This is a genomic window from Paracoccus denitrificans (assembly GCF_900100045.1).
In the GTDB taxonomy this organism is placed as follows: Bacteria; Pseudomonadota; Alphaproteobacteria; order Rhodobacterales; family Rhodobacteraceae; genus Paracoccus; species Paracoccus denitrificans.
The window spans coordinates 1-55,430 of the sequence record NZ_FNEA01000005.1 but is presented as its reverse complement, the minus strand read 5'-3'; the positions used below and the strand labels follow the sequence as shown (position 1 = coordinate 55,430).

The window sequence follows — 55,430 nt, the reverse complement described above, 5'->3', positions numbered from 1 at the left end:
CGCCGATGTCGAGATGGAGAACCTGATCGGCGACGACGTGCTGCGCCTGCCGGAATTGCTGAAGCAGTCGCGCTGCCAGGTCCATCTTTACGGCAAGGGCGAGGCACGCCCCGGCCGCAAGATGGGCCATGTCAACCGGGTGCTGTAAAGGCGCCCGCCACGCGGTCGAACTCTTCGCGCGAGCCGGGGATGCCCAGGCGAATCCAGCGCGGATGCCAGGGAAAGATGCGGCTCCAGATGCCGGCGCGGGCCAGCAACTCATGCGCGGCCTGCGCGTCGGGCGTATCGTAGAGGCGGAACAGATGCGTGCCGCCGACCAGCGGCCAATGCAGGGTGACGATCTGGTCCAGATGCAGCGCCGCCTCGGAGAGCCAGACCACCGTGTCGTCGATCCATTGCGCGTCGGCCAGTGCCTGCGTGCCGATCTCCAGCGCCGGGCCGCCGACCGCCCAGGGGCCTGCGCGCTCGGCCAGCCGGGCCAGCAGCCCCGGGGCGGCGATGGCAAAGCCCAGCCGCAGCCCGGCCAGTCCCCAGAACTTGCCAAAGCTGCGCAGCACGGTGACGTTCTCTGGCCGCGTGCCGGCCATCGACAGGTCGGGACGCGGATCGGTAAAGCTTTCGTCCACGACGAGATGCCCCACCGTGGCGGCGAGGGCGGCGACCCGTGCGGGCGTGAACTCGCGCCCGTCCGGGTTGTTCGGGTTCACGATCACCGCCAGATCGGCGCCGGCCAGCGCGGTGGGATCGGCAGGCTCGGCCACCTCCCAGCCGGCAGCGCGCAGGCTGGCGGCATGTTCGTTATAGGTCGGCGACAGCACCGCCGCGCGCCGCCCCCCGATCACATGCGGCAGAAGCTGGATCGCCGCCGAGGCGCCCGCCAGCGGCAGGACCTGATCCTGCGGACAGCCGAATCGGGCTGCGGCAACGGCGCTGAGCCGGGCGGTGTCCGCGGCCGTCGGCAGCGCGGTCAGGGCATGGGCTGAAAGCGGCCCGGCCTGCCAGGGCCGGCGGTTGATTCCCGTGGACAGGTCGATCCAGTCCGCCCGCCCGAAGAGGCCGGCCGCCTTGTCGATGTCGCCGCCGTGGTCGCGCATGCCAAAGTCCTCCTTGCGCGTCCTTGAACCTGCACGGAAGCCGGCGGTCAAGCGGCGGAGGTTGGCTGTCGCGATCCGGTAACGGAATTTTCGCTTTACACCCTCGTGGAACCGGCACACGATATGTTGTAGGCACATCCCGGGGGCTACGCCGGGTGTAGTCTGGGCCACCAAGGGTTGGGGTTTTGACCTTGCCCCGCTCTCAGACAGGCAGGGGGACAGGATATGGCACAGCTGGACTTCATCCATAGCGATGACATCCATCCCATCGATATCGTGGAAACCGTCGCGACGCATCACGAATGGGATTTCGACCGACTGGCCGAGGACCAGATCGCGATGGCGGTCGAGGGCCAATGGCGCACCTATTCGATCACGCTGGCCTGGTCGCAGCGCGACGAGGTGCTGCGGCTGATCTGCACCTTCGACATGGACCCTCCGGCCGAGACGCTGCCGGCGCTCTACGAGGTCCTGAACCTTGCCAACGACCAGGTCTGGGACGGCGGCTTCACCTTCTGGGCGCCGCAGAAGCTGATGGTCTGGCGCTACGGCCTGGTGCTGTCGGGCGAAGCCATCGCCAGCCCGGAGCAGATCGACCAGATGATCGGCAATGCCATCCTGGCCTGCGAACGGTTCTATCCCTGTTTCCAACTGGCCTGCTGGGGCGATGCCACGCCCGAGGCGGCCATGGACATCGCCATGTCCGAGGCCTACGGTCGCGCCTGAATTCCCGCCTTCGCGCGGGCCAAGGCAGGGGGCAGGGCATGGATTTTTCGGTTCTGAATGCGCGCGGGCTGGTGCTGGTCGGTTGTGGGCGGATGGGCGGCGCGCTTCTGGACGGCTGGCTGAAGAACGGGCTGGCTGCGGGGGCGGTGCATGTGATCGACCCGCATCCCCGGGCGGAACTGTCGGATATGGGTATTTGGGTAAACGGAAAGCTGCCCGAGGATCCCGCCGTGCTGGTGATCGCCGTCAAGCCGCAGATGATGGCGGATGTGCTGCCCCGGCTTTCGGTCGGGGCGGGAACGCTGGTGGTCTCGGTCGCGGCGGGGGTGACGCTTGGCGCCTATGAGGCGGCCTTTCCGGCCGCGCCCATCGTGCGGGCCATGCCGAACACGCCGGCCGCCATCGGCCAGGGCATCACCGCCATCGTCGGCAATGCCAGGGCCGGCGATGCCGAGATGGCGCTGGCAGAGGCGCTGCTGTCCTCCGTCGGCCGCGTCGTGCGGCTGGAGGGCGAGGCGCAGATGGATGCGGTGACGGCGCTTTCCGGTTCGGGTCCGGCCTATGTCTTTCACATGATCGAGGCCATGGCGGCGGCGGGCGAGGCCGAGGGGCTGCCTGCGGCCTTGGCGCTGGAACTGGCGCGGGCGACCGTTGCCGGGGCGGGCGCGCTGGCCGTGCATGAAGACGAGGATCCCGCAAAGCTGCGCGAGGCCGTGACCTCGCCCGGCGGCACCACGGCTGCGGGCCTGAAGGAGCTGATGGACCCCGGGACCGGCCTGCCGTCCCTGATGCGCCGCACCATCGCGGCAGCCGCCGCGCGGGGACGGGAGTTGGGAAAATGAGCGATCCCATCGCCTGGGCGGATTTCGAGAAGGTCGAGATCCGCGTCGGCCGCATCACCCGTGCCGAGCCCTTTCCCGAGGCGCGGCGCCCGGCCTTCAAGCTGTGGCTGGATTTCGGGCCCGGGATCGGCGAGCGGAAAAGCTCGGCCCAGATCACCCGGCATTATGCGCCGGACGGGCTGGTCGGCCGGCAGGTGCTGGCGGTGGTGAACTTCCCGCCGCGCCAGATCGGCCCCTTCATGTCCGAGGTTCTGGTTCTGGGCCTGCCGGACGAAGATGGCGAGGTCGTGCTGATCGGCCCCGACCGCGAGGTGCCCGTCGGGGGGAGGATGTATTGATGAAGCTTCTGGTGACGCGCCGCATGACGCAGGCGGCGGAACATGCGCTGTCGGCCCGGTTCGAGACCGAGATCCTGGATCGCAAGGACGGGCTCGGCGTCGATGAGGCGGCGAAGGCGCTGGCCGATTACGACGCGATCATGCCGACGCTGGGCGACCGCTTTACCGCCGAGGCGTTCCAGGGCCAGCCGCGCTGCAGGCTGCTGGCCAATTTCGGCGCCGGCTACAACCACATCGACGTGGCCGCCGCCGCAGCGGCCGGCATCGCCGTGACCAATACGCCCGATGCCGTGACCGAGGCCACCGCCGACATCGCCCTGACCCTGATCCTGATGACCGCGCGCCGGGCGGGCGAGGGTGAGCGGCTGTTGCGCCGCGGCGAATGGACCGGCTGGGAGCCGACGCAACTGCTGGGCCGCCATGTCACCGGCTGCACGGTCGGCATCATCGGCATGGGCCGCATCGGCAAGGCCATTGCACGGCGCTGCCATTTCGGCTTCGGCATGGAGGTGCTGTTCCACAACCGCTCGGTGGTCTCGTCTCTGGACTTCCCGGCCCGGCAGGTGGCCGACCTGGACGAGTTGCTGGTTCAGTCGGATTTCGCCATCATCGCCGTTCCTGGCGGGGCCGAGACCCGGCACATGATCGGCGCGCATGAACTGGAGCGGCTGGGGCCGCGCTCCTACCTCATCAACATCGCCCGCGGTGACGTGGTCGAGGAGGCGGCGCTGGCCGAGGCGCTGGCCCAAGGCCGTATCGCCGGGGCGGGGCTGGATGTCTATGAGTTCGAGCCGAGGGTGTCGCCTGCGCTCTGCGCCATGGAGAACGTGACGCTGCTGCCGCATCTGGGCACTGCCGCCGAAGAGGTGCGCACCGCCATGGCGATGCGGGCGATGAACAATCTCGTCGCCTTTGCCGAGGGGCAGGCGCTGCCCGACCGGGTGAACTGATGGCGCCGCGCGACCGTGCGATGGCGTTGATCCGCGCCGGCATCGCTGCAGCCGATCCGGGGGCGGCGGTGGTGCGCGGCATGGGCGAAGTGCTGGCCGATCCGCCGGGGCCGGGCGGGCGCTGGCTGGTGATCGCGCTGGGCAAGGCCGCCCGGGCGATGGCCGGGGCGGCGCTGGAGGCGCTGCCGGGGGCCGAGGCACTGGTGGTGACCAATGCCGGCAACGACGCGGCGCTGGCGGGTGCGCGGGTCATGCGTGCCGGCCATCCGCAACCCGACGCGGATGGCGCGGCAGCCGCCGAGGCGGTGATCGCCATGCTCTCGGCCAGCGGGCCGCAGGACCGGGTGCTGGCGCTGATCTCGGGCGGCGGCTCGGCGATGCTGCCGGCGCCGGCCGAGGGCATGACGCTGGCCGACAAGCAGGCGGTGAACCGGCTGCTTCTGGCCTCGGGGGCGGATATTGCGCAGGTGAACCTGATCCGCCAGGGCCTGTCGCGGCTCAAGGGCGGCGGCTGGCTGCGGCTGTCGCGGGCGCCGCTGACGGCGTTGATCCTGTCGGACGTGCCGGGGGACGACCTGCGGGTCATCGCTTCGGGGCCGACGGTGGCGCCGGTCGGCACGCGCGCGCAGGCTGCCGATCTGGCGCAATCGCTGGGCATCTGGGAGCGGATGCCCGAGGCGGCGCGGGCAGCGCTGCTTCGCCCCGAGGATCGCCGCGCCTTGCCGCGGGCCAGGAACATCCTCGTCGGCTCGAACGCGCTTTCGGTCGCGGCCATGGTCGAGGCGGGGGCCGATCCCGCGCCGATCCCGCTTGAGGGCGACGTGCAGGATTGCGCGCGGGCGATCTGGGCGCTGGCGTCGGGGTTGCGGTCCGGCCAGGCGCTGGCCTTTGGCGGCGAGACGACGGTGAAGCTGGTCGGCGACGGCATGGGCGGGCGCAACCAGGAACTCGCCTTGCGCCTGGCGCTGCTGGCCGAGGCGCAGCCGGTGGATTTCGACTGGGCTTTTGCCTCGGTCGGCAGCGACGGGCGCGACGGCCCGGGCGAGGCGGCGGGCGGGCTGGTCGGTCCCGGCACGCCGGCGGCGATCCGGGCGGGCGGCATCGATCCCGCAGCGGCGCTGGCCAGGAACGATTCGACTCCGGCGCTGGCGGCCGGCGATGCGCTGGTGGTGACCGGCGCCACCGGCACCAATGTCGCCGACCTGGCGGTGCTGGTCCGCGCCTGAAGATCGGTAGCCATATCGCGGGCTGCGTGCAAGGCAGCCCTGCGCCCACCCGCCTTGCCCGCCCTCCGGGCAGCGCCTAAGACCGAAAGGCACGAGCCGCAGGAAGGGGAAGCCCATGAGATCCACCCTCAGCTACATGACCTGGCCCTTCATCGTCACCGGCGCGGGCCTGGCGCTCGCCGCGTTTCTGGGCTGGGAATATCACGGCACCGGCTCGGGGGCGCTGGCCTTCTTCCTGATCGCCGGCATCCTCGCGGTGCTGGAAATCTCGCTTTCCTTCGACAACGCCATCGTCAATGCCAACAAGCTCAAGCAGATGACCCCGAAATGGCAGCGCCGCTTCCTGACCTGGGGCATCCTGATCGCGGTCTTCGGCATGCGGGTGATCTTTCCGCTGCTGGTGGTGGTCATCGCCGCGCATCTGGCGCCATGGGAGGCCATTCGCCTGGCCGCCACCCAGCCGCAGGAATATTCCCGCATCATCCACGAGGCGCACCTGCCCATCGCGGCCTTCGGCGGCTCGTTCCTGATGCTGGTGGCGCTGAACTACTTCTTCGACGAGGCCAAGGACGTCGACTGGATCAAGGGCGTCGAGGCCGCGCTGCGCAAGCTGGGCGAGATTCGCGGCATGGAGGTCGGCTTCGTGCTGGTCTGCATGCTGGTGATCGTCGGCCAATTGCCGGCGGAAAAGGAGCATGCCTTCATCATCGCCGCGATCTGGGGGGTGATTACCTATCTGCTGGTGGACATGCTTGGCCATGTGCTCGACCGTTGGGGCGGCGCACCGCAGCCCGCCGACATGGCGCGCGGCGGCTTCGGCGCCTTCCTCTATCTCGAGGTGCTGGACGCGTCCTTCAGCTTCGACGGGGTGATCGGCGCCTTCGCGCTGACGCAGAACCTGTTCCTGATCGCCATCGGCCTGGGCATCGGCGCGATGTATGTGCGCTCGATGACGGTGATGCTGGTCGAGCGCGGCACGCTTGCCGCCTTCCGCTATCTGGAGCACGGCGCCTTCTGGTCGATCTTCGTGCTGTCGATCCTGATGTTCGTCCAGACCCTGCGGCCGATCCCCGAGGTGGTCACCGGCCTTCTGGGTGCCTGCTTCATCGGCATGGCCTTTCTCAGTTCGCTGGCCTGGCGTCGCCGCCACCCGCACGGCTGATCCAACCGCAGCCGGTCGGGCGCGGCGAGTCCTGTCTTCTCTGTTCCCCAAATACTCATGCAACCGCGCCTCCGGGCACGGCCGTATGAGTATTTGGGGAACAGAGAAGCCGGAGGGTGGCCCACCGGGCGAGGCCGTGCTGGCTGCATCGTCCGGTGAGTAATTTGGGAAACGGTGAAGGCGCCGGTCTTCAGGCGCTGCCGCCAAGCGGCCGCGTCGCGCGATGGAGCCAGTCGCGCACCTGGCCTTCGACCAGGGGCGAGATTTCCTCCCACACCCGCGCATGATAGGCGTCGAGCCATTCGACCTCGGCCGGTGCCAGCAGGCCCGGCTCGATCAGCCTGCGGTCGATCGGGGCCAGCGTCAGCGTGCCGAAGCCCAGCATCTCGCGCCCGTCCGGGCTGCCCTTTTCCTCGACCACGATCAGGTTCTCGATGCGGATGCCGAATGCGCCCTCGCGGTAATAGCCCGGCTCGTTCGACAGGATCATCCCGGGCTGCAAGGGAATGTCCGAAATGCGCGAGATCCTGACCGGCCCCTCGTGCACCGACAGCCCGGCGCCGACGCCGTGCCCGGTGCCGTGGTCGTAATCCATGCCCTCGGACCACAGCGGTGCCCGCGCCAATGCGTCGATATGGCAGCCGGCGACGCCTTTTGGGAACTGCACCTGCGAGATGGCGATCATGCCCTGAAGCACACGCGTATAGGGCCGGCGCACGGCCGGATCGACCGGGCCCATCGGCAGGGTGCGGGTGATGTCGGTGGTGCCGTTGGCGTATTGCCCGCCGGAATCGACCAGCAGGACATGGCCGGGCAGGATGCGCAGGTCGCTCGCCCGGTCGACATGGTAATGCGGGATCGCGGCATGCGGGCCGGTGGCCGAAATGGTGTCGAAGCTGATGTCGAGGATGCCGCGCGCCACGCGCAACGCCTCCAGCTTTTGCGCCACGTCGATCTCGGTCAGCGGCTCGGCGTCGAGATGCGGCGCACGGGCGTCCAGCCAGCACAGCAGTTCCGTCACCGCGGCGCCGTCTTGCAGATGGGCGGCGCGCATGCCGGCGATCTCGGCGGCGTTCTTGCATGCCTTGGGCAGAATCACCGGGTCCGGCGCCTCGGCGATGGGGGTCTTCATGCTTTCGATTAGCGAAAACACCCGGTCCGGCGCGCTGGCAGGGTCGACCCGGACCGGGCCGGCGAGATTGGTCAGCGCCGGGGTCAGCGCATCCAGCGGCAGCACCGAGACCTCGTTGCCAAGCGCGGCCCGGACCTCGGGGCCGAACTTGGCAGGGTTGGTGAAGACGGCGACATGGCCGTTTTCCTCGATGACGGCAAAGCTTTGCACCACCGGGTTCTTCGGCACGTCGGCGCCGCGGATGTTCAGAAGCCACGAGACCGAATCGGGCAGGGTCAGCACCGCCGCCTGCTGCCCGGCCTCGCGCAGCGCGCGGGCGATGCGGGTGCGCTTGTCGGCCGCCGTTTCGCCGGCGGTCTCGTCGGGCCAGAGCAGCACCGCGCCCACCGGCGCATCCGGCTGGTCGGTCCAGATCGCATCGACAGGGTTCGACTCGAGCGCGATCAGCGCGATGCCCGCGCCGGCCAGCCCCTTTTCCATCTCGCGGATCTCGCGCCGCGTGTGCAGCCAGGGGTCGTAGCCGATGCGCCCGCCTTCGGGCAGGGCTTCGCGCAGCCATTCGGCGGGCTTGGTTTCCGGCCAGGGCACCGGGGTGAAATGCGCCGGGTCCACCTCGGCCTTGACCTGCACGCGATAGCGGCCGTCGATGAACACTCCGGCGCGGTCCGGCGTCACGATGCAGAAGCCGGCGCTGCCGGTGAATCCGGTCAGCCAGGCCAGCCGCGCATCGCGGGCGGCGACATATTCCCCCTGATGCGCATCGGCGCGCGGCACCAGGACGCCGTCGAGCTCGCGCGCCGCCAGTTCGCGCCGCAGTGCGGCCAGCCGGGGCGGATGCGCTGCGGGGTCGGAATGGCTGTCGTAATTCTGGAACATGCTTGCCTCTGGATCTTGTTCTGGGTGTCAGGCGCGGGTCAGCGCCTCGCGTGCGCCGGGCAGGGTGCGGGCCAGCCCGTCGGCCACCGCCTCGGCGCTGCGGCGGTGGTGGAACGCGGCGGCGACGCGGGCGCGGGATGCCTGCGCCAGCCGCTGCGCCTCCTGGGGGTCGGCGTGAAGGCGGGCGATCTCGTCCGCCATGATCTCGGGCCGCTCGGGCGGCACCAGGATCGCGTCGCGGCCCGAGGTGATCAATTCGTGATTGCCGCCGACATCGGTGACGACCACCGGCATCTCCATCGCCATCGCCTCCATGATCGCGACCGCGATGCCCTCGTTCAGGCTGGCCAGGGCAAAGACATGCGCGCGCTCCAGCCCCTCGCGCACCCGTTCCTCGCTGACCGCGCCCAAGAGGGTGACGACATCGCCCAAGCCTTTTTCGGCGATCAGTGCGTCGAGCTGGCGGCGATAGCCCGAGCCGCCCTGCTCGTCCTCTCCGGCGATCTCCAGCCGGGCGTCGATGCCGCGGGCGCGCAGGATTTCGATCGTTCGGACCAGGTGGTCATGGCCCTTGACCGCGTTCAGCCGGCCGCAAGCGAAGATGCGCAGCGGCTCGCCGGGGGCAGGGGGCTGCCACGGGGCCTGGCGCCGGATCTGGTCGAGATCCACGCCCATCGGCGCCACGTTGATCACGGCGGGGCGGTCGGCGCCGATCTCGCGCTCGGCCACCCCCGCCAGCAATTGCGAGATGATGGTGGCGAAACGCGCATGGCGCCATTTCTGCCGCTGGTTCGGGCCGTAGCCCTCCAGCGTCGGCCCGTGCAGGGTCAGGCTGTAGCTCGGCCCGCCCAGCCGCTCGGCGAACATGGCGATATTGGCGCTGTCGGCACAGCTGTGGACATGGACATGACCCCAGCCCTGCTGGCGGGCGATGCGCTTGAGCCGCGCGCCCATGGCCAGCAGCGCCAGCATCCGCAGCCGCCCCTTGAGCCCTTGCGCTTCGGCGGTCAGCACCGCACCCAGCCCACGAGTCCAGCCGGCCGGCCCCGAGCGCAGGAATTCCGCGACGATGCCCAGGCCCCCGCTGCCCAGCGGTATCAGGTAGCGGGTCCGGGCCTGCGCCTCGGCGGCCCAGCTGTGCGAGGCGATGGCGCGCGGCGGCGGGCGGGTCGAGATCAGCTCGGCCTCGATCCCCAGTTCCGCCAGCGCCTGTCGTTCGCGCCACAGGAAGATATGGGTCTGGCCCGGAAATTCGGGAATGAAAAAACCGATCTTCAACACGTCGAAGCCCCTTGGCCTGCGAGGCGGAAAGCGGCCCCGGTCCGGCGAAATTGGTCGCATGGGACGCGGGGCAGATCAAGCAGCCCGAAAGAACAGGTTCAGCCCGCCCGGCGCTGGTTCATGGCGCGGGCGCGCTTTCTGGGATCGGCTTCGAACAGCGCGGCAAGCTGCTCGGTGATGGCGCCGGCAAGCTGCTCGGCATCGGTGATCGTCACCGCGCGCTCGTAATAGCGGGTCACGTCATGGCCGATGCCGATGGCCAGCAGTTCGACCTGCTTCTTGCGCTCGATCATCGCGATCACGTCGCGCAGGTGCTTCTCCAGGAAATTCGCCGGGTTCACCGAAAGCGTGCTGTCATCCACGGGCGCCCCGTCCGAGATCACCATCAGGATCCGCCGCGCCTCGGGTCGCCGCGCCAGCCGCCGATGCGCCCATTCCAGCGCCTCGCCGTCGATGTTTTCCTTGAGCAGCCCCTCTTTCATCATCAGGCCCAGGTTCGGGCGCACCCGCCGCCAGGGCGCATCGGCGGCCTTGTAGATGATATGGCGCAGGTCATTGAGCCGCCCCGGCTGCGCCGGCCGGCCGGCGGCCAGCCATTTCTCGCGGCTCTGTCCGCCCTTCCAGGCGCGGGTGGTAAAGCCCAGGATCTCGACCTTGACCTGGCTGCGTTCCAGCGTGCGGGCCAGCACGTCGGCGCAGATCGCGGCGATGGAGATCGGCCGGCCGCGCATCGAGCCGGAATTATCCAGAAGCAGCGTGACCACCGTGTCGCGGAATTCGGTGTCCTTCTCGACCTTGAAGGAAAGCGGCGTCGTCGGGTTCGCCACCACGCGGGCCAGGCGCCCGGCATCCAGAACGCCCTCTTCCTTGTCGAATTCCCAGCTGCGGTTCTGCTGCGCCTGCAGGCGCCGTTGCAGCTTGTTCGCCAGCCGCGAGACGGCGCCGCGCAAGGGTTCCAGCTGCTTGTCCAGATAGGCGCGCAGCCGCTCCAGCTCCGCGGGGTCTGCCAGGTCCTCGGCGCGGATCTCCTCGTCGAATTCCTGGGTATAGACGCGGTATTCCGGGCTTGCCTCGCTGACCTGCGGCGGCAGGTCGGGGGGCGTCTCGGCCTCGGACATCTCGGCCTCGTCCACCAGCTCCTCGTCGGACTGGTCGTCCATGCTGACCTGGGCCTGGCGTTCGTCCTGCGTCTGGTCTTGCGTGCGCTCGGGGCTGGCCTCGGCGTCTTCGTCCTGGTTCTGGTCGCGGGACTGGTTGTCGCCGGCCTCTTCGTCCTGCTCGGCGTTCTCGTCGGCCTCGTCTTCCTGCGGCTCGTCGGGGTCCTCGCCCAACTGGTCGCCATAGCCCAGGTCGGCGATCACCTTGCGGGCGAGCCGGGCGAAGGCGGCCTGGTCGGCCAGCACCTCGCCCACATGATCGAGATCGGCGCCGGCCTGTTCCTCGATGAACGGGCGCCACAGGTCCGCGACATGCTGCGCGGCCGAGGGCAGGGCGCGGCCCGTCGCCGCCTGCCGCACGATATAGCCCGCCGCCACCGCCAGCGGCGCGTCGGCCGGGGCCTTGATCTGGCCGTAGCCCTTGCGCTCGGCCTCCTGTCCCAGCTTGGCGTCGATGTTCGACAGCGCCCCGGGCATGTCGCGGGCCCCCAGCGCCTCGCAGCGCGCGGTCTCCATCGCCTCGTAGAGGTCGCGCGCCATCGGGCCAGCGGGGGCGTATTTCGCATGGGTTCCGGCGTCGTGGTGGCGCAGCTTCATCGCCAGGGCATCGGCGGTGCCGCGCGCCAGCAGCACCTCGTCGCGGGTCATGCGGCGGCTGACCTGCGGCAGGCGCATGGTATCGCCCGCCACGCCCGAGGGATCGGCGGAGAAGGTCACGTTCAGCTCGTGATCCTCGGCCAGCGCGCGCGTGGCCTCGGTCAGGGCCTTCTTGAACGGATCGGCGGGGTTGTCGGATTTTTTCATGGGCTGTTCCAGAAATCGCCTTTGTCCGCCATTGCGCTACATCCGCAGCCAAAGGCCGAGAAACGAGCGTAGCGAGGTTGCTCTTCCGTCATTCGTAAAACCTCAGCAGCGGTGCGCAGAAGGTTTTGTCTTGTGCGTAGATTGTCGCCGTGGGTTGGGGTTGGTGAATTTCGAAGCCACCGAACGCGTCAAGATAGGCTTTCGTAAAGCTGGTCTCCTTCATCGGCGAGGCCAGCGGGAAACTCTTGACCGTATCGACCTCCAGAGCCCAACGAACGGAATCCCCGCGCTTTTCGTCGCGCCCGGTCACCGGATTGCTGCGCAGAACCATCCCGACCGCAATTGTAGCTTGCACGAAGTCCCGGCAACGAGTCTGCACATAGGCTGCGTCGTCAGCTTTCGGGTCGGCCGAGAGGGGTATCAGCGTTGCAGCCTTATCCTCGTTCGGCATGTCTGCGGTCAGGGCCGCGGCCATCGCCGGCAGAGCAATGGCCATTGCGCAAATGCTGACCGCCCCCCGCATCACCCCGCCTTGACCGCCGCGCTTTCCGGCAGTTCCTCGTCGAACAGGCGCTGATAGAATTCGGCCACGGTCTGCCGTTCCAACTCGTCGCATTTGTTCAGGAAGGTCAGCCGGAACGCATAGCCCACGTTGTCGCCGAAGATGCGGGCGTTCTGCGCCCAGGCGATCACCGTGCGCGGACTCATCACCGTCGACAGGTCGCCCTGCATGAAGGCGGTCCGCGTCAGGTCGGCCAGCGTCACCATCTGGTTGATGATCTTGCGGCCCTTCTCGGTGTTGTAGGTCGGGTTCTTGGCCAGCACGATGGCAGCCTCGGCGTCGTGGCTCAGGTAGTTCAGCGTCGAGACCAGCGACCAGCGGTCCATCTGGCCCTGGTTGATCTGCTGCGTGCCGTGGTAAAGGCCGGTCGTGTCGCCCAGGCCCACCGTGTTCGCGGTGGCGAACAGGCGGAAATAGGGGTTCGGCGTGATGACCTCGTTCTGGTCCAGAAGCGTCAGCTTGCCGTCCGCCTCCAGCACGCGCTGGATCACGAACATCACGTCGGCGCGGCCGGCGTCGTATTCGTCGAAGACGATGGCGGTCGGGTTGCGCAGCGCCCAGGGCAGGATGCCCTCGTGGAACACCGTGACCTGCTTGCCGTCCACCAGCTTGATCGCGTCCTTGCCGATCAGGTCGATGCGCGAGACGTGGCTGTCCAGGTTCACCCGCACGCAGGGCCAGTTCAGCCGTGCCGCCACCTGCTCGATATGCGTCGATTTCCCGGTGCCGTGATAGCCCTGGATCATCACCCGGCGGTTATAGGCAAAGCCCGCCAGGATCGCCAATGTGGTGTCGGGGTCGAACTTGTAGGTCGAATCGATGTCGGGCACGCGGTCCGAGCGTTCGGCAAAGCCCTTGACCTTCATGTCGCTGTCTAGACCAAAGACCTCGCGCAGGTCGATCTCTTCGGTCGGTTTCGCGTTCTGATCCAGCATGGGCGGCCCTTTCGATTGTCCCATGCTTGATGAATGATTCCCCGCGCGGGTGCAAGCCGGGCCGGGGCGCGGAACCATTGCCGCGGCTGCGAATTGCGCAAGCATGGGGCGCCCCGTAAGGTGGCGCGTCGGAACCTTGGGGACGGGAAACGGGCATGAGCGGATTGCTGGCGCTGCTGGACGACGTGGCGGGGATCGCCAAGATCGCGGCGGCTTCGGTCGACGATGTGGCGGGGCAGGCGGCCAAGGCGGGCGCCAAGGCCGCCGGCGCGGTGATCGACGACGCGGCGGTGACGCCGAAATACGTCCACGGCTTTTCCGCCGCGCGCGAGGTGCCGATCGTGATGAAGATCGCGCGCGGCTCGCTTTACAACAAGCTGGTGATCCTGCTGCCCGTCGCGCTGATCCTGTCGGCCTTTGCACCCTGGGCGATCACGCCCCTGCTGATGCTTGGCGGGTCCTACCTGTGCTTCGAGGGGGCCGAGAAGCTCGTGCACGCGCTCAGCCACCACAAGGTGAACGAGCCGCATCTGAAGGTCACCGAGGAAGGCGCCGCCGGGCTGGAAGAGGAACGGGTGCGCGGCGCGATCAAGACCGATTTCATCCTCTCGGCCGAGATCATGACCATCGCCCTGGCCACGATCCCGAACGGCGACGCGATCTGGATGAAGGCGCTGATCCTGGCCGTGGTGGCGGTGGGCATCACCGTCGCGGTCTACGGCTTCGTCGCGCTGATCGTGAAGGCCGACGATTTCGGCCTGCACCTGCACGAACGCGGCGGACCCCTGGCGTGGCTGGGGCGCGGCATCGTGCATGTCATGCCGGGTTTCATGAAGGCGCTGACCGTCGTCGGCACCGCGGCGATGATCTGGGTCGGCGGCCAGATCGTCATCCACGGGCTGCACGAGCTGGGCCAGCACCAGCCCTATGAATGGATACATGGCGTGGCCGAAGCGGCGGCCCATGCCTTGCCCGCCGCGCCGGGGCTTGCGGCCTGGGTCACCACCGCCTTCTTCGACGGCATCTTCGGGGTGATCTGGGGCATGATCCTGATCCCGGTCGCGCATTACGCCGTCACCCCCGCCATCGAGGCGGTCAAGGGCGCGCTGGGCGCAAGGGCCTGAGCCCGGCTTGCCCTTGCACCGGCGCCGGGACTATCAACTGCCGTGACAGCAGCAGGAGGTCCCCCATGCCGATTCCCGCCCCGGCGCTCGACGCGCTTGCCGCGCTTCTGGGCGCGCGCCTTTCCACCAGCGGCGCCGACCGCGAGCTGCACGCCCAGTCCGAGACCTTTCACCGCGCGCCGCCGCCCGATGCCGTGGCCTGGCCCGTCTCGACCGACGAGGTCTCGCGCATTGCCGCCATCTGCCACGCGCATCGCGTGCCGATGATCGGCTGGGGCACCGGCACCTCGCTGGAGGGGCAGGCGCTGGCGCCGCAGGGCGGGCTGGTGATCGACCTGACGAAGATGGACCGCGTGCTGGAGATCCGGGCCGAGGACATGCAGGTCAGCGTCCAGCCCGGCTGCACGCGCGAGGCGCTGAATACCGAATTGCGCGCGACCGGGCTGTTCTTCCCGGTCGATCCCGGCGCCAATGCGTCGCTGGGCGGCATGGCGGCGACGCGCGCCTCGGGGACCACGGCCGTCCGCTACGGCACCATGCGCGACAACGTGTTGGCGCTGGAGGTGGTGCTGGCCGACGGGCAGGTGATCCGCACCGGCACGCGGGCGGCGAAATCCAGCGCCGGCTATGATCTGACGGCGCTGTTCGTCGGCTCCGAGGGCACGCTGGGCATCATCACCGAACTGACGCTGCGCCTGCACGGCCAGCCCGAGGAGGTCGCCTCGGCCGTCTGCGGCTTTCCGACGCTGGAGCAGGCGGTGGAATGCGTCACCGCGACGATCCAGTCGGGCATCCCCATGGCACGGATCGAGTTCATCGACGCCGATGTGGTGCGCGCCTTCAACCATGCCTCGGGCACGCAGATGCACGAGGGCCCGCACCTGATGGTCGAGTTCCACGGCGCGCCCGCCTCGGTCAAGGGCGATGCCGAAAGCTTCGGCGCGCTGGCGGGCGAGTTCGGCGGCACCGGCTTCGACTGGGCAACCACGCCCGAGGCGCGTGCGGCGCTGTGGAAGATGCGGCACAACGCCTATCGCTCGTGCCTGGCCCTGCGGCCGGGGGCGACGGCGGTGGTGACGGATGTCTGCGTGCCGATGTCGCACCTGCCCGCCGCAGTGGCCGCGGCGGCCGAGGACATCCGCACCGAGGGCCTGCTGGGCCCCATCGTCGGCCATGTCGGCGACGGCAACTTCCACGCCCAGATCCTGGTGATGCCCGGCGACGAGGCCGAGCTTGCCGCCGCCAAGCGCGTGGCGCTGCGCATGGCGGAGCGTGCGATCGCGGTGGGCGGCACCATTACCGGCGAGCATGGCGTGGGCATCGGCAAGAAGCCCCTGATGCCCGCCCAGCACGGTGCGGCCATCGGCGTGATGGCGGCGGTCAAGCGGGCGCTGGACCCCGAGGGCGTGCTGAACCCCGGCAAGCTGGTGCCCGAGGCGGACTGAAGCAGCGGCGGAAATGGCGATGATATGGCTTTCGCCATCGCCAATCGGAAATGAAAAATGAAACGGGTTTCAGCCCTTTTTCAGAACACGGGAAAGGTCGCAGCAATTCTGGCCATGCTGGTTCTGCTGTCTCCGGTCAACGCGCAGCCACGCGATCAGATCGGCTTGCCCAGCGACCTTGATGTAGCCCGGTTCGGAAAAACATCCGCGGGCCGCGATTATGCCCTGCTTCCTTATAGCCGGACCTTCAAGGGAAACGGCGAGACGTTCGAGCTGACATATCTTGCGCTGGCAAGCATGGATGACGGGCAGTTGTTCATCACACCTCTCAGCGACGATACGCTCATGCCCGAGTTGATCGAGCTTTACCCGGACCTTGCCGAAATTGCGGTTCCTGGCGAAATCACGGCTCGATGATCCGCCGGGCATGGGGTGGCGTCTGCCCGCAAAAAGGGCTCAAGGCCCCCGATCCCTGTCGCCCCGCACCCGGCGCAGCGTCGAGAGTCCGGCGCTGACAAACTCGTGACTGTCACGCCATCGTGACAGAGCGTCGCAGCTTTGCGATAAGGACGGACAGGCGCCGAACACAGGCGCGGGGGCAAAGGCGCCGAAAGGTGCGGGCAGAGGGCAGAGATGACATTCCTGGGCAAGATTATGGCGGTGCTGGCGCTGGTTGTGCTGGCCTCGTGCGGGGGGCCCTCCAGCGGGCCGGCAGTGATGGCGGGGCAGGGCCGCGGCCCGCAATTCGGCGACAGCGCGCCGCATCCGTGGGTGGGCGGGCATCCCTATGACCATCCGGTGCATGGCATCGACATCTCGCGCTGGCAGGGCGACATCGACTGGAACCGCGTGCGCAGCTCGGGCATCAGCTTCGCCTTCATCAAGGCGACCGAGGGCGGCGACCATTCCGACCCGAACTTCCGCCGCTACTGGCGCGAGGCGGCGCAGGCCCGCATTCCGCGCGGCGCCTATCACTACTTCTACTTCTGCCGCTCGGGTTCGGAGCAGGCGGCCTGGTTCATCGCCAACGTGCCCCGGGAACGCGGTGCGATGCCGCCGGTCCTGGACCTGGAATGGACAGCCTCCAAGACCTGCCCGCATCGTCCGCCAAGCCATGAGGTGCTGCGCGAGGCCAAGATATTCAAGGACATCCTGCACCGGCATTACGGCCAGCGCCCGATCATCTACACCACGGTGGACTTCTATCGCGACAACAACCTGGGTTCCTGGCCCGAGGAGTTCTGGCTGCGCTCGGTCGCCGGCCATCCGCGCATCGTCTATCCCGGCCAGCGCTACAGCTTCTGGCAATATACCGGCACCGGCATCGTTCCCGGGATCAAGGGCAACGTGGACCTGAACGTCTTTGCCGGCTCGCCGGCGCAGTGGCGGGTATGGCTGAACCAGCGCCTACAGTAAGCCGCGGCCTGCTCTGGGCCGAGTTCGCGGCGCTCTATGCCGGGGCGCCGCTGGTTATCGCGCTGTTCCTGCCCGGCCATATGCTGTTCGAGGCGCTGGCGGTGTTCAGCCTTGCCGGGCTGGGACTCTTGTGGCGCACCGGCGGCTTTCACTGGCACAGCCTGGTGCGCGGCTGGAGCCGGCTGCCCTGGCGCGAGATCGTGGCCATCGCGCTGGCCACCCTGCTGTCGGGGCTGGCGATCCTGTCGCTCAGCAGCCCGAACTCGATCTTCCAGATCGTGCGGCACCGGCCCGAATTCCTGCCGGTGATCTGGGTGTTCTATCCGATCCTCTCGGCCTTGCCGCAGGAGCTGATCTTTCGGCCGCTGTTCTTTCACCGCTACGCCGTGCTTCTGCCGGCGGGGCGGGCGGCGATCGCGCTGAACGCGGCGGTGTTTTCCTTTGCCCACCTGATGTATTGGTCTTGGGTGGTGGCGATCCTGACCTTCGTCGGCGGCTGGTTCTTTGCCCGCGCCTATCTGGAGCGCGGCTTTCCCTCGGCCTGGGTCCTGCATGCGGTGGCGGGCAATGTGCTCTTCGCGGTCGGCATGGGCGCCTATTTCTACACCGGCAACGTGGTGCGGCCGTTCTGATTGCTTGACTTCGCCCGCGCGGCGCGGTTCATGCGGGGCCGATACGCAAGGGGAAAAACGATGAGCGCCTATCGCAGCCATACCTGCGGCGAACTGACCGCCGCTGCCGCCGGGTCCGAAATCCGCCTGTCCGGTTGGGTCCACCGGGTCCGGGACCATGGCGGGGTGCTGTTCATCGACCTGCGCGACCATTACGGCATCACCCAGGTGATCGCCGACAGCGACTCGCTCGCCTTCGCGGCGCTGGAAAAGCTGCGTGCCGAGACGGTGATCCGCATCGACGGCCGGGTCAAGCTGCGCGACCCGAGCCTGGTCAATCCCAAGCTGCCCACCGGCGAGATCGAGGTCTATGCCACCGCGATGGAGGTTCTGGGCGCCGCGGACGACCTGCCGCTGCCGGTCTTCGGCGACCAGGACTATCCCGAGGAGACGCGGCTGACCTATCGCTTCCTCGACCTGCGCCGCGAAAGCCTGCACAACAACATCATGCTGCGCTCGCGCGTGGTGAAATGGCTGCGCGATGCGATGTGGGACCAGGGCTTCACCGAGTTCCAGACCCCGATCATCACCGCCAGCTCGCCCGAAGGGGCGCGCGACTTCCTGGTGCCCTCGCGCCTGCATCCGGGCAAGTTCTATGCCCTGCCGCAGGCGCCGCAGCAGTTCAAGCAGCTGATCATGGTCGCGGGCTTCGACAAGTATTTCCAGATCGCGCCCTGCTTCCGCGACGAGGACCCGCGCGCCGACCGCTCGCCCACCGATTTCTACCAGCTTGACCTGGAGATGTCCTTCGTCGAGCAGGAGGATGTGTTCCGCGCCATTCAGCCGGTAATCCAGGGGCTGTTCGAGGAATTCGGCGGCGGTCGCCGGGTCGATACGGACTGGCCGCGCATCCCCTATGCCGAGGCGATGCTGAAATACGGCTCGGACAAGCCCGATCTGCGCAACCCCATCGAAATGCAGGTGGTTTCGGATCATTTCCGCGGCTCGGGCTTCGCGATCTTCGCAAAATTGCTGGAGCAGGACGGCACCGAGGTCCGCGCCATCCCGGCGCCGGGCGGCGGCTCGCGCAAGTTCGCCGACCGCATGAACGCCTTCGCGCAAGGCCAGGGCCTGCCCGGCATGGGCTATATCTTCTGGCGCAAGGCCGAGGATGGCACGACCGAGGCCGCCGGTCCCATCGCCAAGGCGCTTGGCCCCGAAAAGACCGAGGCGATCCGCACCCAGCTTGGCCTGGGCGAAGGGGACGCAGCCTTCTTCCTGGGCGGCAAGCCCGAGACATTCGAAGCCGTCGCCGGCCGCGCCCGCAACGAGATCGGCCGCGAGCTTGGCCTGATCGACGAGAACCAGTTCAAATTCGCCTGGATCGTCGATTTCCCGATGTATGAGAAGGGCGAGGACGGCCGGATCGACTTCAGCCACAACCCCTTCTCGATGCCGCAGGGCGGACTCGATGCGCTAGAGGGCGATCCGCTGGCGGTCATGGGCTATCAATACGACTTGGCCTGCAACGGCTACGAGCTGGTTTCGGGCGCGATCCGAAACCACCGCCCCGAAATCATGTTCCGCGCCTTCGAATTGGCCGGCTATGGCCGGGACGAGGTGGAAAAGCGGTTCGGCGGCATGGTCAAGGCGTTCCGCTATGGCGCGCCCCCGCATGGCGGCTGTGCGGCGGGCATCGACCGCATCGTCATGCTGCTGGCCGACGAGGTGAATATCCGCGAGGTCATCATGTTCCCGATGAACCAGCGCGCCGAGGACCTGATGATGGGCGCCCCCAGCGAGCCGACCAACGAGCAGCTGCGCGAATTGCGCCTGCGCGTTCTGCCGCGCGAGTGACCCATTGCGGCGCATCGGCAGGGTCTTGCCGCGGCGCCGCATGCTGAGGAAAGCGTGATCTGACCTTGGGTCGGGGCCGTGCCATAACCTTGCGCATGGGGCGATTTCCCCTGCAAGGATGATTGCATGAGCTTTGGGTTTCCCGAATTGGCGGCGATCCGTCTGGGCTTTGGCCTGTCGCCGCTGATGCCGCCGCCCGCCGATGTCGAGGCGGTGCTGGCCGGAGCCGCCAATGCCGGTCCGGGCCCCGAGGCGGTGACCACCGACACGGCCCGCGAGATCGCGACCCGGTTCCGCCTGGGTCTGCAGGCCCTGCGCGAGGATCGGCCCGAACCGCCCGAGGCGCAGGAGGCCGGCCGGCTGCTTGGCACCCTGCCGCTCGAGGACCTGCGCCGCCGGGTGATCCGCGCCCTGGACGATCCGATCGGCTTCGGCGAGAGGCTGGTGCAGTTCTGGAGCGATCATTTCACCGTCCGCGCGATCAACAAGGTGAACAACGCCTTGGCGATGGCCTTCGTGGACGAGGCGATCCGCCCGCATGTGAATGGCCGTTTCGAGGATATGTTTCTGGCCGCCGATACCCATCCGATGATGCTGGTCTATCTGGACCAGACCTCCAGCCGGGGGCCGAACTCGCCTTTTGCCCGGCGCCGGCCCCAGCGTCATCTGGGGCTGAACGAGAACCTCGCCCGCGAGGCTCTGGAACTGCATTCGCTGGGTGTGGGAGCCGGCTATGATCAGAAGGACGTGCGCGAACTGGCCGAACTGCTGACCGGGCTGAGCTTTTCCCATCAGGAGGGGTTCGCCTTCAAGCGCGCCTGGGCCGAGCCGGGGGCGGAAACCGTGCTGGGCCAGGCCTATGGCGGGGGTCGGCGCGGCGGGCTCGACGACATCCGTGCCGCCTTTCGCGACATCGCGCGCCGGCCCGAGACGGCTCGGCACCTGTCGCGCAAGCTGGCGGTGCATTTCGTCTCGGACGACCCTTCCGAGGATCTGGTCGGGTCCATGGCGGCCATCTGGCGCGACAGCGGCGGCGACCTGCCGCAGGTCTATCGCGTGATGGCCAGCCATCCCGACCTGGCCTCGGGCCTGCGGCAGAAGGTGCGCCAGCCTTTCGATTTCTGCGTGGCCGGGCTGAGGGCTCTGGGTATTCGCGGCGAACGGATCGCGCGGCTGGAACTGCCCGAGTTTCGCCGCGCCGCCTGGGGGCCGGTCGAGGCCATGGGCCAGCCCTGGGGCCGGCCCAAGGGGCCGGATGGCTGGCCGGAAGGTGCCGATGCCTGGATCGCGCCCCAGACCCTGGCCGCGCGCATCAACTGGTCGCTGCGCATCCCGCGCCTGCTGCTGGACGAACTGCCCGACCCGCGCGGGATGCTGGTCTCGGCCTTCGGCAGCACGCAATCGGCGGAACTCGCCTGGGCCGTGCCCAAGGCGGAAAGCGCGGCCGAGGGCGTGGCGCTGATCCTCGCCTCGGGCGATTTCAACCGGCGATAGGAGGGACGGATGCCGAAACTGGACCGACGCCTGTTTCTGAAAGGGGCTGCGCTGATCGGCTGTTCGGCCGCGGCGCACCCGCTGATGAACTCGATGACCTTCGCCGCGCTTCCGGGTGAGAACCGGCTTGTCGTCATCATCCTGCGCGGTGCCATGGACGGGCTCGACGCGATTCAGCCCTATGGCGACCCGATGCTGGGCAAGCTGCGTCGCAGCCTTTCGGTGGGGCCGGAAGGCGGTGCGCTGGACCTCGACGGCTTCTATGCGCTGCATCCGCGGCTCGAACTGCTTCTGCCGCTGTGGCAGAGGGGCGAGTTGGCCTTCGCCCATGCCGTCTCGACCCCCTATCGCGACAAGCGCAGCCATTTCGACGGCCAGGATCTGCTGGAGGCCGGGACCGGCAACGACTTGCCGGTGGATTGGCGGGTGGGCGGCTGGCTGAACCGGCTGTTGCAAGCTACGCCCGGCGCCGCGGCCGAGACCGCCTATGCCGTCGGCGTCGAGCAGATGAGGATCCTGGCCGGCAAGGCTGCGCATCTCAGCTGGGCGCCGCGCGCCTCGTTGAAGCTGTCGCCGCAGGCGCAGATGCTTCTGGAGCATGTCTACCACGACGATCCGCTGTTCCGCGCCGCGGCGCAGGATGCGGTGCAGATCAGCGGCGAGACCACGGATATCGGCCGGAACCCGGGGCCGACCGCCGATGCCGAGGCGCTGGCGGCCTTTGCGGCCAGCCGGCTGAATGCCGAAAGCCGCATCGCCGCCTTTTCGATCCCCGGCTGGGACAGCCATGCCAACCAGCATGCCGTCCTTGGCCGGGGGCTGGATCGGCTGGCGGCGGCGATCCTGAAGCTGCGCGAGGGGCTGGGGCCGAACTGGGGCCGAACCGCCGTGCTGGCCATGACCGAATTTGGCCGCACCGTGCGCGAGAACGGCTCGGGCGGCACCGATCACGGCACCGGAGGGGCGCTGCTGATGGCCGGCGGCGCGATCCGGGGTGGCCGCGCTTTCGGCGACTGGCCGGGACTGGGCGAGGGCCAGCTTTACGCCGGTCGCGACCTGATGCCCGTGCGCGATATTCGCGCTTATGCCGCCTGGGCCATGCACGGGCTGTTCGGGATCGGGCAGGACAGGCTGGAGCGCACGATCTTTCCCGGGCTTGACCTTGGCGGAGATCCGGCAATGCTGGCCTGAGCCCCATCGGAGTTCCGCCCATGCCCGAGGATTCCCCGGCCAGCCCCGGCCCCTCCGTCGCCATCGATTCCCCGGCCGCGCAGGACCGCCCCACCGGCCCTGTCGTTGTCGGCTTCACCCCGCCCCCGGCACCCGGGCCCGATCTGATCGAGGGCCGGCATGTGCTGCTGGAGCGGCTGGACCCGGATCGTCATGCCGAGGATCTGTTCGCGGCCAATCAGGGGCAGGACTGGGTCTGGGACTACCTGGGCTATGGCCCCTTTGCCGATCTGCCGGCCTATCGCGGCTGGCAGGCAGAGATGGCCGCGAAATCCGACCCCTGCTTCTATGCCCTGCGCGACCGTGCGACCGGCAAGGTGGGCGGCCTGGCCTCGTTCATGCGCATCGACCCCGCCAACGGCGTGATCGAGATCGGCCATATCGAGATCGCACCCCCGATGCAGCGCACCCCCGCGGCGACCGAGGCGATCTCGCTGATGATCGGCTGGGCCTTCGATGCGGGCTATCGCCGCGTCGAGTGGAAATGCGACGCGCTGAACGCCCCCTCGCGCCGGGCCGCGCTGCGCTATGGCTTCGCCTTCGAGGGCATCTTTCGCCAGCACATGATCTACAAGGGCCGCAACCGCGACACGGCCTGGTATGCCATCATCGACCGCGACTGGCCCCGCCTTGCCGCGGCGCACCGCGCATGGCTCGCGCCCGGGAATTTCGATGCCCAGGGGCGCCAGCGGCAAAGCCTGTCGGCGTTGACGGTGGCCTGAACCGTCACGAACTGCGGACCGCCGCCAGCCGGTCCTGCACCAGCCCGCTGATCCGGGCCACGTCCATGGCCAGCGCCCGGCCGTCGGCATGGTCCTGCGCCAGCGTTGTCGCCGCATCCTCCAGCATTCGGTCATGCGCCGAGCGTGCCACCCCGGCCAGGAAGCGCGCGATATAGTCGATAGCGCCGGTGTCGTCGGCCTGCGCCAGCACATCGGCGACATGCGCCAGATCGTCGCGCAGCGCCTCGGGATCGGCGGTGATCATGTCGTCGGGCAGCGCACGCAACCCCCGGGGCCGCGCCTCGGGCGGCAGGACCGCCAGGATCGCCTCTTGAAACAGCGCCAGGCTTTCGATGGGCTTTGCCAGGAAGCCGTCGGCCCCCGCCCTCAGCGCCGCGTCGCGATTGGCCGGATCGCCCGAGATGCCCAGGATCACCGGCACCCGCGGCATCGCCTTGGCGATGGTGGCGATCATGTCGGCGCCGTCGCCGTCTGGCAGGCCCATATCCACCATCACCGCGCCCGGGCGATAGGTCTGCAGATGCCGCAGGGCCGCGCGGATGCTGTCGGCCCGGCGGATGCGTGCGCCCGAGCGCAGGCAGAGCAGGCGCACCGCCTCGCTGGCGACGCGCGAATCCTCGATCACCAGCACCGTCAGGCCGGTCAGGGGCCGGTTGGGCAGGGTGACCCGCCAGGTGGGGAATGCGTCCGCACCGATCCTTTCCTGTTCCATCTCGTAAAATCCTAACTGGGAATCTCCATCTGCCCCAAGGATCGCGCGATTCCCCTAAGAAGCGGTTAACGGCGCTTTCTTTTCCTTCCCCCCGCCGCCTTGTCGCCCTAGAAGGGCGCAAACGACGGAGGAAGTGATGATCGGACGCCTGAACCATGTCGCCATCGCCGTGCCCGACCTGAAGGCCGCGGCCGCGCAATATGAAAACAGCCTTGGCGCCAAGGTCGGTGCGCCGCAGGACGAGCCCGACCACGGCGTCACCGTCGTCTTCATCGAACTGCCGAACACCAAGATCGAACTGCTCTATCCGCTGGGCGACGCAAGCCCGATCAAGGGGTTCCTGGAAAAGAATCCCTCGGGCGGCATCCATCACATGTGCTTCGAGGTCGAGGATATCCTGGCCGCCCGCGACAAGCTGAAGGCCGAGGGTGCGCGCGTGCTGGGCAATGGCGAGCCCAAGATCGGGGCGCATGGCAAGCCGGTGCTGTTCCTGCATCCCAAGGACTTCAACGGCTGCCTGATCGAGCTGGAGCAGGTCTGATGAGCCTGACCGGAGGCATCGTCCTTTATGCCGTGCTGTGGTTTCTGGTGCTGTTCGTGCTGCTGCCGATCGGCCAGCAAAGCCAGGCCGATGTCGGGCAGGTCACGCCCGGCACGCCCGCCGGTGCGCCGCATGAGCCGAAGCTGAAGAAGAAGGTGCTGTGGGCGACGCTGATCGCTGCGCTGATCTGGGGCGTGATCGCCTATGTCATCGTCGCCGGCGTCATCACCCGCGCAGACCTTGAGGCCTGGACGCGCTGATATGGAAAAGGTGGGTGAACCCCGCCGCCGCCAGCACCGGAATGACCACGTTCAGCACCGGCACGGTCAGCAGCAGCGCGATCAGCACCCCCAGCGCCGTGGCTTGCGTCGTCAGGCTGCGGCGCAGCGCGGTCGCCTGCGGTTCGTGCAGGTGGCGCCGGGCCGCCATCTGGAAGAACTCGCGCCCCAGAAGCCAGCCGTTGCCGCCATAGAACAGCACCGAGGCCAGCGGGCCCAGGAAGGGCGTCAGCACCAGCGTCACCAGGATGACCGCGCCCATCACGGCCAGCGATTCCCAGAGCCCGTCCCAGAAATCGACCGGCAGGCCCTTGCGGGCGGGATAGTGCACCTCTTCGACCGCATCCGAGACGCGCTCGGCGAACAGTCCCGAAAAGCTGGCCGCGACCGGGATCATCAGGAAGATGCTCATCAGCGGAAAGAGCAGCAGCGAGCTCCAGGACAGCGCGGGTGCCAGCGGCACGGGGCCGATCCAGGGCAGGGTCAGCGTCTCGGGCGCAAAGGCGCGGATCGCCCAGAAGGCGCCGGCTTGCAGCGCCACGAACAGCACCAGCGTCAGCGCCACGCCAAGCGCGACCACGCCGAAGATACGCGGCCGCAGCAGGTCTCCCCAAGCGAGGATCACCGCGCGTAGCACCATCACAGGAAGGTGGTCTTGGCCGCAACATCCGGCCGCGGACGCTCGGGCGGGGTCGGGCCGCGCTGGCCAATATGGACCAACCCCACGATGCGCTCGCCCTCGCCGATGCCCAGATGCGGGCGGGCGAATTCCGGCTCGGCCGCGGGGCCGGTCAGCCAGGCCGCGCCATAGCCTGCCGCCAGCGCCGCGTTCACCAGTTCCAGACAGACCGCCCCGGCCGACAGGAACTGTTCCCATTCCGGCACCTTCGGGCTTGCGACGGGGGCCGAGACCACCGCCACGATCACCGGCGAGCCAAAGGCCGAGCGCGCTTTTTCCGCCGCGGCCTCGTCCCCGCTCCTGGCCAGGACATGCTCGGCCAGCACCGGGGCCAGCCGGTCCAGCGCATCGCGCCCCAGCACCACGAAGCGCCAGGGCTCCAGCTTGCCATGGTCGGGCACGCGGGCGGCCAGTTCCAGCAGGTCCGCCAGCGCCTCGCGCGAGGGGGCGGGGCCGGTCAGCAGCTTCGGCGGATGCGAGCGGCGGCGGCGCAGGAAGGCAAGGGTGGCGGGATCGGCATGTTCCATTCGGTCCTCGTCGGGTTCGCGCGTGTCCTGCCTTCCAGATAGCGGTGCGGGCCGGCCTATGCCAGCCGGCATTGCCTTTTTTGCCGCGCGCGGCTTCAAAGGGGCATGACCGACCTGAGCCATCTTGCCCGGCCCGGCGCCGAAATCGCCGTGCGCGTCACGCCGCGCGCCTCGCGCAATGCGGTGATCCTGGACGGCGAGGCGATCCGCGTCACCGTGACCACGGTGCCCGAGGACGGCAAGGCCAATGCCGCCGTGGTCAAGCTGCTGGCCAAGGCGCTGGGCGTCGCCAAGTCGCGGCTGGTGCTGGTGCGCGGCGCCACCGCCCGCGACAAGCTGTTCCGCATCGACTAGCCGCGCTGCAGCCGGTAATTGCCTTCGGGCAGGTTCAGCGCGGCGCGCAATTCCTCCAGCTGCTCGATGGTCAGGACGATCTGCGCCAGCTCGCCGGTGTCGGGGTCGAATTGCTCGACCACTACGCGATCCTCGAAACTCTGGATCACGACATCCTCGTTCAGCGGCCGCGAGCCCGCCTCGGCCTCGGGGAGTTCGTCGATCAGGGTGATGACGGTCGCGTCGAAATCATGCTCGATGGTGAACATGGCGATCCTTCCGTGCTTTTTGCAACAATCGCGTGATATTGCGGCCAGGGCAAGCCCGGGGCTTGGCGCGGGATGAAAGGCCCGGCTAAAGTGGCGCGAACCAGGGATATGCGGGGGCGGCAGATGGTCAGGACATGGCAGGCGGTGGCGGCGATCGTGCTGGTGCTGGCGGGCTGTGTCGCCGCGCCCGTTCCGCAGCCGGGGGTGCCGCAGCCCGGTGGGCCGGATGTCACCATCACGCCGGCGCCGGATACGCCGGCGAACGCCTCGGCCTCGGCCCGCACCTTCATCGCGGTGGTCAGCCGCATGGAACCGGCGGTCGAGCGTGAATGCCTGCAACGCCGCACCCAGCCGATCAATTGTGACTTCCAGTTCGTCGTCGATGACCGAGCGGGATTGGAGCCGAACGCCTTCCAGACCGTCGATCCCAGCGGCCGGCCGATCATCGGGTTCACCCTTTCGCTGATCGGCGAGGCGCGGAATGCCGACGAACTGGCCTTCGTCGTCGGACATGAGGCGAGCCATCACATCCTGGGCCATATCAACCGCAAGACCGGCGCCGCGACCGTGGGTGCGGTGATCCTGGGCGGGCTGGCCAGCGCCTATGGCGGCGATCCCGAGGCGATTCGCACCGCGCAGGATTTCGGTGCCCAGATGGGTGCCCGCTATTATTCCAAGGATTGGGAACTCGAAGCGGATTACCTGGGGGCGATCATCACGCTGAATGCCGGTTTCGATCCCGAACACGGTGCGCTGTTTTTTGCCCGCATCCCCGATCCGGGTGACAAAATTCTGGGCACGCACCCGTCCCGAAGCGCCCGCATGGGACAGGTGGCGCGCGCGGTGGCCGATTACCGGGCGGGCCGGGTGCGATGACGCCGGGTGCTGTTGCATTGCTGCATCGCGTCCTTGCTTGCGCCAGATCCATGATTTGTCACGGAAAGCCGTAATTCTCAGGGAATTTCGATGGCCAATCCGGTGTAAATGTGCAATTTGCCTGCAAATCCGGGCTCAAACTGAACGGTTCCGCCAAAATTTGCTTTCATAGGCGAGAAATTGCCGATAATTTCCCGCAAGGGTTGGATTGCGTCCATTATTGTCCGGGCGGCTTTGCTTTAGGAGCTTTCATGATCGGGGTTATTTTATGGAGCAGTCCGGCCAAGGAAAAAGCTGTGATCTGGTGCGAGGATCACGGCGCGCTGGCCTATCTTCAGGGCAAGGAGAACCTTGTCGTCACGACCGAATGGCCCGAGGCGGGCGATCTGGTCGAACTTGAATTCGAAGTGCAGGCTGGCTTGCGTCATGCCCGCTTCGTCTGCCTTGTCGCGGGCAACCAGCGTTCGGAACTGCCCGGCCTGCTGCGGGAGATGGGCGAGAAGCCCGACCAGACCCGCCCCTTGCTGCGGGTGATCTCGAACCCCGAAGGCGAGATGCTGGAGCGGCCGCTGAAACTGGCGGCCGCCCGCTGATTCGTTCAGGCGCCGCGCGCCAGCGCGGCGACGCCGGTGCGGGCCTGGTCCGACAGCCCCAGGGGGCGCATCAGATCGGCGAATGCGTCCAGTTTCTCGGGCGTGCCGGTGATTTCGAAGACGAAGCTTTCCAACGTCGAATCGACCACGCTGGCGCGAAAGATCTCGGCGATCCGCAGCGCCTCGACCCGCTTGTCGCCCTTGCTCGTGACCTTGAACAGGCCCAGCTCGCGCTCGACGCTGGGGCCTTCGACGGTCAGGTCGTGGACCTCGTGCACCGGGACGATGCGGCCGAGCTGCGCCTTGATCTGTTCGATCACCGCGGGCGTGCCGCGAGTCACGATGGTGATGCGCGAACGGTGACCAAGATGGTCCACCTCGGCCACGGTCAGACTGTCGATGTTGTAGCCGCGCCCGGAAAACAGGCCGATGACGCGCGCCAGCACGCCCGGCTCGTTCTCGACCAGCACCGCGAGCGTATGGCTTTCGATGACCTGGGCATTCGGGTCGCGCAGGTCATAGGCCGAATGGCTGGATGCGCCCTTCTGGATGTTCAGTGCCGCCATGTTCTTCTCCTAAATCAGACCAAGGCCGCGCCGGCGCCGGTGATGGCGCCTTCGGTCGAGGCCTCGCCCAGCAGCATCTCGTTATGCGGCTTGCCCGAGGGGATCATCGGGAAGCAGTTCTCGTGCTTCTCGACCAGCACGTCCAGGATGAACGGACCGTCATAGTCGATCATCTCCTGGATCGCGGCGTCCAGATCGGCCGGGTCCGAAACCGTGCGCCCGCCGCAGCCGAAGGCTTCGGCCAGCTTCACGAAATCGGGCAGGCTTTCCGACCAGCTCTGGCTATAGCGCTCGCCATGCAGCAATTGCTGCCATTGCCGCACCATGCCCAGGCGTTCGTTGTTCAGGATGAACTGCTTGACCGGCGCGCGGAACTGCACCGCCGTCGCCATTTCCTGCATGTTCATCAGCCAGGACGCCTCGCCGGCGACGTTGATGACCAGCGCCTCGGGATGGGCGACCTGCACCCCGATCGAGGCGGGCAGGCCATAGCCCATCGTGCCCAGTCCGCCCGAGGTCATCCAGTGGTTCGGATCCTCGAAATGCAGGAACTGCGCCGCCCACATCTGGTGCTGGCCGACCTCGGTGGTGAAATAGGGGCTGCGCCCCGCGGTCAGCGCCTGCAGCCGCTGCAAGGCATGCTGCGGCTTGATGACCTTGTCCGAGTTGCGATAGGCGAGGCAGTTGCGCGCCTTCCACTGTTCGATCTGCGCCCACCATGCCCGCAGTCCCTCGGTATCGGTCTTGCGGCCGCGGGATTTCCAGACCTTCAGCATGTCCTCCAGCACATGGCCGACATCGCCGACGATGGGCAGGTCGACATGGATCACCTTGTTGATCGAGCTGGGGTCGATGTCGATCTGCGCCTTGACCGAGCCGGGGCTGAAATCCGCGACCCGCCCGGTGATGCGGTCGTCGAAGCGCGCGCCGACCGCGATCATCAGGTCGCAGTCGTGCATGGCCATGTTGGCCTCGTAAAGGCCATGCATGCCCAGCATGCCGATCCATTTCGACCCCGAGGCCGGATAGGCGCCCAGCCCCATCAGCGTCGATGTGACCGGGAATCCCGTCGCCTCGGCCAGTTCGCGCAGAAGCTGGCTGGCGCCGGGGCCGGAATTGATCACCCCGCCGCCGGTATAGAAGATCGGCCGCTTGGCGGTTTCCATCAGCTCGACCAGCCGGGTGATGGTCGCCAGGTCGCCTTTCTTCACCGGCTGGTAGCTGGGCGTCTCGATCTGTTTCGGCCCGACATATTCGCCGGTGGCGAATTGCACGTCCTTCGGGATGTCGATCAGCACCGGCCCCGGACGACCCGAGGTGGCGATGTGGAAGGCCTTGTGGATCGTCGCCGCCAGCTCGTCCGTCTCTTTCACCAGCCAGTTATGCTTGGTGCAGGGGCGGGTGATGCCGATGGTATCGGCCTCCTGGAAGCCGTCGGTGCCGATCAGGAAGGTCGGAACCTGCCCGGTCAGCACGACGATGGGGATCGAATCCATCAGCGCATCGGTCAGCCCGGTGACGGCATTGGTCGCGCCAGGTCCCGAGGTGACCAGGACGACCCCCGGCTTGCCGGTCGAGCGGGCATAGCCCTCGGCCATGTGGACGGCGCCCTGTTCGTGGCGCACCAGGATGTGCCGGATGTCGTTCTGCTGGAAAATCTCGTCATAAATGGGAAGTACCGCCCCGCCCGGATAGCCGAATACCGTATCGACGCCCTGATCGCGCAGAGCTTCGATAACCATCCTTGCACCCGTCATCTGTCGGGACATGCTCATTCTCCATCTCTGAACAAAAACACGGCGGGGAAGCCGCCCCCGCTGCGTCGCGGGAAACTATGGGGGCGGCGCGGCGCGGTCAATGGCGATTGTCCAAGAAAATGACCCGGTGTCGCAAATTCTTGAAATATTCTTACCCGTATGCCGGCTTTTCGGTAATCATCTCCGATTCGACGGCAGATTGATGCGCGCCACCTGCTCGACGATGGGGTCGATGGATAGGGGGTGGATGTCGGATGTGTGCTGCGCCGGGTCGCCGATCGGCTGCCAGACGCCGCCCTTGTAGATCTCCAGCGCCGAGAATTTCGCCTTGTAGTCCATCTTGCGGCTGCCCGGCACCCAATAGCCCAGATAGACGAAGGGCAGGCCGGCGCTGCGCGCCAGGTCGATATGGTCCAGGATGATGTGCGTGCCCAGGCTGAAGCCTTCCAGCGCCGGGTCGTAGAAGCTGTAGACCAGGCTCAGCCCGTCATCCAGCACGTCGGTCAGGCAGACCGCGACCAGTTGGTCGCTGTCGGGCGGGGGCGGGATTTCGCTGCTGTCGCCCTGATGCGCGCGATATTCGATGACGCGGGTGCGCACCGGCGTCTCCTCGATCATCGCGGCGAATTCGAAGATGTCCATGTCGGCCATGCCGCCGTCGGCATGGCGCTCGTCCAGATAGGCGCGGAACAGCTCGTATTGCTCTTCGGTTGCCCAGGCGCTGGTGGCGAGCCGGCGCAGATGCGCGTTCCTGCGCGCGATCCGGCGCTGCGTGCGCGAGGGCTCGAACTCCGAGACCCGGATGCGCGCCGACATGCAGGCGACGCAGCTTTCGCAGCTGGGCCGGTAAAGCACATTCTGCGAGCGGCGAAAGCCCTGGCGCGACAGGGCGTTGTTCAGTTCATTGGCCGAATCGCCTGCCAGCGCGGTGAACAGCTTGCGCTCGGCCCGCCCGTGCAGGTAAGGGCAGGGCTGCGGAGCCGTCACATAGAATTGCGGCGCATGAGGCAGGGTGTGCCGCATCAGCCGCACCCCCGGCTTCTGGGGTGCAGCATGCTTGCGGGCGCATGCGGTCGGGTCATTCTCATGTCTGCGCGTTTCGGCTGCGGCGTGTCTGGGGTCAATTGCTCTGGGGCTGAGCCTAGCAATAGTTGTCCCTGCCGCCAAGCATGGAAAACCGTAAGATTTGAACGTTCCGGTCCATCCGCGCGGCATTGACGCGGCGCGGGCTGCGGCTAGGCTGCGGCCATGGATTTCGCCGCCCGCATCACCCGCCTGCCCATTCCTGCCGATCCCGCCCGCGGCCTTTCCGCGCTGCAGGCGGCCGGGATCGCCGATCCCCGCTTGGGCGACCTGATCCGGGGGGCCGCCGGGTGCAGCCCCTATCTGGCCGGGCTGATCGAGCGCGAAGCCGACTGGCTGCCCGAGGCGCTGGCGCATGAGGATGTCGTCGCGCACGAGACGGCGGGGTTCGAGACGCTTTCCGCCGATGCCCTTGGCCCCGCGCTGCGCCGCGCCAAGCGGCGGGTGGCGCTGTGGGCGGCGCTGGCCGATCTGGGCGGCGTCTGGACGCTGGAGCAGGTGACCGGCGCGCTGACCGACCTGGCCGACCGCGCCACCGACCTGGCGCTGCGTGCCCATGTCGCGGCCGAGCAGGCGCGCGGCAAGCTGCCCCCGACCGGGGCCGAGGCCGGCGGCATCGTGGCGCTGGCCATGGGCAAGATGGGCGCGGGAGAGCTGAACTATTCCTCGGACATCGACCTGATCGTGCTTTACGACGACAGCGCCTATGCCCCGGACGACCAGTACGAGGCCCGTGCCAGCCTGATCCGCGCCACCCGCAAGGCGGCGGCGACGATCTCGGACAATACCGATCAGGGCTATGTCTTCCGCACCGACCTGCGGCTGCGACCCGATGCCGCGGTGACGCCGGTCTGCATCTCGATCTCGGCGGCGCTGGCCTATTACGAGGCCGAGGGCCGCACCTGGGAACGCAGCGCCTATATCAAGGCACGCGCCTGCGCGGGCGATCTGGCGGCGGGCGCGCGTTTCCTGCGCGAGCTGCGCCCCTTCGTCTGGCGGCGCCACCTGGATTTCGCCACCATCCAGGACGCGCATGACATGCGGCTGCGCATCCGCGAGCACAAGGGTCTCTCCGGCCGCATCGAGGTGCCGGGTCACAACATGAAGCTGGGCCAGGGCGGCATCCGCGAGATCGAATTCTTCACCCAGACCCGCCAGTTGATCGCCGGAGGCCGCGACCCCGACCTGCGCGTGCGCGGCACGGTCGAGGGGCTGGCGCGGTTGGCCGAAAAGGGCTGGGTGCCGCCCGACGTGGCCCGCGAACTGACCGCGCATTACCGCGAGCATCGCGAGATCGAGCATCGCATCCAGATGGTGAACGACGCCCAGACCCATACGTTGCCGAACTCGGCTGAGGGGGTCGAGACCATCGCCCGGATGATGGGCGATGCCGATACCGCCGCCTGGTCGGAGCGCCTGGCCGCACGCCTGGCCCGGGTCGAGGCGCTGACCGGCGATTTCTTCGCCCCCGGCGAGCGCCGCGCCCGGCCGACGCTTTCCCCCGAGGCCGAGGCGATGGTGGAACGCTGGCGCAGCTATCCCGCCCTGCGTTCGGCGCGCGGCCGCGAGGTCTTTGCCCGGATCGAGCCCGATCTGCTGACCCGCCTGACCGCCGCCGCCCATGCCGAGGAGGCGCTGGCGCGGTTCGACGCCTTTCTGGCCGGGCTGCCCGCCGGGGTGCAGCTTTTCTCGCTTTTCGAGGCCAATCCGCAACTGATCGAACTGATCGTCGATATCTGCGGCACCGCGCCTGGGCTTGCGGCCTATCTTGCGCGCCATGCCGAGGTGCTGGACGCGGTGCTGGCCGGCAGCTTCTTCTCGGCCTGGCCGGGCATGGCCGAGTTGCGCCGTCAGATCGGCCAGTTGCTGGATTCGGCGCTGACGGGCCCCAATGGCGGCTATGAACAGGCGCTGGATGCGGCACGGCGCTGGGCGCATGAATGGCAGTTCCGCATCGGCGTCCACCACCTGCGCAGCCTGATCGGTGCCGAGGAGGCAGGGGGGCAATATGCCGATGTCGCCGATGCCGCGGTCGCCGCGCTGTTCCCGGTGGTCGCTGCGGAATTCGCCCGCAGGCACGGTCCGGCGCCGGGCCGGGGGGCGGTGGTGCTGGGCATGGGCTCGCTGGGCGCGCGACAGCTCAATGCCTCGTCCGACCTGGACCTCATCGTCATTTACGACGCCGCCGGGCAAGAGGCGTCCGAGGGGTCGAAGCCCCTGGCGACGCGGGCCTATTATGCGCGGCTGACCCAGGCGATGATCACGGCGCTGTCGGCGCCGACCTCGGCCGGGCGGCTTTACGAGGTGGACATGCGGCTGCGTCCTTCGGGGCGGCAGGGGCCGGTGGCGACCTCGGTGCAGAGCTTTCGCGACTACCAGATGACCGAGGCCTGGACCTGGGAGCACCTGGCCCTGACCCGCGCCCGGGTGATCGGCACTTGCGGCACCGATGCCGCGGCGCTGGCCGGCGAGGTCGAGGCGCTGCGTGTCGATGTGTTGCAAAACCGCGGCTCGGACCCTCGGGTCATGCCGGACCTGGCCGGGATGCGCGCCCGCATCTTTGCCGCCAAGGCACCCGATGGCGCCTGGGAGGCCAAGATCGGCCGCGGCCGGTTGCAGGACATCGAATTGCTGGCGCAATGTTTCGCGCTGCGTGCCGGCTCGTCCGCGCGCGCGGTGCAGGCGCAATTGCGCACCGGGCCGCGGACCGGGCTGATCGGGCGCGAGGATGGCGAGAGGCTGGCCTCGGCCCGGCGCTTCCTGTGGAATCTGCAATGCGCCGGCCGGCTGCTGACCGAAAAACCGCTGGACATGGACAATCTGGGCAAGGGCGGGCAGGCCTTCCTGCTGCGCGAAACCGGCACGGCCTCGCTGGAGGATCTGGCCAAGCGGCTGGCCGAGACCGTCGCGACGGCGGGCGCCGTCATCGACGGCGTGCTGGCGGGGGTCGAGGTGCGGGCGGAATAGGAATATCGCGCCGCTCCGGGCGATCCTGCCCGGCGTGGGCGCCGGCGATGCGGGCCGGTTCCCGCCTTTCCCGGCCGATTGCCGTGGGGGCCGATGAACTGCTTGCTTTCGCGCTGTCCGAAGTGCCTATGAAACCTCATGCGGTCAGGCGTTTGCCGCGCAGGAAAGCCCAGTTGCGCTTCGAGCGCGGAGCAGGCATGGCCGGGTCGGCAATCAGCGCCAAGGGGTGCAGATCGGCCACCTTGCGCAGCGGGATCAGCCTGCCCGGCGCGATGGGTGCGGGCTCGGGCGCCTCTTCCTGGCCGGCCTCGAAGATGCCGTGCTGCGTCTTGTCCCAGTAGAAGGGCTTGGCCACCACCTCGTAGATCGCCTTCCAGGCCGCCAGGCAGCCGAGCGGGAAATACAGGTGCAGCGTCGGCACCCAGGGCAGCAGGTGGCGATGCCCCCGCCCGCGCACCGCCCAAAGCCCGATGGCGATGTTCAGCAGTTCCGAGGCCACGAACAGCGTGAACAGGATGGCGATGGCATTGCCGCCCAGCATGCCCGACAGCATCCCGCGCATCGGATGCGGCAGGCCGAGGCTGAGCAGCCAAAAGCTCCACAGTACCGGCGCCAGCAGGTATTGCGAGACCGAGGCGAAAAGCTGCACCTGCAAGCCGATGAAGCGCCGTGCGCCCAGATCGCGCCACAGCGCCACCGGGTCGCGCATATGCACACCCCAGGTCATGGCAAAGCCCTTGAGCCAGCGCGACCGCTGCTTGACCCAGGGGATCAGGCGGCAATTCGCTTCTTCATGCGTTACGGTGTCCAGCATCCGCGTGCGATAGCCGCGCCGGGTCAGGCGCACGCCCAGGTCGGCATCCTCGGTAACGTTCCAGGCGTCCCAGGCGCCGACCTCTTCCAGTGCCTCGCGGCGGAAGAACAGCGTGGTTCCCCCCAGCGGCACCACCAGATCCAGCGCCGCCGCCCCGGCCAGCGTGCCACGGAACCACGAGGCGTATTCGATGGTAAAGGCGCGCGCCAGCCAGTTGGTGCGCGGGTTGTAATAGTCCAGCACGCCTTGCAGGCAGACCACCTCGGGCGGCGCGAAATGAAAGCCGCGTGCGACCTTGAGCAACTGGCCGGGCTCGGGCCGGTCCTCGGCATCCCAGACCCCGATGATCGAGCCGCGGCAGAAGTTCAGCGCATAGTTCAGTGCCCGCGGCTTGGTGCGCACCGGCCCGTCCGGCACCTTCACGACCCGCAGCCAGCGGGGCAGACGGGCGTCCTCCAGCGCCGCGCAGGTGACGCTGTCGGTTTCCTCGACCACGATCAGGATGTCCATCAACTCGCGCGGGTAGTCCAGCCGCGACAGCCGGCCGATCAGCTTTTCGGCGATATCGGCCTCGGCGAACAGCGGCACCATGACCGAGATCACCGGCAGCGGTGCCGTCATCTCGGGCGGCGGGATCGCATCGCGCGCCATGGCCTCGGCCTTGGTGCGGTCCCGGCGGTGTCGGCGCAGGATGGCGGCAAAGGAGAGCAGCTTCAACGCGGCCGAGGCGATCAGCGTCAGCACCGTCCAACCCGTCAGCAAGGCGATCACCGCGATCGGTGCCAGCAGCAACCCCAGCACCGTTGCCGCGATCAGGATCACTGCGATTCGGCCGAAGCGGCGCTCGTTGCGGGTGCGGCAGCTTTCATGGGCGGGAACGCGGGTTTCAGCCTGGCGGATCAGCGCGGTGCGGCGCAGGGCCAGGATCGCCTCGCGCGCGGCGTTTTCCGAACACAGCAACATGCGCACCGCGCCGAAATCCTGGGGCAGGCGGTCCTGCAACGCCTGGAATCCTTCTGGCCGGGCGGTGGCGATGAAGGTCACGCCGCCGACGCGCCGCCAGGGCACCGCCCCCTCGGCCAGGCAAAGCTGCGCCCCCATCGCATCGACCAGGCGCGGATCGGGCGGCAGCGCCTTCAGGTCCAGCACGCTGGCGCGCCATTGCCGGGACAGGGCGCGGATCAGCGCCTCTTCCCGCACCCAGCCGTTCGCCAGCAGGATCTCGCCCAGCCGTGCCGACTGGCGCTGGCGCATGACCAGCGCCTTGAACAGGTTGCGCGGGTCGACTGCGCCGTCCTCGATCAGGATCTGGCCGAGCGGCCGCAGGTCGCGGGCCGACACGACCGTCTCGGCGGGGTCCGGCAGGGCCGCCAGGACAGGTATGCCTTCGAAGGGCCTGATAGGGACGATGCGGGCCATGCGCGATTCCCGGTCTGGGTCATTCCGACCCCCTCTCTGGCATCCAGAGGGTTAAGAACGGGTTAATCGCGGCCTTTTCGGGAACGATCAGCCGCGGCGGCTGCGCATCGCCTCGGTAAAGCGGTCGAACAGATAGGCGCTGTCCTGCGGGCCGGGGCTGGCCTCGGGGTGATATTGCACCGAGAAGACCGGCCTGTCGGCCACCCGCAGCCCGCAATTCGAGCCGTCGAACAGACTGACATGGGTCTCGATCACGCCTTCGGGCAGGGTCTGCGCATCCACCGCGAAGCCGTGGTTCATCGAGGTGATCTCGACCTTGCCGGTTTCCACGTCCTTGACGGGGTGGTTGGCGCCGTGATGGCCGTGGTTCATCTTGATCGTGCTGGCGCCAAGCGCCAGTGCAAGCATTTGATGGCCAAGGCAGATCCCGAAGATTGGCAGGTCCTTGCCCAGCAGTTCGCGGATCATCGGCACGGCATATTCGCCGGTCGCGGCCGGATCGCCCGGGCCGTTCGACAGGAACACGCCCTCGGGGTCGTGGGCCAGCACCTCCTCGGCGGTGGCGGTGGCGGGCAGGACCGTCACCTCGGCACCGCTTTGCGCCAGCGAGCGCAGGATGTTGCGCTTTGCGCCATAATCGACGGCGACGACCCGGAAGGGCTTTTTCTCGTCCGACTGGCCAAAGGTTCCGGGCCAGGACCACAGCCCCTCGTCCCAGCGATAGCTTTGCCGGCAGCTGACCTCCCTGGCGAGGTCCAATCCGACGATGCCCTGCCAGTCGCGCGCCTTGGCGACCATGGCGGCGATGTCGAAATTCCCCTCGGGGTCATGGGCCAGCACGACATGCGGCGAGCCCTGCTGGCGGATCGCGCGGGTCAGGCGGCGGGTGTCGACGCCGCCGATGCCGATGCGGCCGCGCCGGGCCATCCAGTCGACCAGATCGGCGCTGGCCCGCCAGTTCGAGGGCTCGGTCGGATCCCATTTCACCACGATGCCCGGGGCGACGGGCTCGGGCGCCTCGTCGTCCTGCTCGGTCACGCCGGTATTGCCGATATGGGGAAATGTGAAGGTCACGATCTGGCTGGCATAGGAGGGATCGGTCATGATCTCCTGATAGCCGGTCATCGCGGTGTTGAAGACCAGTTCGGCCACCACTTCCCCGACCGCGCCGAAGCCCTGGCCGTGGAACACGGTGCCGTCGGCAAGCGCAAGACATGCGGTCGGTTTCTGGGGCATCGTCACTCTCCGGGTAAATCGGCGGGAACCTAGGTAAAGGGCGGGCGGGCGTCAAGGCGGGAACCGGCCTTGCGCGGAACTTTGAAGCCCGGCCCGGGTTGAGGGCACGGCTTGACGGCGGGGGCGAAGCCGGGCACGACCCGGCTCAATTCATTCAGCGAGGATCACATGGGACTGCGCGAACGCATTCTGGCCGATACCAAGGAGGCGATGAAAGCCAAGGAGGCGGCACGGCTTTCGACGCTGCGGCTGATCTCGGCCGCGATCAAGGACCGCGAGATCGCCGCACGCACCGAAGGCGGCGAGGAGGCCGGGCTGAGCGATGCCGACCTGACCGCCATCCTGTCCAAGATGGTCAAGCAGCGCCAGGAATCGGCGAAAGCCTATGAGGAAGGCGGCCGGCTGGAACTGGCCGAGCGCGAGCAGGACGAGATCAAGGTGATCCAGTCCTATCTGCCGCGCCAGCTCGACGCAGAGGAAACCCGCGCCGCCATCGACAAGGCCATCGCCGATCTGGGCGCCGAGTCGATCCGCGACATGGGCCGGGTCATGGCCGAGTTGCGCACGCGCCATGCCGGGCAGATGGATTTCGGCGCCGTCGGTCCCGTGGTCAAGGACCGGCTGATGAAATGACCCGATTCTCGGGTTCTGGCGCGCCGTGCGTCGCTGCCGCCCTGTGGCGCATGGTTTTCGCAGTCAAAGACTGATACATTTATTCTTCTGATGGGCAAAAGCTCGCGTGTGATGCGGGTTTCTGTTTACAGTGGCCTCGACTCGCCGCCAAAGACGCGAGTCGAGGGCGCCGGGAGGCGGCGCGGCCATCAGGAGGACGGGCGATGAAGGCACTGGTGCTGGAAGAAAAGGGCAAGCTGTCGCTGCGGGATTTCGACATTCCCGGCACGCTCGGCCCCAGGGACGTACGGATCAAGACCCATACGGTGGGGATCTGCGGTTCGGACGTGCATTACTATACGCATGGGAAGATCGGCCATTTCGTCGTCGAAGCGCCGATGGTGCTGGGCCATGAGGCCGCGGGCACGGTAATCGAGGTGGGGGCCGAGGTTTCGCACCTGAGGCCCGGCGACCGGGTCTGCATGGAGCCGGGGGTTCCCGACCCGACCTCGCGCGCCGCCAAGCTGGGCATCTACAATGTCGATCCCGCCGTGACCTTCTGGGCGACGCCGCCGGTGCATGGCTGCCTGACGCCCGAGGTGATCCATCCGGCCGCCTTCACCTACAAGCTGCCCGACAATGTCAGCTTCGCCGAGGGCGCGATGGTCGAGCCCTTTGCCATCGGCATGCAGGCGGCGCTGCGGGCGCGCATCCAGCCGGGCGACGTGGCGGTGGTGACGGGCGCGGGCCCCATCGGCATGATGGTGGCGCTGGCCGCACTGGCCGGCGGTTGCGCGCGGGTGATCGTGGCCGACCTTGCCCAGCCCAAGCTGGACATCATCGGCGCCTATGACGGCGTCGAGACGGTGAACATCCGCAACCGCCCGCTGGCCGAGGCGGTGTCCGGGGCGACCGGGGGCTGGGGCGCCGACATCGTCTTCGAATGCTCGGGCGCCGCGCCCGCGATCCTGTCCATGCACCAGCTTGCGCGTCCGGGCGGCGCCATCGTGCTGGTCGGCATGCCGGTCGATCCGGTGCCGGTCGATATCGTCGGGCTGCAGGCCAAGGAACTGCGGGTCGAGACGGTGTTCCGCTATGCCAATGTCTATGATCGTGCCATCGCGCTGATCGCCTCGGGCAAGGTGGATCTCAAGCCGCTGATCTCGGCCTCGATCCCCTTCGAGGAGAGCATCGCCGGTTTCGACCGTGCCGCCCTAGCGCGCGAGACCGACGTGAAATTGCAGATCGTCATGCCGGAGTAAGGCCATGTATCTGGGGATCGACCTGGGCACCTCGGGCATCAAGGCGATGCTGGTGGACGAAACCTTCGCGACCGTCGGCGTGGCCCATGCGGCGCTGACCGTCAGCCGCCCGCATCCCGGCTGGTCCGAACAGGCGCCCGCCGACTGGATCGCCGGCACAGAGGCTGCCATTGCCACGTTGCTGCGCGATCATCCGCAGGAAATGGCGCGGTTGCAGGCCATCGGCCTGTCCGGCCACATGCATGGGGCGGTGCTGCTGGACGGCTCGGACCAGGTGCTGCGGCCCTGCATCCTGTGGAACGACGGCCGCTCGGGCTCGCAATGCGCCGAACTGACCGCGCGCGCCGATTTCCATGGCATCGCCGGCAATCTGGTGATGGCGGGCTTCACCGCGCCGAAACTGCTGTGGGCGGCGCAGAACGAACCCGGGATATTTGAGCGGACAGCCAGGGTGCTGCTGCCCAAGGATTACCTGCGGCTGTGGCTGACCGGCGAGCATGTCGCCGAGATGTCGGACGCGGCCGGGACGCTGTGGCTGGACGTGCGCCGGCGCGATTGGTCGGATGCGCTGTTGCAGGCGACCGGGCTGACGCGCGCCCATATGCCGGCGCTGGTCGAGGGCAGCGACGTTTCGGGCCATCTGCGCGCCGACCTGGCCGAACGCTGGGGCATCCCGCGCGTGCCGGTGGCGGGCGGCGGCGGCGACAATGCCGCCACGGCCTGCGGCATGGGGGTGATGGCCCCGGGTACCGGCTTCCTGTCGCTGGGCACCTCGGGCGTGCTGTTCGCCGCAACCGAGGCTTACGCGCCGAATACCGGCGATGCGGTGCATACCTTCTGCCATGCCGTGCCGGACACCTGGCACCAGATGGGCGTGATCCTGTCGGCGACCGACAGCCTGACCTGGCTGTCCGAGATCAGCGGGAAAACCGTGCCCGACCTTGCCGGGCTGGTCGGCGATGTGACGGCGCCCTCTCCGGTGCTGTTCCTGCCCTATCTCTCGGGCGAGCGCACGCCGCTGAACGATCCCGACGCCACCGGCGCCTTCCTGGGCCTGCGCCGCGCCACCGGGTTGGCCGATCTGGCGCAGGCGGCTATGGAGGGCGTGGCCATGGCATTCGCCGATTGCGTCCACGCGCTGCGCAAGGCCGGCACGCCGATCGAGGCCGCCTATGCGGTCGGCGGCGGCGCGCGGTCGCGGGCATGGCTGCGAATCATGGCCTCGGCCACCGGGCTTACGCTGCTCGAACCCGAGGACGGCGATTTCGGCGCGGCCTTCGGGGCGGCCCGGCTGGCGGCCGCCTGCGCCACCGGCGACATCTCCGAGCGGGTCTTCGCGAAGCCGGCCGTTCGCGCAGAAGTTGTGCCCGATCCTGAACTGGCCGCAGCCTATGCGAAAAAGTATGAGGCTTATCATGCCGCCTATCCGCGCCTGCGGGATCTGGCGGCAGCGGACGCCTGATAGCGCCAACATCAGGTTTTCAAGAAAAAGCAGGCCCGTGTCGCTGCAACGCGGCACGGACTTTCTGCCATGCAGCAAATTCCTGCCGCGCCGTTTCCGGCAGAGCTCTTCAATTCCTGCGCGATTTCGGTCAAAAAAGTATCGGTATTTTTTTGGCCCTGATGTGGATCGCGGCACGGCTTGAAGCTTATGGTTCCTGGACGTTCGCGGCAGGCCCGGCAGGGCTCGCGGCGCGCAGGGAGGAAGGCCAATGCAACCCGATCTGGAACTGGTCCACATCCGCAAGGGCGAATCCTTCGCCGCGTGGATGCACGGCTATCCGTTCCGCACGGTGCGCTGGCATTACCATCCCGAATACGAGATCCATCTGGTCGTCGCGACCTCGGGCACATTCTATATCGGCGACCATGTCGGCAGCTTCCGGCCGGGCCAGCTGATCATGACCGGCCCCAACCTGCCGCAGAACTGGATCAGCGACATCCCGCCCGGCGAGGCGGTGCCGCTGCGCTCGCTGGTCATCCAGTTTCCCGAAGCCTTCATCGACGAGGCCAGCACCGCCATGCCCGAGATGCAGGCGCTGGGTCCGCTGCTGGAGCGCTCGCGCCGCGGCTTGCTGTTCGACGACGCGACCAGCGCCCGCGTCCGTCCGCTGATGGAGCGGCTGGTCGAGGCGCAGGGGCTGCGGCGGCTGGCGCTGTTCTGGGAAATCCTGGACCTGCTGGCCAATGCGCCGGAATACGAGGTGCTGGCGAGCCTCAGCTTCGAGCTGGACCTGACGCGCATCCACGACGGCGGCATCAACCGCGCGCTGGGCTATCTGCGCGAGCATCTGACCGAGCAGATCGAAGAGGGCGAGCTGGCCGAGATGGTCGGGCAAAGCCAAAGCGCCTTTTCCCGCGCCTTCAAGCGCCATACCGGCACCACGCTGGTGCGCTATCGCAACCAGTTGCGTGTCGACCTGGCCTGCCAGATGCTCTTGACCGATCCCGACATCAAGGTGGCCGAGATCTGCTATGAGGTCGGGTTTTCGAACCTGTCGAACTTCAACCGGCATTTCCTGAAGCTCAAGGGAATGTCGCCCTCGCAGTTCCGCGCGACATTCGCGGCCCAGAAGGCGCTGGTCATGGCGGACTGACAAGAACCGACATTGCGGAATTCACCAATTCGGGTGGCGCGCCGCCGCCCGGAGACGCGCAGGCTTTGCCTGCTTTCATCCAGATGGGAGGGAACCCCGATGAAATCGAAACTTCTTACCGCTTCGGCCGCGCTGGCGCTGCTGGCGGCCCCGGCGCTCGCGCAGGACAAGCTCAAGATCGGCATGACCTTCCAGGAGCTCAACAACCCCTATTTCGTGTCCATGCAAGAGGCGCTGAACGAAGCCGCCGCCAGCCTGGGCGCGGATGTCGTCGTGACCGATGCCGGCCATGACGTCGCCAAGCAGATCTCGGATGTCGAGGACATGCTGCAGCAGAACATCGACATCCTGCTGCTGAACCCGACCGACAGCGCCGGGATCGAGGCCGCCGTCCACGCCGCCAAGGCCGCCGGCGTCACCGTGGTCGCGGTCGATGCGAACGCGAACGGCCCGGTCGATACCTTCGTCGGCTCGAAGAACCGCGATGCGGGCTACATGTCCTGCAAGTATCTGGGCGAGGCGCTGGAGGGCAAGGGCGAGGTCGCGATCCTGGACGGCATCCCGGTCGTGCCGATCCTTCAGCGCGTCGAGGGCTGCAAGGCCGCGCTGGAAGAGTTCCCGGAAATCACCCTGGTCACCACCCAGAACGGCCGCCAGGACCGTTCGGTCGCGCTGGGCGTGGTCGAGAACATGATCCAGTCGCATCCGAATCTGGCCGGCATCTTCTCGGTCAACGACGGCGGCGCCATGGGTGCGCTGGCGGCGATCCAGGGCTCGGGCAAGGACATCAAGCTGACATCGGTCGACGGCGCACCCGAGGCGGTCCAGGCTATCGCCGCGGGCGGCCCCTTCATCGAGACCACCGCGCAATTCCCGCGCGACCAGGTCCGCGTCGGCCTGGCCATGGCGCTGGCGCAGAAATGGGGCGCCCGCGTGGTGCCGAAGGAAGTGCCGATCGACGTCATGGTCGTCGACGCCGAGAACGCTGCCGAGTTCAGCTGGTAAGGGTTCCTCCCCGCGCCCGCCCCTGCATGTCGCGGGGGCGGGACATTTCCCAGCCATTCAGGAGGGCATGATGCTGGAACTGAACGGAATCCGAAAAAGCTTCGGCAAGATCGAGGTGCTGCACGGCGTCGATCTGGAGGTCCGCGCGGGCGAGGTCCATGCGCTTCTGGGCGAGAACGGCGCCGGCAAGTCCACGCTGATGAAGATCCTGTGCGGCATCATCCAGCCCAGCGAGGGCACGATCCGCATCGAGGGAACCGAGCGCCATTTCGCCGATTACGACCAGGCCATCGCCGCCGGCATCGGCATCGTGTTCCAGGAATTCAGCCTGATCCCCTATCTCGACGCGGTCGAGAACATGTTCCTGGCGCGCGAGATGCGCGGGCCGCTGGGCATGCTTGACCGCAAGGCGATGCGCAAGCGCGCCGCCGAGATCATGCGCCAGCTGGCCGTCGATGTGGCCCTGGACGTGCCGGTGCATCGCCTGTCCGTCGCCGAGCAGCAATTCGTCGAGATCGCCAAGGCGTTGTCGCTCGACGCCCGCATCCTGGTCCTGGACGAGCCGACCGCGACCCTGACCCCCTCGGAGGTCGAGCACCTGTTCAAGGTCATGCGCGAGCTGCGCCGGCAGGGTGTGGCGATCATCTTCATCTCGCATCACCTGGAAGAGATATTCGAGATCTGCGACCGCATCACCGTGCTGCGCGACGGTGAGTTCGTCGGTTCCTGCGCGGTTTCCGAGGTCGACAACGACCGGCTGGTCGAGATGATGGTCGGCCGCCGGATCGAGAACAACTTCCCGCCCAAGCCCGCCGCCGCCCCCGCCGCCCCGCTGGCCGTCGAGGTCGAGGAGGTGCAGCTGAAGAAGGGCGGCCCCGTCTCGCGCTTTGCGCTGCGCAAGGGCGAGATCCTGGGCTTTGCCGGGCTGGTCGGTTCGGGCCGCACCGAAACCGTGCTGGCGATGCTGGGGGCGTATCCGGCCCAACGCTGCAAGGTGAAGGTGGACGGGGTCGAGAAACGCTTTCGCGGCCCGGACGAGGGGCTGGCGCATGGCATCGGTCTGCTGCCCGAAAGCCGCAAGGAGCAGGGGCTGATCACCAGCTTTTCGATCCTGCAGAACGTCTCGCTGAACAATTACGGCAAGTATCGCAAGAACCACTGGTTCATCGACCTGAAAAAGGAACTGGCCGCGACCGAGACCGCCATGGCGCAGGTCCGGGTCAAGGCGCAGGGGCCGCATGCCCGCGTCGATACGCTGTCGGGCGGCAACCAGCAAAAGGTCGTCATCGCCCGCTGGCTGAACCACGACATGCAGGTGCTGATCTTCGACGAGCCGACGCGCGGCATCGATGTCGGCGCCAAGGCGGAAATCTATGCGCTGATGCGCGCCTTCACCGAGAAGGGCGGGGCGATCATCATGATCTCGTCCGAACTGCCCGAGGTGATCGGCATGTCCGACCGGGTCTGCGTGTTCCGCTCGGGCGGGATCGTGGCCACGGTCGAGGGGGCCGAGATCAATTCCGAAACCATCATGACCCATGCCACGACCGGGAGAGTTGAACATGTCGCATGACGCAAACACCGGCTCGGCCGGGAAAACCGGCGGCTTCTCGCTTGGCCGCCTGCTGCATTCGCCCCTGGCGCTGCCGCTGATCGGGCTGATCGTCGTATCGATCCTGATGGGGCTCGCCAGCGACAATTTCTTCAGCCTGAACAATATCATGAACGTGCTGCGGCAGGTGTCGGTCGTCGGCATCCTCGCGGTGGGCATGACCTTCGTCATCCTGACCGGCGGCATCGACCTGTCGGTCGGCGCGGTGATGGCGCTGGTCGGCACGCTCAGCGCGGGGCTGATGGTCAACATGGGCCTGCCGGCGCCGGTGGCGCTGCTCACCGGGCTGCTGATCGGCCTGGGCATCGGGCTGGCGAACGGCGTGCTGGTCGCCTGGGGCCGGATGCCGGCGATCATCGTGACGCTGGCCACCATGGGCATGGCGCGCGGGCTGGGCCTGATCTATTCGGGCGGCTATCCGATCAGCGGCATCCCCGGCTGGATCTCGTGGTTCGGGGTGGGCCGCGTCGGCGTGGTGCCGGTCCCGGTCATCATCATGGTGCTGATCTACGCCCTGGCCTGGGTGCTCTTGCAGCGCACTGCCTTTGGCCGCCATGTCTATGCGCTTGGCGGCAACGAGACCGCGGCGCGGCTTTCCGGCGTCAAGACCCAGCGGGTCAAGCTGGCAGTCTATGGCATCTCGGGCCTGACCTCGGCCTTGGCCGCGGTGATCCTGACCGGGCGGCTGATGAGCGGCCAGCCCAATGCCGGCCAGGGCTTCGAGCTTGACGCCATCGCCGCCGTGGTGCTGGGCGGCACCGCCATCTCGGGCGGGCGCGGACTGATCCTGGGCACGCTGATCGGCGCGGTCCTGCTGGGCATCCTGAACAACGGCCTGAACCTGATGGGCATCAACCCCTATCTGCAGGACGTCATCAAGGGCGCGATCATCCTGCTGGCCATCTATATCGGGCGCGAATGGCGCTGAGCCCCGCCCAACCCATTAGAAAGACAGGAGAATGGAATGTCTGAATCGCTGGACGGCAAGATCGCCGTCATCACCGGCGCGGCCTCGGGGATCGGCCTTGCCGCCACCCGGCGGCTGCTGGATCGCGGTGCCACCGTGGTCATGGTGGACTGGAACGAGGCGGCGCTGGCCGAACTGGCCGGCAAGCTGGGCGACAGGGCGATCCCGCAGGTGACGAACCTGCTCGACGTCGACAGCTGCAATGCGATGATCCCCGAGATCCTGGCCAAGGTCGACCATATCGACATCCTCTATTGCAATGCCGGCACCTATATCGGCGGCGAGTTGACCGAGACGACGCCCGAGGCCATCGACCGGATGCTGAACCTCAACGTCAACGCGGTGATGAAGAACGTCCGCGCCGTGGTGCCGCACATGACCCGGCGGAAAACCGGCGACATCGTCGTCACCTGCTCGATCGCCGGCCATTTCCCGACCTGGTGGGAGCCGGTCTATTCCGGCTCGAAATGGGCGATCACCAGCTTTGTCCAGGGCATGCGCCGGCAGATGATCCCGCATGGCGTGCGCGTCATGCAGGTCTCGCCCGGCCCGGTGGTCTCGGCGCTGCTGGCCGACTGGCCCGAGGAGAATTTGCGCAAGGCCAGGGAATCCGGCAGCCTGATCGACGCGGAAGAGGTTGCCGATGCGCTCGAATACATGCTGACCCGCAAGCGCACCGTCACCATCCGCGACATGCTGGTGTTGCCGACCAATTTCGACCGCGTCTGACGCCCGGCACCCGGAACGGAGTAGCGCCATGGACCAGTATCTGATCGGCATCGACGTGGGCACCGGCTCGGCCCGGGCCGGGGTCTTCGACCGCGCAGGCCGGCTGCTTGCCACCGCCAAGCGCCCCATCGAGATGCACCGCGAACGCGGCATCGTCGCCGAACAGTCCAGCGAGCAGGTCTGGCGGGCCGTGTGCGATTCCGTCCGGGAAAGCGTGGCCCGCGCCGGGATCGATCCGGCGCAGGTCGCGGGCATCGGCTTCGACGCCACTTGCTCGCTGGTCGTGCGCGGGGCGGGGGATGCCACGCTGCCGGTCGGCGATCCCGCCCATCCCGAGCGCGACATCATCGTCTGGATGGACCACCGCGCCGTGGAACAGGCCGAGCGCATCAACGCGCAAGGCCACGACGTGCTGAAATATGTCGGCGGCCGCATCTCGCCCGAGATGGAGACGCCGAAGCTGCTATGGTTGCGCGAGAACCGGCCCGAGACCTATGCGGCGGCCGCGCATTTCTTCGACCTGACCGATTTCCTGACCTGGAAGGCGACCGGCGCGCTGGAGCGTTCCGCCTGCACCGTGACCTGCAAATGGACCTATCTGGCGCATGAGGGGCGCTGGGATGCGGATTATTTCCGCCAGATCGGACTGGGCGACCTGGCCGATAACGGTTTCGCCCGCATCGGTTCGCGTGTCGTCGATCCCGGCACTGCGCTGGGGGCGGGGCTGACCGCGGCCGCTGCCGAGGCCATGGGGCTGCGCCCCGGCACCGCGGTCGCGGCGGGGCTGATCGACGCCCATGCCGGCGGCGTCGGCACGGTCGCGGCCGGGGGCGATGCGACGAAATGCCTGGGCTATGTCTTCGGCACCTCGTCCTGCACCATGACCACGACGCGCGAGCCGGCCTTCGTGCCCGGCGTCTGGGGGCCTTATTACTCGGCCATGGTGCCCGGCATGTGGCTGAACGAGGGCGGCCAGTCCGCCGCCGGTGCCGCCATCGACCAGCTGGTGCAACTGCATCCCGCCACGGCCGAGGCCACCGCTCTGGCCGAGGCGGCGGGCAAATCGCTGCCGCAATGGCTGGCCGACCGGGCGCTGGACCTGGCAGGCGAGGCCAGCGCTGCGGTGCGGCTGGCCGACGAGCTGCATGTGGTGCCCGAGTTCCTGGGCAACCGCGCCCCCTTCGCCGATCCCCATGCCCGCGCCGTCGTCATGGGGCAGGGGATGGAGAGCGGACCGGATTCGTTGGTCGCGCTTTATGTCGCGGGGATCTGCGGCCTTGGCTACGGGCTGCGCCAGATCATCGAGACCCAGGCCGCCCATGGCGCCCCGGTCCAGACGATCAGCACCAGCGGCGGCGCCGGCGCGCATCCGCTGACCCGGCAGCTTCTGGCGGATGCGACCGGGCTGCCGGTCGAGGTGACGGAATGCCCCGAGCCGGTGCTGCTTGGCTCGGCCATGCTGGGCGCGGTGGCGGCGGGGGTCTATCCCGACCTGCATACCGCGATGCCCGCCATGTCGCGCATCGCGATGCGCTGCGCCCCCGATCCCGCCGCCCGCGCGCGGCAGGACGCGCGCCACGCCGCCTTCCTGGCGCTGCAATCCACGGCGCGGCAGATCCGCGCCACCATGGCGGCTTTGCCGTCCACCTGAACATGCGAGGGACCATGCAATTCTCGGGCAAGACCGTCATCATCACCGGCGCGGGCAAGGGCATCGGCCGGGCCTGCGCCCGGCTCATGGCCACCCGCGGCGCCGAGGTCGTGGCGCTGAGCCGCACCCAGTCCGACCTCGACAGCCTCGCGGCCGAGATCGGCGCGCGCGGCATCCGCGTCGATCTGGCCGATCCGGTTGCTGCCCGCGCCGCCATGGCCGAGGCCGGGACCGCCGACTATCTCGTCAACAGTGCCGGCATAAACGTGCTGGAAAGCGTGCTGGACATGACCGAGGCCGGCTATGAGGCGGTCTTGGGCATCAACCTGCGCGCGGCGCTGATCTGCTGCCAGGAATTCGCCCGCGGCCGCGTGGCGGCGGGGGGCGGCGGCGCCATCGTCAACATCACCTCGATCGCCGGTCACCGCGGCTTTCAGGATCACCTGTGCTATGCCGCCTCCAAGGCAGGGCTGGAGGGCGCGACCCGCGTGCTGGCCAAGGAGCTTGGCCCGCACGGCATCCGCGTGAATGCCGTGGCGCCCACCATCACCCTGACCGAACTGGCTGCCGAAGCCTGGAGCGACCCGGCGAAAAGCCAGCCGATGATGGTGCGCCATCCGCTGGACCGCTTTGCCGAGGCCGAGGAGGTCGCGCAGGGCATCGCGCTGCTGCTCTCGGAGGACAGCCGCATGGTCTCGGGCGCGGTGCTGCCGGTGGATGGCGGTTTCCTGGCTGTCTAGGGCCTTCCTGTCGCCGGGATTCGGCCGGGCGGCGGGGAACCCGCGCCCCGGATCGCGGATTGTCCCTTGGCGCAAAGCCGGCGCGGGCAGGGGGCAGCCGCCATGCTTGAGGAACTTCACCGCATCTTCCTGGGCGACCAGGACCTGGGCTTCGCCTGGGAGGTCTTTTTCCGCACTGTCATCATCTATTTCTATACGCTGGCCCTGATGCGCTGGCTGGGCGGGCGCACGGTGGCGCAGCTTTCCATCGTCGAGTTCCTGCTGGTCATCGCCATCGGCTCGGCGGTGGGGGATTCGCTGTTCTACCCGGATGTGCCGCTGCTGCCCGCCATGTTCGCGATCTTCCTGGTCGCGGGCTTCAACAAGCTGGTGGACGAGGCGATTCTGTCCTCGGACCTGCTGACCCGGCTTTTCGAGGGCCGGCCGCGCATCGTCGTCACCGAAGGCCGGGTGCATGGCGACCGCCTGCGCCGGCAGGGCATCGGCATGAACGAGCTTTACCTGAAGCTGCGCGAAAGGGGCGTGACCGATCTTTCCGAGGTCAAGTTCGCCATCCTCGAGGCGAACGGCTCGCTTTCGGTGCTGAGGCGGGGTCAGGAGGGCGCGGCCGGGCTTTACCATCCGCCCGCCGTCCCGCAGCGGGAACTGGCCCGCATGGGCAAACCGTAAGCCCGGGCCTCGGCTGCGACGGGCTGCACGAACCTTCACCTGAAACCGGAATCTGCCGGGCGAAAGGGCAGTGACGCAATGCGACACCGCCTTCGTCGCCTGCGTCCTGCCGGCTGCGGCGACAAGTGAGTTGCATTCCTCGACAAGCGCCGATTACTGTTGGCGGGCGGAACGAAGAACCAATAGAAACAGGGAGCCCGCATCGTGACAGCAGACCCCGGCAACGACGCTTTCGTTGTCTTCGATCATGTCCAGAAAAGCTATGACGGCCAGACACTTGTCGTCAAAGACCTGAACCTGACCATCGGCAAGGGCGAATTTCTGACCATGCTTGGCCCGTCCGGCTCGGGCAAGACCACCTGCCTGATGATGCTGGCGGGGTTCGAGACGGCGACCCATGGAGAGATCCGGCTGGACGGCCGCAACATCAACGACGTGCCGCCCCACCGGCGCGGCATCGGCATGGTGTTCCAGAACTATGCGCTGTTCCCGCATATGAGCGTGGGCGAGAACCTGTCCTTTCCGCTGGAAGTGCGCGGCATGGGCAAGGACGAGCGCGAGACGCGCGTCACCCGCGCGCTCGACATGGTGCAGATGGGCCAGTTCAAGAATCGCCGCCCGGCCCAGCTTTCGGGCGGCCAGCAGCAGCGTATCGCGCTGGCGCGCGCGCTGGTCTTCGACCCCAAGCTGGTGCTGATGGACGAGCCGCTGGGCGCGCTCGACAAGCAGCTGCGCGAGCATATGCAGTTCGAGATCAAGGCGCTGCACGACCGGCTGGGCATCACCGTGGTCTATGTGACCCACGACCAGGGCGAGGCGCTGACCATGTCGGACCGAATCGCCGTGTTCAACGACGGCCGCATCCAGCAGCTTGCGCCGCCGCCGGTGCTCTATGAGCAGCCCGAGAACAGCTTCGTCGCCGGCTTCATCGGAGAGAACAATGCGCTGCGCGGCACCATCGAGCAGCTTCAGGGCGACAAGACGCTGGTGCGGCTGGGCAATGGCGAGCTGATCGACGCCACCGCCGTCAACATCCGCGAAGTCGGGCAGGTCACCACGGTCTCGATCCGGCCCGAGCGGGTCGAGTTCAAGCCCGAGCTGATGCCGGCCGGCGCCCATACCATCGAGGCGCAGGTGCGCGACGTGATCTATATGGGCGACATCCTGCGGGCGCGGCTGCATGTCGCCGGCCAGGACGATTTCGTCATGAAATACCGCAATACGCTTGGCCAGGTGAAGCTGTCGCCCGGCCAGACGATACGGATCGGCTGGCATCCCGAGGACGCCCGCGCCCTCGATCCGGTCTGAGTGTGCATCGAGCAAGGAACCAGGGAGTTATGATGAAACGCACGCTGATACTGACCTCTGCGCTGGTCACCGTCGCGGCCGCCGCCCAGGCGCAGGACAAGCAGGTCAACCTGCTGTCCTGGGGCGGAGCCTATGGCATGAGCCATGTCGAGGCCTATGCCAAGCCCTTCGAGGCCAAGACCGGGATGAAGGTCCAGGTCTCGGACGCCGACAACCCCGCCACCCCGGTCAAGGCCCAGGTCGAGGCCGGCAACGTCTCGATCGACGTGGCTTCGGTCGAATATGCCGATGCCGTGCGGCTTTGCGACGAGGGACTGCTGGAAGAGATCGACCCCGCGATCCTGACCCCCGCCGCCGACGGCACCGCCGCCGCCGATGACTTCATCGAGGGCGCGATCACCGAATGCTTCGTCGGCACGGATGTCTATTCGATGATCCTGGCCTATGACGACAGCAAGTTCCCCGATGCCAAGCCCGCCGGCGCGGCGGATTTCTTCGACACGGCCAAGTTCCCCGGCAAGCGCACCATGCGCAAGGGCGCCAAGTTCAACCTGGAATTCGCGCTGATGGCCGATGGCGTGGCGCCCGGCCAGGTCTACGAGGTGCTGGGCACGCCCGAGGGCGTGGACCAGGCATTCGCCAAGCTGGACACCATCAAGAACGACGTGATCTGGTGGGAGGCCGGTGCGCAGCCGCCGCAGCTTCTGGCCGATGGCGAGGTGAGCATGGCCTTTGCCTTCAACGGCCGGATCTTCAACGCCGCCCAGCAGGAGGGCAAGCCCTTCAAGATCGTCTGGGACGGCCAGATCTACGAGATGGAGGGCTGGGTCATGCCGAAAGGCGCGCCCAACCCCGAGGCCGCCAAGGAGTTCATCGCCTTCTCGACCGCGCCCGAGCAGCAGGCCCGCGCCGCCGAGTTCATCAGCTATGGCCCGCCGCGCACCTCTGCCGCCGCCCTGGTCGGCAATATCGAAGGCACCGACGTGCCGATGGGTCCGAACCTGCCGACCTTTGCCGAGAACCTGGAGAACGCGCTGGCCTCGAACCTGGACTTCTGGGTCGATCACGACGCCGAGTTGCAGGAACGCTTCAACGCCTGGCTGGCGAACTGACATGCCCGGCCCGCGGCGGGGCAGACCCGCCGTGGGCCATGCAGAGCCCTGACGGGCCAAGAAACGGCCAAAGAGCCGCATACCAACGGGAGTAGAACATGAAAACCACATTGATCCTGACCTCGGCGCTGTGCAGCCTCGGTCTGGCGGCCCATGCCCAGAACAAGGAGGTCAACGTCGTCTCCTGGGGCGGAGCCTATGAAAGATCGCAGGTCGAGGCCTATAACATCCCCTTCGCCGAGCAGACCGGCATCAAGGTGAACATGCTGGCCGCCGACAACCCGGCCACGCCGCTGAAGGCGCAGGTCGAGGCGGGCAACATCACCGGCGACGTCTTCGACATCGAGGTCTCGGACGCGATCCGGCTTTGCGACGAGGGCGCGCTGGTCGAGATCGACCCCGCCATCCTGCCGGCCGCACCCGATGGCACGCCCGCCACCGACGACTTCATCCCCGGCGCGTTGCATGAATGTGCCGTGGCGAACATCTTCTGGGGCACGGTCATCGCCTTCGACACCACGAAGTTCGAGGGCGAGAAACCCTCGACCGCCGCGGACTTCTTCGACACCGCCAAGTTCCCCGGCAAGCGCGGCCTGCCCAAGAACCCCAAGCGCACCCTGTATCTGGCGCTGATCGCCGATGGCGTGGCGCCCGACCAGATCTATGAGGTGCTGGGCACGCCCGAGGGCGTCGACCGCGCCTTTGCCAAGCTCGACACCATCAAGCGCGACGTGGTCTGGTGGGAGGCCGGCGCCCAGCCGGTGCAGTTGCTGGCCGATGGCGAGGTGGTGATGGCGACCGGCTATAACGGCCGCTTCTTCGACGCCATGGTCGGCGAGGGCAAGCCCTTCGAGATCATCTGGGACGGGCAATACATGGACATGGACATGTTCGCCATTCCCAAGGGCTCGCCCAACCCCGAGGCGGCGCTGGAATACCTGAAATTCGCCACCGCCACCGAACAGCTGGCCAATCAGGCGAAATACATCGCCTATGGCCCGTCGCGGCAAAGCTCGGCGGCGCTGGTCGGGCTCTATCAGGACGGCAAGACCGAGATGGGGCCGCATATGCCGACCAATCCCGAATACATGAAGACCGCGGTCATGGACGACCCGGAATTCTGGGCCGACCATTCCGCCGAGCTGGCCGAGCGCTTCAACGGCTGGCTGGCCAACTGACAGCCGCATCGCGCCGCGGCCCGCCGGTTCGGGCCGCGGCTTCGACCAAGGATCTTGCCCGACAAAGGACCGAGATGGCCAAAGCCCTTGACCCCCATGCCGCGATCGTGACCGAGGCCGGCGGCCTCGACGAAGGCGGAACGCTGAGAACCGCCGACGGTCGTCCGTTGAGATCTGCGCTTGCGCGGAGTTCGCGTCGTGCGCGTCGTCGTGCGTTTTTCCTGGTGCTTCCGCTTCTGCTTTTCGTGCTGATCACCTTCGTGGTGCCGATCGGGCAGATGCTGCAGCGCTCGGTCAAGAACGAGGGCTTCTCGGCCAACATGCCGCAGCTCAGCGCCTGGTTCCACGACAACCCCCGCGGCACCGAGCCCGACGATGCGGCCTGGGCGGCGCTGGCCGCCGACCTGACCGCCGCCGCCCAGGCCCGCACCATCGGCGTGGTCGGCACCCGCATCAACTACGACATGCCGGGCACGCGGTCGCTGTTCACCTCGGCCGGGCGGCAGGCGCGCGGCGGCATCGAGCCGCCCTATCGCGAGGCGATCCTGGAGATGGACGCCCGGTGGGGCAATCCCCGGCTGTGGTCGGTGATGCGAGAGGCCGCCTCGCCCTATACCGCCAACTTCTACCTCGCGGCGGTGGACCGCACCCGCGACGACCAGGGCGACATCGTCTCCGCCCCGGCGCAGCAGCAGATCTACGGCAAGCTGTTCCTGCGCACCTTCTGGCTGTCGCTGGCCATCACCGCCACCACCTTCCTCCTGGGCTTTCCGGTCGCGCATCTGCTGGCCACCCTGCCGATGCGGCAGTCCAACCTGCTGATGATCCTGGTGCTGCTGCCGTTCTGGACCTCGCTGCTGGTCAGGACCACGGCCTGGATCGTGCTGTTGCAGCAGCAGGGCGTGGTCAACGACGTGCTGGTCTGGCTGGGGGTGATCGGCAACAACCAGCGGCTGCAGATGATCTTCAACCAGACCGGCACGATCATCGCCATGACCCATATCCTGCTGCCCTTCATGATCCTGCCGCTCTATTCGGTGATGCGCACCATCAATCCCAGCTACGTGCGCGCCGCGCGCAGCCTGGGCGCGACCAGCTGGACCGCCTTCCGCCGCATCTATTTCCCGCAGACCCTGCCGGGGCTGGGGGCGGGGGCGCTGCTGGTGTTCATCCTGGCGGTGGGCTACTACATCACGCCGGCGCTGGTCGGCGGCTCGTCGGGGCAGCTGATCTCCAACATGATCGCGATGCACATGACGCAGACGCTGAACTGGTCCATGGCGGCCGCGCTGGCGGCGCTGCTGCTGGGCGGGGTGCTGATCCTCTACTGGGTCTACGACCGTCTCGTCGGCATCGACAACCTGAAACTGGGGTAACCGCCATGGCGCTTCCGACCTATGCCTCGCCCTTGGAGAAGACCTGGCACTACGCCTATCTGGCGATCTGCGCGGCGATCTTCTTCTTCCTGATCGCGCCGATCGTGGTGGTGATCCCGCTGAGCTTCAACGCCGAGCCCTATTTCACCTTCACCGACCGGATGCTGTCCTTCGACCCGGACGGCTATTCGCTGCGCTGGTACGACAGCCTGCTGACCTTCGGCATGGCGCGGCCGGACGCGCCGCGCGACCTGAGCTGGTGGGCGGATGCCTGGCGGAACGCGAAATGGGTGAATGCGGCGAAAAGCTCGATCATCATCGGCTTTTTCTCGACCATCCTGGCCACGGTGCTGGGCACGCTGGCGGCGCTGGGGCTGTCGCGGCCCGAGATGCCGTATCGCCGGGCGATCATGGCGGTGCTGATCTCGCCGATGATCGTGCCGATCATCATCACCGCGACGGGGATGTTCTTCTTCTACTCGAACCCCTGCGAGCCCCTGACCTGGATCGGCCTGGACCCGCAATGCGGCCGGCTGGCGGGCACCTATCTGGGGGTGATCCTGGCCCATGCCACGCTGGGCATTCCCTTCGTGATCATCACGGTGACGGCGACGCTGATCGGCTTCGACCAGTCGCTGAACCGGGCGGCGGCGAGCCTGGGGGCGAACCCGCGCACGACCTTCTTCCGCATCACCATGCCCCTGATCCTGCCCGGGGTGATCTCGGGGGCGCTGTTCGCCTTCGTGACCTCCTTCGACGAGGTGGTGGCGGTGCTGTTCATCGCCGGGCCGGACCAGCAGACCATCCCGCGCCAGATGTGGAACGGCATCCGCGAGCAGATCTCGCCCGCCATCCTCGCCGTCGCCACGCTGCTGGTCATCTTCTCCATCGCGCTCCTCACAACCGTCGAGATGCTCAGAAGAAGATCCGAAAAACTCAGAGGGCTGACCCCAGGGT

At 67.7% G+C, this 55,430-nt stretch carries 53 protein-coding genes (1 of these 53 running past the window's edge); 38 read left to right on the top strand and 15 right to left on the bottom strand.

Annotated elements, in window-relative coordinates:
- On the top strand, nt 1-148 hold the final stretch of the coding sequence (locus BLT64_RS05185; protein WP_011748488.1) for a 5-(carboxyamino)imidazole ribonucleotide synthase. 896 nt of this gene lie to the left of the window's left edge; only the last 148 of its 1,044 coding nucleotides appear in the window; the start codon falls outside the window, past its left edge; its stop codon occupies nt 146-148.
- Here BLT64_RS05185 and cobD read toward each other — a convergent pair.
- On the bottom strand, nt 132-1,094 hold the full coding sequence (gene cobD, locus BLT64_RS05180; RefSeq protein WP_011748487.1) for a threonine-phosphate decarboxylase CobD: 963 nt from the start codon (nt 1,092-1,094) through the stop codon (nt 132-134). The genes BLT64_RS05185 and cobD overlap by 17 nt on opposite strands.
- Nucleotides 1,095-1,319: 225 nt before the next feature.
- Between cobD and BLT64_RS05175 the strand changes: the two genes are divergently transcribed.
- From BLT64_RS05175 to BLT64_RS05150, 6 genes are all read left to right on the top strand, one after another.
- Nucleotides 1,320-1,820, top strand: coding sequence for a type III secretion system chaperone family protein (locus tag BLT64_RS05175; RefSeq protein ID WP_011748486.1), 501 nt, complete (start codon nt 1,320-1,322; stop codon nt 1,818-1,820).
- 38 nt (nt 1,821-1,858) lie between these two features.
- The gene (gene proC / locus BLT64_RS05170) at nt 1,859-2,662 is read left to right on the top strand and encodes a pyrroline-5-carboxylate reductase (protein WP_011748485.1); all 804 of its coding nucleotides are present in this window, start codon (nt 1,859-1,861) and stop codon (nt 2,660-2,662) included.
- Nucleotides 2,659-3,000 carry a tRNA-binding protein gene (locus BLT64_RS05165; protein ID WP_011748484.1) on the top strand — a complete coding sequence of 114 codons (342 nt, stop codon included), beginning with the start codon at nt 2,659-2,661 and terminating at the stop codon, nt 2,998-3,000. Before proC ends, BLT64_RS05165 begins: the two co-directional genes overlap by 4 nt.
- On the top strand, nt 3,000-3,950 hold the full coding sequence (locus BLT64_RS05160) for a 2-hydroxyacid dehydrogenase (RefSeq protein ID WP_011748483.1): 951 nt from the start codon (nt 3,000-3,002) through the stop codon (nt 3,948-3,950). The genes BLT64_RS05165 and BLT64_RS05160 overlap by 1 nt, the downstream gene beginning before the upstream one ends.
- On the top strand, nt 3,950-5,176 hold the full coding sequence (locus tag BLT64_RS05155) for a glycerate kinase type-2 family protein (RefSeq protein ID WP_011748482.1): 1,227 nt from the start codon (nt 3,950-3,952) through the stop codon (nt 5,174-5,176). Before BLT64_RS05160 ends, BLT64_RS05155 begins: the two co-directional genes overlap by 1 nt.
- A gap of 115 nt (nt 5,177-5,291) precedes the next feature.
- Nucleotides 5,292-6,338 (top strand): DUF475 domain-containing protein, encoded by a 1,047-nt coding sequence (locus BLT64_RS05150; protein ID WP_011748481.1) that lies wholly within the window; start codon nt 5,292-5,294, stop codon nt 6,336-6,338.
- A gap of 190 nt (nt 6,339-6,528) precedes the next feature.
- On the opposite strand, the gene BLT64_RS05145 is transcribed toward BLT64_RS05150, so the two are convergent.
- The 5 genes from BLT64_RS05145 to cobS all read right to left on the bottom strand — a co-directional run bounded on the left by BLT64_RS05145 (nt 6,529) and on the right by cobS (nt 13,085).
- A complete protein-coding gene (locus BLT64_RS05145; RefSeq protein ID WP_011748480.1) occupies nt 6,529-8,346 on the bottom strand; it encodes an aminopeptidase P family protein in 1,818 nt (605 codons plus the stop codon).
- A 27-nt stretch (nt 8,347-8,373) separates the two neighbouring features.
- Nucleotides 8,374-9,627, bottom strand: a complete 1,254-nt coding sequence (gene epsE, locus BLT64_RS05140) for an exopolysaccharide biosynthesis GT4 family glycosyltransferase EpsE (RefSeq protein ID WP_041529944.1) — start codon at nt 9,625-9,627, stop codon at nt 8,374-8,376.
- 98 nt (nt 9,628-9,725) lie between these two features.
- On the bottom strand, nt 9,726-11,588 hold the full coding sequence (cobT, locus tag BLT64_RS05135) for a cobaltochelatase subunit CobT (RefSeq protein WP_011748478.1): 1,863 nt from the start codon (nt 11,586-11,588) through the stop codon (nt 9,726-9,728).
- Nucleotides 11,589-11,676: 88 nt separating this feature from the next.
- Complete coding sequence (locus BLT64_RS05130; protein ID WP_232290457.1) at nt 11,677-12,084, bottom strand: hypothetical protein; 408 nt, start codon at nt 12,082-12,084, stop codon at nt 11,677-11,679.
- Between the two features lie 26 nt (nt 12,085-12,110).
- Entirely contained in the window at nt 12,111-13,085 is a 975-nt protein-coding gene (gene cobS, locus BLT64_RS05125) for a cobaltochelatase subunit CobS (RefSeq protein ID WP_011748476.1), read from the bottom strand.
- A gap of 155 nt (nt 13,086-13,240) precedes the next feature.
- Between cobS and BLT64_RS05120 the strand changes: the two genes are divergently transcribed.
- The 9 genes from BLT64_RS05120 to BLT64_RS05080 all read left to right on the top strand — a co-directional run bounded on the left by BLT64_RS05120 (nt 13,241) and on the right by BLT64_RS05080 (nt 22,984).
- Entirely contained in the window at nt 13,241-14,209 is a 969-nt protein-coding gene (locus BLT64_RS05120) for a DUF808 domain-containing protein (RefSeq protein ID WP_011748475.1), read from the top strand.
- Nucleotides 14,210-14,274: 65 nt separating this feature from the next.
- Nucleotides 14,275-15,654 (top strand): FAD-binding oxidoreductase, encoded by a 1,380-nt coding sequence (locus BLT64_RS05115; RefSeq protein WP_011748474.1) that lies wholly within the window; start codon nt 14,275-14,277, stop codon nt 15,652-15,654.
- A 57-nt stretch (nt 15,655-15,711) separates the two neighbouring features.
- Complete coding sequence (locus BLT64_RS05110; protein WP_128492948.1) at nt 15,712-16,071, top strand: hypothetical protein; 360 nt, start codon at nt 15,712-15,714, stop codon at nt 16,069-16,071.
- A 216-nt stretch (nt 16,072-16,287) separates the two neighbouring features.
- Nucleotides 16,288-17,070, top strand: a complete 783-nt coding sequence (locus tag BLT64_RS05105; RefSeq protein ID WP_011748472.1) for a glycoside hydrolase family 25 protein — start codon at nt 16,288-16,290, stop codon at nt 17,068-17,070.
- Nucleotides 17,046-17,702 (top strand): CPBP family glutamic-type intramembrane protease, encoded by a 657-nt coding sequence (locus BLT64_RS05100; RefSeq protein WP_011748471.1) that lies wholly within the window; start codon nt 17,046-17,048, stop codon nt 17,700-17,702. The genes BLT64_RS05105 and BLT64_RS05100 overlap by 25 nt, the downstream gene beginning before the upstream one ends.
- Nucleotides 17,703-17,762: 60 nt before the next feature.
- Nucleotides 17,763-19,538 (top strand): aspartate--tRNA ligase, encoded by a 1,776-nt coding sequence (gene aspS, locus BLT64_RS05095; RefSeq protein ID WP_011748470.1) that lies wholly within the window; start codon nt 17,763-17,765, stop codon nt 19,536-19,538.
- Between the two features lie 126 nt (nt 19,539-19,664).
- Nucleotides 19,665-21,032 (top strand): DUF1800 domain-containing protein, encoded by a 1,368-nt coding sequence (locus BLT64_RS05090; RefSeq protein ID WP_011748469.1) that lies wholly within the window; start codon nt 19,665-19,667, stop codon nt 21,030-21,032.
- Nucleotides 21,033-21,041: 9 nt separating this feature from the next.
- Nucleotides 21,042-22,223: a DUF1501 domain-containing protein gene (locus tag BLT64_RS05085; protein ID WP_011748468.1), complete on the top strand. Its 1,182-nt coding sequence runs from the start codon at nt 21,042-21,044 to the stop codon at nt 22,221-22,223.
- 20 nt (nt 22,224-22,243) lie between these two features.
- A complete protein-coding gene (locus BLT64_RS05080) occupies nt 22,244-22,984 on the top strand; it encodes a GNAT family N-acetyltransferase (RefSeq protein WP_011748467.1) in 741 nt (246 codons plus the stop codon).
- Between the two features lie 4 nt (nt 22,985-22,988).
- Here BLT64_RS05080 and BLT64_RS05075 read toward each other — a convergent pair whose 3' ends face one another.
- On the bottom strand, nt 22,989-23,717 hold the full coding sequence (locus BLT64_RS05075; protein WP_011748466.1) for a response regulator: 729 nt from the start codon (nt 23,715-23,717) through the stop codon (nt 22,989-22,991).
- A gap of 136 nt (nt 23,718-23,853) precedes the next feature.
- Here BLT64_RS05075 and mce point away from each other — a divergent pair, with 136 nt between their 5' ends.
- Both mce and BLT64_RS05065 read left to right on the top strand, forming a co-directional pair.
- Nucleotides 23,854-24,258: a methylmalonyl-CoA epimerase gene (gene mce / locus BLT64_RS05070; RefSeq protein ID WP_011748465.1), complete on the top strand. Its 405-nt coding sequence runs from the start codon at nt 23,854-23,856 to the stop codon at nt 24,256-24,258.
- Nucleotides 24,258-24,518 carry a DUF1467 family protein gene (locus BLT64_RS05065; RefSeq protein ID WP_011748464.1) on the top strand — a complete coding sequence of 87 codons (261 nt, stop codon included), beginning with the start codon at nt 24,258-24,260 and terminating at the stop codon, nt 24,516-24,518. Before mce ends, BLT64_RS05065 begins: the two co-directional genes overlap by 1 nt.
- On the opposite strand, the gene BLT64_RS05060 is transcribed toward BLT64_RS05065, so the two are convergent.
- Together BLT64_RS05060 and BLT64_RS05055 are read right to left on the bottom strand one after the other, a co-directional pair.
- A complete protein-coding gene (locus BLT64_RS05060; RefSeq protein WP_011748463.1) occupies nt 24,484-25,176 on the bottom strand; it encodes an EI24 domain-containing protein in 693 nt (230 codons plus the stop codon). The genes BLT64_RS05065 and BLT64_RS05060 overlap by 35 nt on opposite strands.
- Complete coding sequence (locus tag BLT64_RS05055; protein WP_011748462.1) at nt 25,176-25,742, bottom strand: nitroreductase family protein; 567 nt, start codon at nt 25,740-25,742, stop codon at nt 25,176-25,178. The genes BLT64_RS05060 and BLT64_RS05055 overlap by 1 nt, the downstream gene beginning before the upstream one ends.
- A gap of 105 nt (nt 25,743-25,847) precedes the next feature.
- On the opposite strand from BLT64_RS05055, the gene BLT64_RS05050 reads away from it, so the two are divergent.
- Nucleotides 25,848-26,096: a DUF167 domain-containing protein gene (locus tag BLT64_RS05050; RefSeq protein ID WP_011748461.1), complete on the top strand. Its 249-nt coding sequence runs from the start codon at nt 25,848-25,850 to the stop codon at nt 26,094-26,096.
- Here BLT64_RS05050 and BLT64_RS05045 read toward each other — a convergent pair.
- Entirely contained in the window at nt 26,093-26,344 is a 252-nt protein-coding gene (locus BLT64_RS05045) for a DUF8831 family protein (protein ID WP_011748460.1), read from the bottom strand. The two genes, BLT64_RS05050 and BLT64_RS05045, sit on opposite strands and share 4 nt — an antisense overlap.
- 123 nt (nt 26,345-26,467) lie before the next feature.
- Between BLT64_RS05045 and BLT64_RS05040 the strand changes: the two genes are divergently transcribed.
- A complete protein-coding gene (locus BLT64_RS05040; RefSeq protein ID WP_041530244.1) occupies nt 26,468-27,220 on the top strand; it encodes a M48 family metalloprotease in 753 nt (250 codons plus the stop codon).
- A 251-nt stretch (nt 27,221-27,471) separates the two neighbouring features.
- Complete coding sequence (locus tag BLT64_RS05035) at nt 27,472-27,813, top strand: hypothetical protein (protein ID WP_011748458.1); 342 nt, start codon at nt 27,472-27,474, stop codon at nt 27,811-27,813.
- 5 nt (nt 27,814-27,818) lie between these two features.
- Here BLT64_RS05035 and ilvN read toward each other — a convergent pair whose 3' ends face one another.
- The 3 genes from ilvN to BLT64_RS05020 all read right to left on the bottom strand — a co-directional run bounded on the left by ilvN (nt 27,819) and on the right by BLT64_RS05020 (nt 31,159).
- Nucleotides 27,819-28,379: an acetolactate synthase small subunit gene (gene ilvN / locus BLT64_RS05030; RefSeq protein ID WP_011748457.1), complete on the bottom strand. Its 561-nt coding sequence runs from the start codon at nt 28,377-28,379 to the stop codon at nt 27,819-27,821.
- Between the two features lie 14 nt (nt 28,380-28,393).
- On the bottom strand, nt 28,394-30,148 hold the full coding sequence (locus BLT64_RS05025) for an acetolactate synthase 3 large subunit (protein ID WP_074810381.1): 1,755 nt from the start codon (nt 30,146-30,148) through the stop codon (nt 28,394-28,396).
- 165 nt (nt 30,149-30,313) lie between these two features.
- Nucleotides 30,314-31,159 (bottom strand): arginyltransferase, encoded by an 846-nt coding sequence (locus BLT64_RS05020; protein ID WP_011748455.1) that lies wholly within the window; start codon nt 31,157-31,159, stop codon nt 30,314-30,316.
- A 225-nt stretch (nt 31,160-31,384) separates the two neighbouring features.
- Between BLT64_RS05020 and BLT64_RS05015 the strand changes: the two genes are divergently transcribed.
- Nucleotides 31,385-34,186 (top strand): [protein-PII] uridylyltransferase family protein, encoded by a 2,802-nt coding sequence (locus BLT64_RS05015; protein WP_011748454.1) that lies wholly within the window; start codon nt 31,385-31,387, stop codon nt 34,184-34,186.
- Between the two features lie 136 nt (nt 34,187-34,322).
- On the opposite strand, the gene BLT64_RS05010 is transcribed toward BLT64_RS05015, so the two are convergent.
- Together BLT64_RS05010 and carA are read right to left on the bottom strand one after the other, a co-directional pair.
- On the bottom strand, nt 34,323-36,419 hold the full coding sequence (locus tag BLT64_RS05010; RefSeq protein ID WP_011748453.1) for a glycosyltransferase family 2 protein: 2,097 nt from the start codon (nt 36,417-36,419) through the stop codon (nt 34,323-34,325).
- A gap of 87 nt (nt 36,420-36,506) precedes the next feature.
- Nucleotides 36,507-37,655: a glutamine-hydrolyzing carbamoyl-phosphate synthase small subunit gene (gene carA / locus BLT64_RS05005; RefSeq protein ID WP_011748452.1), complete on the bottom strand. Its 1,149-nt coding sequence runs from the start codon at nt 37,653-37,655 to the stop codon at nt 36,507-36,509.
- A gap of 168 nt (nt 37,656-37,823) precedes the next feature.
- On the opposite strand from carA, the gene BLT64_RS05000 reads away from it, so the two are divergent.
- The 16 genes from BLT64_RS05000 to BLT64_RS04925 all read left to right on the top strand — a co-directional run.
- A complete protein-coding gene (locus tag BLT64_RS05000; protein WP_011748451.1) occupies nt 37,824-38,288 on the top strand; it encodes a GatB/YqeY domain-containing protein in 465 nt (154 codons plus the stop codon).
- Between the two features lie 203 nt (nt 38,289-38,491).
- Nucleotides 38,492-39,529, top strand: coding sequence for an NAD(P)-dependent alcohol dehydrogenase (locus BLT64_RS04995; RefSeq protein ID WP_011748450.1), 1,038 nt, complete (start codon nt 38,492-38,494; stop codon nt 39,527-39,529).
- 4 nt (nt 39,530-39,533) lie between these two features.
- A complete protein-coding gene (xylB, locus tag BLT64_RS04990) occupies nt 39,534-40,991 on the top strand; it encodes a xylulokinase (protein WP_011748449.1) in 1,458 nt (485 codons plus the stop codon).
- A 250-nt stretch (nt 40,992-41,241) separates the two neighbouring features.
- Complete coding sequence (locus tag BLT64_RS04985) at nt 41,242-42,126, top strand: AraC family transcriptional regulator (RefSeq protein WP_011748448.1); 885 nt, start codon at nt 41,242-41,244, stop codon at nt 42,124-42,126.
- Between the two features lie 99 nt (nt 42,127-42,225).
- Nucleotides 42,226-43,131: an ABC transporter substrate-binding protein gene (locus BLT64_RS04980; protein ID WP_011748447.1), complete on the top strand. Its 906-nt coding sequence runs from the start codon at nt 42,226-42,228 to the stop codon at nt 43,129-43,131.
- Nucleotides 43,132-43,198: 67 nt separating this feature from the next.
- Nucleotides 43,199-44,704, top strand: coding sequence for a sugar ABC transporter ATP-binding protein (locus tag BLT64_RS04975; RefSeq protein WP_254777237.1), 1,506 nt, complete (start codon nt 43,199-43,201; stop codon nt 44,702-44,704).
- A complete protein-coding gene (locus BLT64_RS04970) occupies nt 44,694-45,671 on the top strand; it encodes an ABC transporter permease (RefSeq protein ID WP_011748445.1) in 978 nt (325 codons plus the stop codon). Before BLT64_RS04975 ends, BLT64_RS04970 begins: the two co-directional genes overlap by 11 nt.
- A gap of 36 nt (nt 45,672-45,707) precedes the next feature.
- Nucleotides 45,708-46,439 (top strand): SDR family oxidoreductase, encoded by a 732-nt coding sequence (locus tag BLT64_RS04965; RefSeq protein ID WP_011748444.1) that lies wholly within the window; start codon nt 45,708-45,710, stop codon nt 46,437-46,439.
- Nucleotides 46,440-46,467: 28 nt separating this feature from the next.
- A complete protein-coding gene (locus tag BLT64_RS04960; RefSeq protein WP_011748443.1) occupies nt 46,468-48,090 on the top strand; it encodes an FGGY-family carbohydrate kinase in 1,623 nt (540 codons plus the stop codon).
- A 14-nt stretch (nt 48,091-48,104) separates the two neighbouring features.
- On the top strand, nt 48,105-48,830 hold the full coding sequence (locus BLT64_RS04955; protein WP_041529941.1) for an SDR family oxidoreductase: 726 nt from the start codon (nt 48,105-48,107) through the stop codon (nt 48,828-48,830).
- A gap of 102 nt (nt 48,831-48,932) precedes the next feature.
- Entirely contained in the window at nt 48,933-49,499 is a 567-nt protein-coding gene (locus tag BLT64_RS04950) for a DUF421 domain-containing protein (protein ID WP_011748441.1), read from the top strand.
- A gap of 204 nt (nt 49,500-49,703) precedes the next feature.
- Nucleotides 49,704-50,807, top strand: coding sequence for an ABC transporter ATP-binding protein (locus tag BLT64_RS04945; protein ID WP_011748440.1), 1,104 nt, complete (start codon nt 49,704-49,706; stop codon nt 50,805-50,807).
- A gap of 32 nt (nt 50,808-50,839) precedes the next feature.
- On the top strand, nt 50,840-51,919 hold the full coding sequence (locus tag BLT64_RS04940) for an ABC transporter substrate-binding protein (RefSeq protein ID WP_041530241.1): 1,080 nt from the start codon (nt 50,840-50,842) through the stop codon (nt 51,917-51,919).
- Nucleotides 51,920-52,017: 98 nt separating this feature from the next.
- Nucleotides 52,018-53,097 (top strand): ABC transporter substrate-binding protein, encoded by a 1,080-nt coding sequence (locus tag BLT64_RS04935; RefSeq protein WP_011748438.1) that lies wholly within the window; start codon nt 52,018-52,020, stop codon nt 53,095-53,097.
- A 74-nt stretch (nt 53,098-53,171) separates the two neighbouring features.
- Nucleotides 53,172-54,473 carry an ABC transporter permease gene (locus BLT64_RS04930; protein ID WP_011748437.1) on the top strand — a complete coding sequence of 434 codons (1,302 nt, stop codon included), beginning with the start codon at nt 53,172-53,174 and terminating at the stop codon, nt 54,471-54,473.
- Nucleotides 54,474-54,478: 5 nt separating this feature from the next.
- A partial coding sequence (locus tag BLT64_RS04925; protein WP_011748436.1) for an ABC transporter permease occupies nt 54,479-55,430 on the top strand: 952 nt, incomplete at its 3' end.

What these genes read in the sequence shown, in the direction of transcription:
- cobD (WP_011748487.1), bottom strand. Translation starts at nt 1,094, where the DNA reads ATGCGCGACCACGGCGGCGACATCGACAAGGCGGCCGGCCTCTTCGGG.
- BLT64_RS05175 (WP_011748486.1), top strand. Translation starts at nt 1,320, where the DNA reads ATGGCACAGCTGGACTTCATCCATAGCGATGACATCCATCCCATCGAT.
- proC (WP_011748485.1), top strand. Translation starts at nt 1,859, where the DNA reads ATGGATTTTTCGGTTCTGAATGCGCGCGGGCTGGTGCTGGTCGGTTGT.
- BLT64_RS05165 (WP_011748484.1), top strand. Translation starts at nt 2,659, where the DNA reads ATGAGCGATCCCATCGCCTGGGCGGATTTCGAGAAGGTCGAGATCCGC.
- BLT64_RS05160 (WP_011748483.1), top strand. Translation starts at nt 3,000, where the DNA reads ATGAAGCTTCTGGTGACGCGCCGCATGACGCAGGCGGCGGAACATGCG.
- BLT64_RS05155 (WP_011748482.1), top strand. Translation starts at nt 3,950, where the DNA reads ATGGCGCCGCGCGACCGTGCGATGGCGTTGATCCGCGCCGGCATCGCT.
- BLT64_RS05150 (WP_011748481.1), top strand. Translation starts at nt 5,292, where the DNA reads ATGAGATCCACCCTCAGCTACATGACCTGGCCCTTCATCGTCACCGGC.
- BLT64_RS05145 (WP_011748480.1), bottom strand. Translation starts at nt 8,346, where the DNA reads ATGTTCCAGAATTACGACAGCCATTCCGACCCCGCAGCGCATCCGCCC.
- cobT (WP_011748478.1), bottom strand. Translation starts at nt 11,588, where the DNA reads ATGAAAAAATCCGACAACCCCGCCGATCCGTTCAAGAAGGCCCTGACC.
- BLT64_RS05130 (WP_232290457.1), bottom strand. Translation starts at nt 12,084, where the DNA reads ATGGCCATTGCTCTGCCGGCGATGGCCGCGGCCCTGACCGCAGACATG.
- cobS (WP_011748476.1), bottom strand. Translation starts at nt 13,085, where the DNA reads ATGCTGGATCAGAACGCGAAACCGACCGAAGAGATCGACCTGCGCGAG.
- BLT64_RS05120 (WP_011748475.1), top strand. Translation starts at nt 13,241, where the DNA reads ATGAGCGGATTGCTGGCGCTGCTGGACGACGTGGCGGGGATCGCCAAG.
- BLT64_RS05115 (WP_011748474.1), top strand. Translation starts at nt 14,275, where the DNA reads ATGCCGATTCCCGCCCCGGCGCTCGACGCGCTTGCCGCGCTTCTGGGC.
- BLT64_RS05110 (WP_128492948.1), top strand. Translation starts at nt 15,712, where the DNA reads ATGAAACGGGTTTCAGCCCTTTTTCAGAACACGGGAAAGGTCGCAGCA.
- BLT64_RS05105 (WP_011748472.1), top strand. Translation starts at nt 16,288, where the DNA reads ATGACATTCCTGGGCAAGATTATGGCGGTGCTGGCGCTGGTTGTGCTG.
- BLT64_RS05100 (WP_011748471.1), top strand. Translation starts at nt 17,046, where the DNA reads ATGGCTGAACCAGCGCCTACAGTAAGCCGCGGCCTGCTCTGGGCCGAG.
- aspS (WP_011748470.1), top strand. Translation starts at nt 17,763, where the DNA reads ATGAGCGCCTATCGCAGCCATACCTGCGGCGAACTGACCGCCGCTGCC.
- BLT64_RS05090 (WP_011748469.1), top strand. Translation starts at nt 19,665, where the DNA reads ATGAGCTTTGGGTTTCCCGAATTGGCGGCGATCCGTCTGGGCTTTGGC.
- BLT64_RS05085 (WP_011748468.1), top strand. Translation starts at nt 21,042, where the DNA reads ATGCCGAAACTGGACCGACGCCTGTTTCTGAAAGGGGCTGCGCTGATC.
- BLT64_RS05080 (WP_011748467.1), top strand. Translation starts at nt 22,244, where the DNA reads ATGCCCGAGGATTCCCCGGCCAGCCCCGGCCCCTCCGTCGCCATCGAT.
- BLT64_RS05075 (WP_011748466.1), bottom strand. Translation starts at nt 23,717, where the DNA reads ATGGAACAGGAAAGGATCGGTGCGGACGCATTCCCCACCTGGCGGGTC.
- mce (WP_011748465.1), top strand. Translation starts at nt 23,854, where the DNA reads ATGATCGGACGCCTGAACCATGTCGCCATCGCCGTGCCCGACCTGAAG.
- BLT64_RS05065 (WP_011748464.1), top strand. Translation starts at nt 24,258, where the DNA reads ATGAGCCTGACCGGAGGCATCGTCCTTTATGCCGTGCTGTGGTTTCTG.
- BLT64_RS05060 (WP_011748463.1), bottom strand. Translation starts at nt 25,176, where the DNA reads ATGGTGCTACGCGCGGTGATCCTCGCTTGGGGAGACCTGCTGCGGCCG.
- BLT64_RS05055 (WP_011748462.1), bottom strand. Translation starts at nt 25,742, where the DNA reads ATGGAACATGCCGATCCCGCCACCCTTGCCTTCCTGCGCCGCCGCCGC.
- BLT64_RS05050 (WP_011748461.1), top strand. Translation starts at nt 25,848, where the DNA reads ATGACCGACCTGAGCCATCTTGCCCGGCCCGGCGCCGAAATCGCCGTG.
- BLT64_RS05045 (WP_011748460.1), bottom strand. Translation starts at nt 26,344, where the DNA reads ATGTTCACCATCGAGCATGATTTCGACGCGACCGTCATCACCCTGATC.
- BLT64_RS05040 (WP_041530244.1), top strand. Translation starts at nt 26,468, where the DNA reads ATGGTCAGGACATGGCAGGCGGTGGCGGCGATCGTGCTGGTGCTGGCG.
- BLT64_RS05035 (WP_011748458.1), top strand. Translation starts at nt 27,472, where the DNA reads ATGATCGGGGTTATTTTATGGAGCAGTCCGGCCAAGGAAAAAGCTGTG.
- ilvN (WP_011748457.1), bottom strand. Translation starts at nt 28,379, where the DNA reads ATGGCGGCACTGAACATCCAGAAGGGCGCATCCAGCCATTCGGCCTAT.
- BLT64_RS05025 (WP_074810381.1), bottom strand. Translation starts at nt 30,148, where the DNA reads ATGTCCCGACAGATGACGGGTGCAAGGATGGTTATCGAAGCTCTGCGC.
- BLT64_RS05020 (WP_011748455.1), bottom strand. Translation starts at nt 31,159, where the DNA reads ATGCGGCACACCCTGCCTCATGCGCCGCAATTCTATGTGACGGCTCCG.
- BLT64_RS05015 (WP_011748454.1), top strand. Translation starts at nt 31,385, where the DNA reads ATGGATTTCGCCGCCCGCATCACCCGCCTGCCCATTCCTGCCGATCCC.
- BLT64_RS05010 (WP_011748453.1), bottom strand. Translation starts at nt 36,419, where the DNA reads ATGGCCCGCATCGTCCCTATCAGGCCCTTCGAAGGCATACCTGTCCTG.
- carA (WP_011748452.1), bottom strand. Translation starts at nt 37,655, where the DNA reads ATGCCCCAGAAACCGACCGCATGTCTTGCGCTTGCCGACGGCACCGTG.
- BLT64_RS05000 (WP_011748451.1), top strand. Translation starts at nt 37,824, where the DNA reads ATGGGACTGCGCGAACGCATTCTGGCCGATACCAAGGAGGCGATGAAA.
- BLT64_RS04995 (WP_011748450.1), top strand. Translation starts at nt 38,492, where the DNA reads ATGAAGGCACTGGTGCTGGAAGAAAAGGGCAAGCTGTCGCTGCGGGAT.
- xylB (WP_011748449.1), top strand. Translation starts at nt 39,534, where the DNA reads ATGTATCTGGGGATCGACCTGGGCACCTCGGGCATCAAGGCGATGCTG.
- BLT64_RS04985 (WP_011748448.1), top strand. Translation starts at nt 41,242, where the DNA reads ATGCAACCCGATCTGGAACTGGTCCACATCCGCAAGGGCGAATCCTTC.
- BLT64_RS04980 (WP_011748447.1), top strand. Translation starts at nt 42,226, where the DNA reads ATGAAATCGAAACTTCTTACCGCTTCGGCCGCGCTGGCGCTGCTGGCG.
- BLT64_RS04975 (WP_254777237.1), top strand. Translation starts at nt 43,199, where the DNA reads ATGATGCTGGAACTGAACGGAATCCGAAAAAGCTTCGGCAAGATCGAG.
- BLT64_RS04970 (WP_011748445.1), top strand. Translation starts at nt 44,694, where the DNA reads ATGTCGCATGACGCAAACACCGGCTCGGCCGGGAAAACCGGCGGCTTC.
- BLT64_RS04965 (WP_011748444.1), top strand. Translation starts at nt 45,708, where the DNA reads ATGTCTGAATCGCTGGACGGCAAGATCGCCGTCATCACCGGCGCGGCC.
- BLT64_RS04960 (WP_011748443.1), top strand. Translation starts at nt 46,468, where the DNA reads ATGGACCAGTATCTGATCGGCATCGACGTGGGCACCGGCTCGGCCCGG.
- BLT64_RS04955 (WP_041529941.1), top strand. Translation starts at nt 48,105, where the DNA reads ATGCAATTCTCGGGCAAGACCGTCATCATCACCGGCGCGGGCAAGGGC.
- BLT64_RS04950 (WP_011748441.1), top strand. Translation starts at nt 48,933, where the DNA reads ATGCTTGAGGAACTTCACCGCATCTTCCTGGGCGACCAGGACCTGGGC.
- BLT64_RS04940 (WP_041530241.1), top strand. Translation starts at nt 50,840, where the DNA reads ATGAAACGCACGCTGATACTGACCTCTGCGCTGGTCACCGTCGCGGCC.
- BLT64_RS04935 (WP_011748438.1), top strand. Translation starts at nt 52,018, where the DNA reads ATGAAAACCACATTGATCCTGACCTCGGCGCTGTGCAGCCTCGGTCTG.
- BLT64_RS04930 (WP_011748437.1), top strand. Translation starts at nt 53,172, where the DNA reads ATGGCCAAAGCCCTTGACCCCCATGCCGCGATCGTGACCGAGGCCGGC.